General features: G+C 49.9%; 31 protein-coding genes and 3 pseudogenes. 12 read left to right on the top strand and 22 right to left on the bottom strand.

Translation table 11 applies throughout. The annotated features are described in order from the left end of the window. Positions 1-206: pseudogene (locus BMZ79_RS34835) on the bottom strand (hypothetical protein); the annotation flags it as partial. A gap of 548 nt (positions 207-754) precedes the next feature. Between BMZ79_RS34835 and BMZ79_RS35360 the strand changes: the two are divergent. Continuing rightward, a pseudogene (locus BMZ79_RS35360) lies at positions 755-1,241 on the top strand (MFS transporter); the annotation flags it as partial. A gap of 127 nt (positions 1,242-1,368) precedes the next feature. Here the strand turns inward: BMZ79_RS35360 and BMZ79_RS34830 are convergent. The 3 genes from BMZ79_RS34830 to BMZ79_RS26065 all read right to left on the bottom strand — a co-directional run bounded on the left by BMZ79_RS34830 (position 1,369) and on the right by BMZ79_RS26065 (position 2,989). Next, entirely contained in the window at positions 1,369-1,545 is a 177-nt protein-coding gene (locus tag BMZ79_RS34830) for a hypothetical protein (protein WP_218154797.1), read from the bottom strand. Between the two features lie 44 nt (positions 1,546-1,589). Next, the gene (locus BMZ79_RS26070) at positions 1,590-2,522 is read right to left on the bottom strand and encodes a hypothetical protein (RefSeq protein ID WP_090645981.1); all 933 of its coding nucleotides are present in this window, start codon (positions 2,520-2,522) and stop codon (positions 1,590-1,592) included. Between the two features lie 134 nt (positions 2,523-2,656). Next, positions 2,657-2,989, bottom strand: coding sequence for a thioredoxin family protein (locus tag BMZ79_RS26065; RefSeq protein WP_090645979.1), 333 nt, complete (start codon positions 2,987-2,989; stop codon positions 2,657-2,659). A 192-nt stretch (positions 2,990-3,181) separates the two neighbouring features. Between BMZ79_RS26065 and BMZ79_RS26060 the strand changes: the two are divergent. Both BMZ79_RS26060 and BMZ79_RS26055 read left to right on the top strand, forming a co-directional pair. Next, positions 3,182-3,620: pseudogene (locus BMZ79_RS26060) on the top strand (Lrp/AsnC family transcriptional regulator). A gap of 265 nt (positions 3,621-3,885) precedes the next feature. Beyond that, the gene (locus BMZ79_RS26055) at positions 3,886-4,089 is read left to right on the top strand and encodes a hypothetical protein (RefSeq protein WP_090645975.1); all 204 of its coding nucleotides are present in this window, start codon (positions 3,886-3,888) and stop codon (positions 4,087-4,089) included. Positions 4,090-4,156: 67 nt separating this feature from the next. Here the strand turns inward: BMZ79_RS26055 and BMZ79_RS26050 are convergent, their stop codons facing one another. From BMZ79_RS26050 to BMZ79_RS26030, 5 genes are all read right to left on the bottom strand, one after another. After that, positions 4,157-5,896: an ABC-F family ATP-binding cassette domain-containing protein gene (locus BMZ79_RS26050; RefSeq protein ID WP_090645973.1), complete on the bottom strand. Its 1,740-nt coding sequence runs from the start codon at positions 5,894-5,896 to the stop codon at positions 4,157-4,159. Between the two features lie 203 nt (positions 5,897-6,099). Continuing rightward, positions 6,100-8,655, bottom strand: coding sequence for a glycoside hydrolase family 97 N-terminal domain-containing protein (locus tag BMZ79_RS26045; RefSeq protein WP_090645970.1), 2,556 nt, complete (start codon positions 8,653-8,655; stop codon positions 6,100-6,102). A gap of 116 nt (positions 8,656-8,771) precedes the next feature. After that, entirely contained in the window at positions 8,772-10,427 is a 1,656-nt protein-coding gene (locus BMZ79_RS26040) for an extracellular solute-binding protein (protein WP_090645968.1), read from the bottom strand. A gap of 101 nt (positions 10,428-10,528) precedes the next feature. Then, the gene (locus tag BMZ79_RS26035; protein WP_090645967.1) at positions 10,529-11,470 is read right to left on the bottom strand and encodes a carbohydrate ABC transporter permease; all 942 of its coding nucleotides are present in this window, start codon (positions 11,468-11,470) and stop codon (positions 10,529-10,531) included. Positions 11,471-11,499: 29 nt separating this feature from the next. Further along, a complete protein-coding gene (locus tag BMZ79_RS26030; RefSeq protein WP_090645963.1) occupies positions 11,500-12,468 on the bottom strand; it encodes an ABC transporter permease in 969 nt (322 codons plus the stop codon). Positions 12,469-12,697: 229 nt separating this feature from the next. On the opposite strand from BMZ79_RS26030, the gene BMZ79_RS26025 reads away from it, so the two are divergent. Both BMZ79_RS26025 and BMZ79_RS26020 read left to right on the top strand, forming a co-directional pair. Beyond that, positions 12,698-14,281, top strand: coding sequence for a response regulator (locus BMZ79_RS26025; protein ID WP_090645960.1), 1,584 nt, complete (start codon positions 12,698-12,700; stop codon positions 14,279-14,281). Next, positions 14,278-16,038, top strand: coding sequence for a cache domain-containing sensor histidine kinase (locus tag BMZ79_RS26020; RefSeq protein WP_090645957.1), 1,761 nt, complete (start codon positions 14,278-14,280; stop codon positions 16,036-16,038). The genes BMZ79_RS26025 and BMZ79_RS26020 overlap by 4 nt, the downstream gene beginning before the upstream one ends. Before the next feature lie 583 nt (positions 16,039-16,621). On the opposite strand, the gene BMZ79_RS26010 is transcribed toward BMZ79_RS26020, so the two are convergent. The 10 genes from BMZ79_RS26010 to BMZ79_RS25970 all read right to left on the bottom strand — a co-directional run bounded on the left by BMZ79_RS26010 (position 16,622) and on the right by BMZ79_RS25970 (position 29,159). Continuing rightward, a complete protein-coding gene (locus BMZ79_RS26010; protein ID WP_090645952.1) occupies positions 16,622-17,632 on the bottom strand; it encodes a LacI family DNA-binding transcriptional regulator in 1,011 nt (336 codons plus the stop codon). A gap of 173 nt (positions 17,633-17,805) precedes the next feature. After that, a complete protein-coding gene (locus BMZ79_RS26005; protein ID WP_090645949.1) occupies positions 17,806-19,260 on the bottom strand; it encodes a sulfatase family protein in 1,455 nt (484 codons plus the stop codon). A gap of 3 nt (positions 19,261-19,263) precedes the next feature. Beyond that, positions 19,264-20,826 (bottom strand): sulfatase-like hydrolase/transferase, encoded by a 1,563-nt coding sequence (locus BMZ79_RS26000; protein WP_177222347.1) that lies wholly within the window; start codon positions 20,824-20,826, stop codon positions 19,264-19,266. A 23-nt stretch (positions 20,827-20,849) separates the two neighbouring features. Next, positions 20,850-22,988, bottom strand: coding sequence for an ADP-ribosylglycohydrolase family protein (locus tag BMZ79_RS25995; protein ID WP_090645944.1), 2,139 nt, complete (start codon positions 22,986-22,988; stop codon positions 20,850-20,852). A 65-nt stretch (positions 22,989-23,053) separates the two neighbouring features. After that, a complete protein-coding gene (locus tag BMZ79_RS25990) occupies positions 23,054-23,923 on the bottom strand; it encodes a carbohydrate ABC transporter permease (protein WP_090645941.1) in 870 nt (289 codons plus the stop codon). A gap of 1 nt (position 23,924) precedes the next feature. After that, a complete protein-coding gene (locus tag BMZ79_RS25985; protein WP_090645938.1) occupies positions 23,925-24,881 on the bottom strand; it encodes an ABC transporter permease in 957 nt (318 codons plus the stop codon). 26 nt (positions 24,882-24,907) lie between these two features. Then, complete coding sequence (locus BMZ79_RS25980) at positions 24,908-26,473, bottom strand: extracellular solute-binding protein (protein ID WP_177222346.1); 1,566 nt, start codon at positions 26,471-26,473, stop codon at positions 24,908-24,910. A gap of 474 nt (positions 26,474-26,947) precedes the next feature. Then, complete coding sequence (locus tag BMZ79_RS25975) at positions 26,948-27,754, bottom strand: IS3 family transposase (protein WP_090645933.1); 807 nt, start codon at positions 27,752-27,754, stop codon at positions 26,948-26,950. Between the two features lie 89 nt (positions 27,755-27,843). Continuing rightward, on the bottom strand, positions 27,844-28,473 hold the full coding sequence (locus BMZ79_RS33840) for a hypothetical protein (RefSeq protein ID WP_143089093.1): 630 nt from the start codon (positions 28,471-28,473) through the stop codon (positions 27,844-27,846). A gap of 152 nt (positions 28,474-28,625) precedes the next feature. After that, a complete protein-coding gene (locus tag BMZ79_RS25970; protein ID WP_090645930.1) occupies positions 28,626-29,159 on the bottom strand; it encodes a hypothetical protein in 534 nt (177 codons plus the stop codon). 171 nt (positions 29,160-29,330) lie between these two features. Here BMZ79_RS25970 and BMZ79_RS25965 point away from each other — a divergent pair, with 171 nt between their 5' ends. From BMZ79_RS25965 to BMZ79_RS25935, 7 genes are all read left to right on the top strand, one after another. Beyond that, positions 29,331-30,233 (top strand): AraC family transcriptional regulator, encoded by a 903-nt coding sequence (locus tag BMZ79_RS25965; protein WP_090645928.1) that lies wholly within the window; start codon positions 29,331-29,333, stop codon positions 30,231-30,233. Positions 30,234-30,317: 84 nt separating this feature from the next. After that, complete coding sequence (locus tag BMZ79_RS25960; RefSeq protein ID WP_090645925.1) at positions 30,318-31,376, top strand: Gfo/Idh/MocA family protein; 1,059 nt, start codon at positions 30,318-30,320, stop codon at positions 31,374-31,376. Then, positions 31,373-32,248, top strand: coding sequence for a Gfo/Idh/MocA family protein (locus tag BMZ79_RS25955; protein WP_090645923.1), 876 nt, complete (start codon positions 31,373-31,375; stop codon positions 32,246-32,248). Before BMZ79_RS25960 ends, BMZ79_RS25955 begins: the two co-directional genes overlap by 4 nt. A gap of 41 nt (positions 32,249-32,289) precedes the next feature. Continuing rightward, positions 32,290-33,630, top strand: a complete 1,341-nt coding sequence (locus BMZ79_RS25950) for an ABC transporter substrate-binding protein (RefSeq protein ID WP_256253139.1) — start codon at positions 32,290-32,292, stop codon at positions 33,628-33,630. A gap of 39 nt (positions 33,631-33,669) precedes the next feature. After that, entirely contained in the window at positions 33,670-34,587 is a 918-nt protein-coding gene (locus tag BMZ79_RS25945; RefSeq protein WP_177222345.1) for a carbohydrate ABC transporter permease, read from the top strand. A gap of 79 nt (positions 34,588-34,666) precedes the next feature. Beyond that, a complete protein-coding gene (locus tag BMZ79_RS25940; protein ID WP_256253138.1) occupies positions 34,667-35,467 on the top strand; it encodes a carbohydrate ABC transporter permease in 801 nt (266 codons plus the stop codon). Further along, a complete protein-coding gene (locus tag BMZ79_RS25935; RefSeq protein ID WP_218154796.1) occupies positions 35,464-36,705 on the top strand; it encodes an acyltransferase family protein in 1,242 nt (413 codons plus the stop codon). Before BMZ79_RS25940 ends, BMZ79_RS25935 begins: the two co-directional genes overlap by 4 nt. A gap of 176 nt (positions 36,706-36,881) precedes the next feature. Here BMZ79_RS25935 and BMZ79_RS33835 read toward each other — a convergent pair whose 3' ends face one another. The 3 genes from BMZ79_RS33835 to BMZ79_RS25925 form a co-directional block, all read right to left on the bottom strand. Next, on the bottom strand, positions 36,882-37,385 hold the full coding sequence (locus BMZ79_RS33835; RefSeq protein ID WP_143089092.1) for a hypothetical protein: 504 nt from the start codon (positions 37,383-37,385) through the stop codon (positions 36,882-36,884). 303 nt (positions 37,386-37,688) lie between these two features. Further along, positions 37,689-38,351: a DUF4386 domain-containing protein gene (locus tag BMZ79_RS25930; protein ID WP_090645910.1), complete on the bottom strand. Its 663-nt coding sequence runs from the start codon at positions 38,349-38,351 to the stop codon at positions 37,689-37,691. A 64-nt stretch (positions 38,352-38,415) separates the two neighbouring features. Then, positions 38,416-40,527, bottom strand: coding sequence for a winged helix-turn-helix domain-containing protein (locus BMZ79_RS25925; protein WP_256253135.1), 2,112 nt, complete (start codon positions 40,525-40,527; stop codon positions 38,416-38,418). Positions 40,528-40,546 lie beyond the last annotated feature (19 nt).

Genomic DNA, 40,546 nt, shown 5'->3' with positions numbered 1-40,546 from the left:
AAATCATCATACGTAAATTTAATTGGTTGATCCACTAATTCTTCAATTGAAAGGTACCAGGTGTTCATATCGATTGTCGGGTATTCAAAATGATTTCTTACGTAAAATAATGGATTCGGTGTAAGGGTTTGGAGGTGAGCAACCATGGGGAATTCAAGATTTTCTGATGGGAAATAGGAAACCGGAACCAAATGAATGTCGCGCATGAACAAATCCACCTCTTCAGCTAAATATAAACAGAACAGCTCTAGAATTTATTTTTAGCAAAGAAACGTAATTTTAACCATCAAACCAGATTTCGTCATCTTGAGTTACAAAATGAAAATCGTAATGGACGATTAACTAAAGCTTAGTAAAACCGTTATGCTGCCAACGGAACCTTCCTGTCGTCTTTGGATTATCCGGTACGCATCGCCGTTCAGCCGCTTTCGGATCGATGCCCCGGGCCGTTGTCGCGGATCGTCAGCAACATCCGGCCGTCTTCCCACTTGCATCCGGATCTCCGACGGACGGGGACTCAGCTCCACGCCGTGGGAGAGCGCGTAATCGAGGAGAGGCAAAATAAAAAAACGTTTGATTTCTCAAGTTTTTTCGCAAATATGTCTCTCTTTTGTGTCCTTGGACATTCATCATTGCGGCCGGCGCACTTGTGCTGCCTAGGATCGCTGCAGTCATCCCTGCCAACCGTCGGGAATGAGATTAAGTTCTTGTCAATTTCGGAAATGGGATCAAGTTCTTGGCATTTGGTTTTGACAAGAACTTCTTTTGGATATTGGGTTATGCCATCGCCTTTACTTACTTTTGTCCCCTATCTGCTCGAAGTTGCTGGTATGAGCGAACGCTGGGTAAGCGTTGCGCTGTTTGCATACGGTATCGCTAGTCTGATCGGTTCTAAGGCAGGCGGATTCAGCACGGACAAATGGGGAGTGGCAAGACATTAACCGGAGGGATGCTGCTTAATATGGTTCTCCTGGTCGTCCGCTCCAACCCAGCAATATTATCTGATTACATTATCCCCGGAGGCATCTGGCATCATGCTTGGCTTGAATACTTCCGTACTTCAGTTCGCTATGGCGGCGGGTGCCGGAATCGGAGGTGTCATTATCGACCATATATCGCTGCACGCGATTATTCATTTGCAGAATAATAATTTCTTCATGATCGCTGCTGCACAGACTTGTCTGCATGCAGGAAGCCGACAGGCTCAGAAACGCGAAGCACGTACGACCAAGCATTTCTGACAGTTAAAGCTCATAAGAGAAAGGATATCCCCTCGATATCAGCGAGAAACGAGGGTTTTTTTATTCTAGCCTACGATTTGTTGCGCCTTTCGCAGGTAATTGCATAGCTGCTACAAGGCCGATACCGCTAGCGCCAGGTTGTCGTATCGTCTCCTCTATCCGGGTTATCGTTCTCTTCGGTTTCATGCGGGTTGGCCGATTTAAACCTTGCCGCATCCATCCCATCCATAATATTCATTTTGGATTCCTTCCCTTTGGTTATATTTTGAACTTTTTTATCCTTTCCAAATGGGAAGCCCATCATTCAGTATCAGAATTTGTGCAACAATTTAGGGTAAAGTGGAATGACTACATGTTATTAAGCATCTGAATTGCCTTTGTCCTTCGCTTCATTTCAAATTTTTTATACGCCAACACCGAAGCTAACAGGAATACAGATGCAACCAATGAAACTAATGGTAACGTCGTAACAATATCTTTTGGGAAAACAAACGGTAGCAGTGTAAAGCCGTACACTGCTGGCATGCGCATGCCGACAATACGCAACAGAATAAGCATCAAAATCATATCTAACAGCGTTACCACTATCCACGAATCAATAGAAATGTACAATAGCGTTCCGACAGCCGCAGATATTGTCAACGCAAGCCCTTGCTTAAAAGCTATCTTTCCGTTATACATCGGCTTCTGAAGTGACTCATACACAACAACGAGAATAGGCGGTATAACTGCGAGTTGTTGGTATCCAACAAGCCAGCATAACCCCATCCACACGAAAGTCAGCACTAAGAAAACGAACATATACTTGTAATGTATCTTAACTTTCTTCTCAAGTCCTTTATTTAATCCAAATACGAGAACCCCGAGCATTAATATGAAGGTTTCAATGAAAACCGATATAATAAATGACCATTCGTTTGCATTCACAACCAACGGAAGTAAACCCGTTGCAATGGACGGTGCTAAGTTCGATTGAATGATACGCATAAAGAGCATCAAGAGTACGATGGTCAGACTGACTTTTCCTAGATAAGGAATATTTAATTGATTCACCACGAAACCGATGGCACCAGTGATAGACGGTGCAAGAAAAATCTTCGAAGGTTGCCTGATCCATCCTGCTTCTCGATACACCCACATAGCAACCGCCATTGCAGCAGCTTCTGGCAAAATAAGTTGGTGATCTTTCAGCATCACCGCAGCCGTAATCATCGAGATAATAAATATAAAAGCAATGATATATGAATTAATCGTTACTTTCTTTGAAACAGCTGAATCCATATCTTACACTCCTTCGTTTTTTTGGTATTTTTTTGCCTCACAGGGTACATATCTTTGCTCTCTACATGCAGCTGCTCGACAACTAAGTGTAAGAGGAAATAACTAAGTATAGCGACGAAGGTCTTAGGATATTTTTAACAAGTATCCCCTATAGATGTATATAGCTTTATTTTTTGGATTAATAAGTCCTGACTTTGAAATCCTTCTAATTTCTCTACACGATATCCGTCTTTGAATATGATCAAAGTTGGGGTACTCGTTACACCGTACTCGGCTTCCAACTCCTTTTCAATATGGACATTCACCCTTGCGATTATAGCTTGATGCTTAAATTTTTCAGCCAATTCGTCAATGATCGGCAATTGCAACTTACAGTGTTCACACGAAGGTGCCCAGAACTCGACCAATGTCACTCCTTGATCAATATACTCTTGAAAATTGCTTTTTATTAAAGAGATAGCTTCCATGTAACAAACCTCCTTTTTATGCCTCTTCTCAAAGATACTTATTTAAACTCGCTTTTGTATTCCTGCTCCTCTGTGCTATAAATAAATATAGCTGCTCGACAAGTAGGTGTAAGAGGATATAACTAAGTATAGCGACGATTACTAATGAACAGAATAAGTTGATGAAACGGTTTTCTGCTTCCAAGTTTCACGATGAAAGGATTAAATAATTATGATTGATAATGTGGATCTCAAGATACTGGCTTTATTAAGGGAAAACTCAAGAATACAATGGAAGGATATTGGTAAAGAAATACACATGACCGGGCAGGCTGTGGGAAATCGCATTCGAAGGTTAGAGGATTTGGGTATCATTGAACAGTATACGATTGCGACAAATAAGGCGAAACTTGGACAGCCTGTGACTGCATTTATTAACGTTTTTGTGGATTCAGCCAATCATCCAGCATTTCATACGTTTTTCAATGCGGAAGAGGCGATTTCCGAAGTACACCGGATCAGTGGGGATGGATGCTCTTTTTTGTTGACCGCACACTGTGCCTCAAATGAAGAAATGGAATTACTTCTTAACCGCATCTTAAAATATGGCCACTATCGTGTTAACCTATCAATTGAAAAGTTAAAGTCCTAAAGTGTTCGGTTTCGAGTAGGTATGTCGTCATATAAATTCGCGATCGGCCAAAAAGCCAAATCATCAAAAAACGCTGTAAACGGCAAAAAGCTTTCTTCCGGACAAGGCTCGGAAGAATGCTTCGGTACATGGAACATTCGGAACCGTTACATTGATGCCCGCCTGCGTTAACACATCAAACATCCCAATAATAGCCGATTTAGTAGCAGCATAAATATTTATTTTAATACTTTAACGTACTACTTCACAAAAGTCGCGCCTTTATTTGACCCAAGTGGACCTCGTCTTCCGCAAGCTCATGGATCCGAAGTGGCTCATGCTGCAGAACATGACGATGAAGCAGGCGTTGATGGACTTCTACAAGTCGATGAAGCACCAGGTTTTCTACGAGAAATGGTTGGACGAAGACGATACCGAGATGGGCGCGTATTTCGATGCCCTGATCGCGCGCATGCGCGCGTATGAATGAGAAGAGCCTCCTTCGCTTGGCGAAGAAGGCTCTTTTTGTTTATCGATTTCGTGGATGCGATCTCCTGTTAAAGCAGCTTAATCAGCGCTTCCAGCTCATCGACCAACGTTTTTGCGCGTTCGAAATCAGTCTCTTTTAAAGCCAATTCGATTTTCATTTCAACGGTTTTTTTATGTTGTTCCGCTTCGAGATAACCCTGATCGAAGTGACGGGCATAAATCATCTGCCTGAATTTTCGCATGCTCATTTTTCGGATCGTCTTCTCTTCGATGATGAGGACGTAATCCATCCCGTTTACAACCGAATAGAAATCATGCGAGATCATGAGAATCGCGCCTTTATAATCTGCGACGGCTTTCTCCAGCGCGAGCTGCGAATAAGTGTCCAGGTGGCTTGTCGGTTCATCGAGAAGCAACACGTTTGCTTTGCTGGCCGAAACTTTAGCCAACTGCAGCATGTTTTTTTCCCCGCCGGATAACGATTCTATCTTCTGATCCACGATTTCGCCTTCAAAGCCGTAATGCAATAGGTACGATCGAATCTCATCATACGCGTTAAACCCGGCAGCGATGAATTCTTCGAGAATGGTATTGGAGTCCGTTAGCATTTCGCCCTGAAGCTGCGATAAATAGGCCACTTTAGCATCGGCGTGGATAGTAATGGCAGCGTGATGATTGGTGAAGATATCTCGAAGCAACGTCGTTTTGCCGGTACCGTTCGGACCGATAATGGCGACTTTATCCGTGGATTTTAGCTCAAAGTCAACCTTCTCCAACAGCAGTTCATCGAAGGCAACGCTATAATCGCCGACCTTGATAACCGTGCCGTCCTCAATCTCATGATCCATCCCGAAACGGATCGCCGGCTGCTTGATCGCAACGAATGGCGCTTTGATCCTGCGCGCCTCCAATCGCTCTTGAAACCTGACTCTCGCTTTTAACGCTTTCCCCCTGGAGGCTTCCGAATTATACGTTGCAATCACTCTTAGGTTATGGATAATTCTTTCGTTTCGCTCGCTCTCTTCTTGCTCGGCGACCGCGAGCTCCTGCAGCTCCACCTTCGTCTGAAGCAAGGAGAAATGATAATCGATATAGCGCCCCTCGAACTCTTGGATCTCCGTGTTCTCCAGGTGCAGAATTTTGTTGAAGCAATGATTCAATAGATAGCGGTTATGCGTCACGACGAGCAGGATTCCTTTGTGCGCATGAATCAGCTTTTTGAGCGCGTTCAGGTTTTCGAAGTCCAGGAAGACATCCGGTTCGTCCATGATCAGAACGTCCGGACGGAGAAGCATTTCCTTCATTACTTGAACAAGCTTGAATTCCCCGCCGCTCAGGTCGGCTACCCGATGATCTTTCAGCCGCATAAGGTTGGCCAGATTGAGCTTCTTGTTCAGGCTGCTTTCAAAATCATCCCCGCCGATCGCATCCAAGGCGTCTAAGGCCAGTTGATACTGTTCCAATAACGGATCCATATCCGATGCGGTTTCCATTTCCGTGCAAATCGCCGTGATCTCATGTTGAATCTTAATGAATGCTTCCGCGATATATTCAAAAACGGTGGTTTCCTTCGTTTTGTCCAGCTGCGGGAATTGACTGACATGCCCGATTTTGCAAATCGGGTCGATTTCCAGCACGCCTTCGAACAAATAGCTGTCGGGATCCATCAGGATATCGATCAGCGTGCTTTTCCCGCTGCCGCTTGTTCCGATAAAAGCGCAATGCTGGGCCTCTTCTAACGTAAAGCTAATGTTTCTATAGAGTTCTTTTTGCGGAAAAGAGAAGGATAATTTATCGACTTTTATCATAGCAGACCTTTCTTACGAGCTAAAATGGCGACCATTGGCGAATGTATTGCAGAGCATGGATTTAAGTTCACCGTTGATAGCGTAACACTGTTTACAACCAACTACAATCGGATTCGACTCCCATCCCTTGGGGGGCGAAGGTCAGCATGAAAAAGGAGCTTATCGCGATAGCGACAGCTCCTTCTTTTCAACGGAATCCGTTCTTATTCATCTGCCGTAAGCGCAAAGCCGTAGATATGGACTGCCCGGCCTTCATCATTGTATAGACGCAATGCATTGCTGCCCGCCTGCAACCGGATGCGGATCTCCCGCTGATCGATGATGCTCCAAGTCGGGAAATCCCAGCCGTCCGTGGTGTGCAAATTCGTTCTGTACGCATGGGCTCCGTTCACTTCGACGCTGAGGTCTCTGCTTTCCCCCGCGCAATAGTCGAAGCGCATCAGATAATAGCCGTCCTTCGGCAGCAGGATCGCGTCGAATTTAATCTCGCCCCCATTGCCAAGGCCCGTAACCTTTTCTCCGCCCGACGCATCCACGACGAATTCCGCGCCGCCGCTCAAGATGCCTTGTCCAACGGGAACATACAATTCTTGCGGCGGTTTGTTAGCGATAAGATGGATTTTTTCCAACGCGGGCACGGATCCTTCGATCCGTTCGATGGACAATGCGTTCTCGCCGCCCGAGAAGGGAAATACCACGTCTATCGTCCTAAATATCTTCACGGACCCGCTTTGCGGCATTTCCTTTTCCACTTGGTTGACTCCGTCGCTAATCCGCACCTTCCAAGGTTCTTTGGACGCGTAGAACAGCCTGATGGTTTGCGGCTCGGCCGTTGTTTTCACGGAGAACACGAGACGGCCGTTCCGATTCAGCAATACGGCTTGCTGTTCGTTTTCATAGACGACAGGTTCGGCCCCTTGCCGCGTTTGTGCCTCTACCGCCGGATACTCCGATCTTGCATCGCTCATATAGCCGGATTCAATCCCTCTTGGCAATGGCAACATCTCTTGGGCGATATAAATCCCGGCGCCTCCGCTTTTCTTCAGCGGAAGTTCGATCATGGTGTCGCGCGTTACTTGGCAGCGTCTTACTTTCATCATTTCGCCGCTGGAATCGTCCTCGTAAACTTCGGCCGCGAATTCGCCCTCGGGCAGAAAATCCATTTGCAGGCGCACGATCATCGCTTCGTTCGTGATGCAGCCGATCAGCCATTCTTCTCCCGAGCGGCGCATAATGGCGGCATGATGACCCGGAAATCCGGACAGCACCTTGACTTCATCGTAGACGGGCTTCATGCGGCGCAGGAAATCCGTCCCTCGCCACGCTTCCAGATAATAAATGGAAGCGGCAATGTGCGCAGCGCCCGATTCAAATACAACCGAAAGCGCCATCTGATGCGCTAACGTCGTATTGCGGTTCTTGTTCGAGAATCCGGTCGGCGTATAATCCATCGGACCGACCACGTTGCGCGTAAACGGAACCGTACAATTGTGCTCGGCGTTCGGCAAGTCGCTCCACATATGGTGTTCAAGTCCCAATATGCCTTCCGCCGTCAGAAAATTCGGCCACGTGCGTCCTTCGCCCATGCATTTGGTTGCCCCATGGAAATTGATCATCAACCGATGCTCGGTCATCATATCGGCAATCATCTCGTATTGCCACATCGTGTGCTGGGAATCGTTCTGGAAGAAGTCCACCTTGAGTCCGTCTACCCCGCAGCTCGCCCAGAGCGGAATCTTCTCCCGTGCTTTCTCGGGCGTATCGATATACTGCATGGCGCTCCACAGCCATACGACGATCCCTTTCGAATGGGCATAATCGCACAACTGTTTCAACCACGTCATATCCCAGTCCGCGTCCACGGTGAGTCCTTCGAATCCGACCCCTGCCGCATAATCCACGTAACGTTTTTGCTCCGTGTACAGCTGCGCGCTGTTCATGTATTCCCACCAACCCCATAAACAACGCCCCGGTTTGATCCAGCTCGTGTCTTCCATTGCGGAAGGCGGATTCAAGTTATAGTTGATTGTCGTGTTCACCAATTCGTTCAAATCGTCCGTCGCCACGATGACGCGCCAAGGAGAGAAGAACGGCAGCTTGCAGGAGAGCGGCTTTCCCAGTTCTTCCGGGGCGAACTCCAAAGACATCTTGCGTTCTCCGGCTCCGCGCAAGTGACAAGAACAATAGCTGCCGTGCGTGTTATACACCTGTGCTTCCGTAAGCATGACCCAACCGCCGTTGTCGGCATGGAACAAGCTCGGCATTCCGTAGTCCCTGCCCGCTTTGTCTTCCCATCCGGTATGGTCATACGTTGCTTCATAGCTGCTATTCAACTGCTGCAGCCACAAATCGCCGTAGGTCTCCGCCAGATTAAAATCGGTTGCCTCGCGCATGACTTGCATAGGTTCTTCTGCATCGGACAGTACTTGATAGCGGAAAGCAGCCCCGTCGTCATACGCGCGGGCAACCAGCACGAACGTATACGCTCCGCATTCGAACCATAACGTCATTTCATTCGCGTGATTCCCGTAAACGGCTTTTTTCCCCGCGGGTATCGAATAGGTCTCGTCCACGGTAGCGCGAGTCTCCGTTATGAAACGAAAGCCTTTCGTGAAATTGCCCAAATCGCTTTCGAACCCGAGCTTGCTTTGCTCGATGACGGCTTTGCCATTGCGCTCGACGGCGTACCGTAACGCTTTTTCCGAATCTTCCACAATCGTGATGCAGACAGCATGATGAGGCGAATACAGTTTCCACATAGATACGATCTCCTGTCCTTGAAAAGAATTTCACGCACTCGGAATGACGGGGCAGGGTGCGAATTGTCGCACGCTGCCCCGTCATAAAAGCGATGTTCTTCGGTATGGCGAGATGCTTATTTGCTTTCGGCAGTCTTGTACAGTTCCATACGCGTCTTATAGTTATTCGAGTAGATATCTTCGATTTTCACTGCGCTGTTCGCATCGATTTCGGCAATCATTTTTTTGTACATGCCATCGATTTCATCATTCGATTTTGCATACACCATCGCGGAGAAGCTGCTGTCCATAATATCCTTGATTTTTTGCTCGCTCAAGGCGTCAGGCGTGCCGCTCTTTGGACCGAGATCATCGTATAGCGCGGTATCCCACGTGGAACCTGCCATGGATTTCAATGCATGCTGATTCACGTTATCCCTGTTGTAACGGAACATTAAGTCATAAGGCGTGCCGTCTTCGCCCAATCCATTGCGAATCATCCAGGTCCACTTGCGCGCGCCCGTCGTTTTCGAGAACTCCGCCCAATCCTTGCTAATCGCGTCCAACGCTTCCTGCGTCGGTTTATGAACGCCGTTCTCCATATTCCAGTTCATGCCTTCTTTGCCCCACATCAGCAAATATTGGCCTTCTTCGCTGGCCAGGAAGTCCAAGAATTTGATCGTTTCTTCCGGATGCTTATTCGCTACCGTAATGCCGACGCCGTCCCAACCCAGAGAACTACGAGGCCCGTAGGTTGTCTTGTCCGGATCGACGCCCGGAGCCGTTACTTTGAACGCGTAGAACAGATGATTCGTATCCTTGCCGTATTGCGTGCGGAATGCGCTGTTGGCTTCGTTCACGATACCGCCGCCCGTTGCAAAAACGCGTCCGCTGGCCGTTTTCTGTTCGAAATTTTGCGCTTTATTGATTCCCCACTCGCGGTCGAGCAAGCCTTCCGTGTAGAGCTGGTTCATGAATTTGATCATTTCCAAGTAACGGGGATCTCTGACGATGAATTCAAGACGGCCATCATGCTCATAATACGTTTTCATTCCGTACATCGCCTTGAATGAACCGATAATGGCGGGCATTTGATCCGCGTTCACGGTCATCGGTATGGAAGGTTTTCCGTCTACGTCGGGGTATTTCGCCTTGAACTTTCTCAGCAGATCCAGGAATTCTTCCTGCGTAAAGGAGTCCCCGGCCTTGGCGCGTTCGCCGTAGCCGAACTCTTCCAGGACATCCATGCGCATGCTGATTGCCCAGTTCGGATCCGGATCCAATCCGTACCAGTTGTTCAAATAATAATTCTTGCCATCCTCGTACACGCTTTTGGATAGCACGTCGCCGTAGCGCTTCTTGATATTCGGAGCATACTTGTCGATTAAATCGTTCAGCGGAATCAAGGCTCCGCCGGCAATGTATTTGTTCAAGGTAGCTTCGCGTCTGTCAATCAGGGCAATATCGGGCAAATCCCCGCTGACCAGCATCAAATTCAGTTTTTCGTCCGGATTGCCGGTGGGCTGCTGGATCTCGATAAACACGCCCGTACGTTCCGTGATCTCCTTCGCTACGGGGTTAGTAAACGGATCGCCCACGTTTTTGTCGAACAAGGTCAACGTAATGGGCTTCTTCGGCGTTTCTTTCACTGGCTCGCTTGCTGCTTCGTTCGCGGGTTTGTTCGATTTTTCGGCTTCGGATGCGTTATTGACCGCATTTTTGTTTCCTGAACTGCACGCGCTCAAGAGCATAACGCTTGCAATTACCCCTGCCAAGATGAGTCTTTTTTTCATTGAGATCCCCCTCATGGAATGAAATAGCCTTTATTTTAACCACCGTCCGACCGGACGAAGCTTCGGAAAGATGGCGAAAATACATTTTAGGATTCGTCGTCTTAGCCTTTCACGGACCCGATAAGCATCCCTTTTAGAAAATATTTTTGCAGCAACGGATATAAAAGAATGATCGGCAGCGTGGCTACCATGGTCACGGCCATCCGGATCGTCTCGCTGGAAACCGGCATTTTCCGCTGTTCATTGGCAAGCTGCTGCGCCTCGTTCAACATATCGTTCGTCTGGTACTGATTCAGAATTTTCACCAACACGGCCGACAATGTCTTCAAAGAAGCGGCGTAGGTATAAATATAAGAGTCGTACCAGGCATTCCAATGGCTAATGGCCGAAAACAAGGCGATGGTCGCGATCACCGGCGTGCACACGGGCAGAATGACTTTCACGAAAATCTGAATATCGTTTGCGCCTTCCATTTGTGCCGCCTCCTCCATTTCCTTGGGCAAGCCCTCCATGTAGGTACGAACCAATATCATCCAAAACACGCTTATCACCCCGGGGAAAATGAACACCCAAAAGCTGTCGATGAGATTAAAGCTGCGCACGATCATATAGGTGGGAATCAACCCGCCGCCGAAGTACATCGTGAATATAAAAAACAAGTTGATTCCGCGCCAGCCCACGAGATCTCTCTTACTAAGCGCATAAGCCAGCATCGAGATGCAAGCCAGCGTAAGCGGTACGCCAATGACCGTTCGACCGACCGTCACCAGGATGGAACTCAGAATTTCCGAATCCTTCAGAACGGTTTTGTAACTGTCCAGACTGAATTCATTCGGCCACAGCATAAATCGTCCGTACGTAGGGTCGGACGCATCGTTCAGGGATAACACGAAAATATGCCAGAACGGAAAGAACGTAATGATAAACAAGCAGATCAAAAATCCGTAAACGAATAGATTTCCCGCAATCGCCGCCGGCGTATAACGTTGTAACCGGTTACTTATTGCGCTAGACTTGTTCACCCGTGCAACTTCGTTTTCCATCTCTTGCTCCTTCCTGCTGCCTATCCAGCCTAGAACAGTCGCGTTCCGCTCATTTTTTTAGATAAACTGTTGACCGAGAGCACCAAGATAAACGCTACGACCGATTTGAACATGCTGACGGCAGTCGCAAACGAGAACATGCCATTCTGAATGCCGTACCGGAACGCATAGGTATCGATCACGTCGGAATACGACCTGTTCAGCGAATTGCCCAGTAAGAAATATTGATCGAATCCGGTATTCAGCAAGTTGCCGATGTTTAAAATCAGAAGAATAATAATCGTCGGCCGCAGCATCGGCAGTAAAACATGCCAGATTTGCTTCAAACGACCGGCGCCGTCCACTTTTGCCGCTTCGAATAGCTCCGTCGGAATGGCCGCGATGGCCGCCAAATACATAATGGAATTATATCCCATTTCTTTCCACGCATTAGACAAAGCAATGACGATCCAGAACAACTTTCCTTCCTGCATGAACAGAACGCCTTGTTCGACGAAGCCGAGTTTAATCAACAATTGATTTATCGGCCCCTCAGCCGACAAAAAAGTAATGACGATGCTCGCGGCAACAACCCATGAAATAAAAAACGGCATATAGGAGGCTGTTTGTACCGTCCGTTTGAACCAATTTGTTCTCACTTCGTTCAACGTGATGGCAATCACGATCGGAACCATAAATCCTATGGACAGCGTTAACACGCTCGATACCAACGTATTGCGCATCACGCGCACGAAATCTTGCCCAGAGAAGAAGTACTCGAACCACTGAAATCCCACGAACTTCGCTTTAAAAAGAGAGCCCCAGAAATCCCCCAAGGTAGGTTTGTAGTCGATAAACGCCATGTACAAACCAGCCATAGGCGCATAAGCAAACAACACGGCCCATATAACGCCCGGAATCAAAAGCAAAAACAAAAATCGCTGCCGAAGCATTCTTTTTATGGTGGGATATTTCAGCAGCGGTGTTTTCTCGTTGCTTCCATCGACATCGCATTCCATTCTCCCGACTCCTCATATCCAAATTAGGTTTATGAGTTCATCTTAGGGTATCCCGCATGCTTTCGCTATCTCTCGATATTCCGATTTATATTTGAAAAAAACGAACTTTCGTTTTGTCCGTTTGACGGAAGCTATTCTAATTGACAGTCCATATACGCGAATTTATACTTTGTTCTAAGTATCGGAATTATCGTGCGATAACGAAACTATATCCGCGGAGGCTCAATGCATGTACACGATAATCATAGTGGATGACGAACGGCTCACCTTGGATACCCTTGCCAATTATATCGAATGGGAACGAATGTCCTGCCGCGTCATTGCTACTGCGAACAATGGACGAGATGCATTGAATAAGATCGAAGCCCTCCAACCGGATATTCTCATGACCGACATCAAAATGCCCGTCATGGACGGCATCGAGCTCTGTAAACAAGTACATGCTCGCTTTCCTGCGATTCAGATCGTATTTCTCAGCGGATACAATGAATTTGAATACGCTTGCGCCGCGCTGCAGCATGGCGCCTGCGGCTATTTGCTGAAACCGGTCGACAACGAGGAACTGGCTGCCACGATGAAGATGGTCCATCAACGTTGCGAAGAGCAGAAAAACCGTCTCAACTCCACCGTGATCACCGCTGGCGAATATATGCGCGAACTTCTCCAGATCGGCGGCAATCTGCTCTCCGGCTTAGCGGATGAAGTGACGTCTATCTACAACCGCTATCTACATCTTCCCGCCGAGAACAAAACCTTCTACTTCGTATTTGTCAGCATGGACGAGCATGCGCTGTTGGCCGAGAATCCGCTTGCTATCGATGCGCCTCCCGGTGATTTTTCCACCGCGGAAAGATTGGAATTTTTCATCGCCGGCTTGCCCAGCTGTATTCCCGGCGTGCTGACCAAGCTGCGCGACGGCCAATGGATCTTCGTCACGCAGGAGGCGGACAGTACCGCGTTTACGCATTGGCGGAATCAGTCCGAGCATGCCGGGCGTTGGATCTCCCTTTTCCTGACAAACTCCCCGCAAACCCTGCTTTCCTTTACGAAAAAATGGCCACATATGCTGAAAATACGCAATTATCTGGTTGCGACCCACGGCACGGGATTGATGAACGACAGCTGGGAGAACATGAACGTTACCTGGCGCAAGGAACCCTTTCCCCAAACCAAGCACCTGATTGCCGCCGTACAGCAAAACCGCAGAGACCAAGTCGAAGCATGGCTCCATGATTTTTACGATGGCGGTCTGCCCCCCGGAAATGTCAGCCAAGTTTTTGTAGAGACCATTTCGGTGTTTGACGCCGTGCTGTCGGCGACGGGGGCCAACAACCGCCATTTGCAAGAAATGATCGAAAAAGACGCCAAGTTTCTCGGACGCCTTTCCCTGATGGAAAGCATGCAATCCATGAAAACGCATATGCGGCAAATCCTAAACCTGATGATGGACGAACTGCAGGCCTCTCCCGTCGACCGGCATATCGAGATCGTCAATGAAGTGTGCAGCCTCATTCGAAAAAATTATGGACAGGTTATTTCGGTGGATGAGCTGGCGGAGCTTATCTTTCTTTCACCTAACTACCTCCGCACGATTTTCAAGGATATTACCGGAAAAACCTTGCTGGAATACGTCACTCAGATCCGCATGGATAACGCTTGCATCTTGCTGCAGGAAACGAATATCAGGATTCATGAGATTGCCAAACGAGTCGGCTTCGAAAGCCCCTCTTATTTCGGCTCGACCTTTTTCAAACGCACGGGGCTCACGCCTAATCAATACCGTACGCACGCGAAAAAGGGATCCCAGCCATGAGTACGCCGAAAAGGCTTTTCCAAAATTTATCTCTGTTGCAGAAGCTGCTGCTCATGTTTCTTACGGTCACGATAACCCCTCTATTATTCATTACGGTGTTCTTCTACGATCGTACGGAGCAACGGCTGTTGGAATTGACCTACGAAAATATGTCCAGCAGCAACCAGCAAATCAACAGCAACGTCAATGCGCAATTGGATAGTCTTCGCCAAATTTCATCGCTCGTTTACACGGATGAACCTTTGCAGGTTTATCTGACGCAAACCTACACGTCCGATTATTCTACCGTGGAAGCCTACCGATATATCGATGGCCTCTTATACAGCATGCTGACCGCGAACAACAACCTCGCTAGCATCAACCTTTATGTATACAATGAATCGCTTCCGGAGGATGGTCTGTTTCTCAAACATATCACCCCCGAGAATCTGCCGATTCAGTATCTCGTTCAACTGCAACAAACCTACGGCAACAATATATTCAGCAACGTGATCCAGGACAAAAAAGGAAAAAACGTGATTTATCTAGGGCGAATTCTCAACTATAACAATCAAAACCAACATTACGGGATGTTGACGATCGGTCTCAACGAAGAACTGCTTTACCGGTTAATCGAGAAAGAAGAGCAAAACAAAAGCGTCTACTTGCTCAATGAAAACAATCAAATCATCTCCGCATCCGATAAATCGCTCTTAAACCTGCCGTTCAGCGAAGCGATCGGCCCCGACTTGTCCAGCAATCAAAAAGTCGTCACCATAAACGGACAGCCCAATTTGCTGGTGTATAACACCATGCAGCATGGTTGGAAAACGGTTTCCCTCACGCCAATCGACGAAATCATGCGTTCATCTCGTAAGACGGCCATGCAAATCGTCGTCATTGCGCTTTTTAGTCTCGGCCTGTCCCTCTTAATGATCGTGGTCATCGCCAACTATTTTTCGCGCCGCCTGCGCAAGTTAAACCGTCAAGCTTTGAAAGTAGAGCAAGGAAATTTCATCATCTTGCCCGATGATTTTAGCAAGGACGAAATCGGTCAATTAGGCACGGCTTTCAATAAGATGAGCGCCCGTCTCAAGGAGTTGATCGATACGCTGTACGTCAAGGAACTCGCCAAGCGTGACGCGGAACTTTATGCCCTGCAAAGTCAGATCAATCCGCATTTTCTGTATAATACGCTGTCGGGCATTTCCTCTCTGGCCATCCAAAACAGCGATGTGGAAGTCAGCAAAATCGTGAACCATCTCGCAAGATTCTATCAAGTCTCGCTGAATATGGGGCATCAATTCATTACGCTCGAAAAAGAACTTGCCCTTACCAAACACTATCTGGCCATCCAGCATATGCGCTTTGACGACAGCTTTATCGAACACTGGGAAGTCGACCCCGACTTGGCATCCCATGAAACGTTAAAATTGTTGCTGCAGCCTTTTGTGGAAAATGCCATTAATCACGCCATAGACGAAGATCATACCTGCTTGAACATTACCATTCGGGTGTATCAGTCCGTACATGCCGGCGTTCCAACGCTCTTGCTTGAAATCGAAGACGATGGCTGCGGTATGCCTCCCGATCAAGTAAGAACGCTGTTATCCAAAAAATCGAAAGCCGGGTATGGGATAAAAAACGTTCATGAACGCGTGCAGCTCGCTTACGGACAAAACTACGGGGTAACCATTCGCAGTGAAGTCGCAAGCGGCACGAAAATTACTATCATGCTGCCGTTACAACTTTCCGATAGAATTCAAAAGATATTGTGATAGATTATCGCTCTCCATTCCCTCGATAATGGAGTCAGCGATCGGTCCTAGCGTGAAAAGGAGGGGTATAAAATGAAAGCGTTTGCCCAACCGGCCTTTGCAAAACAAGCCTGCACTTTTAATTTCCTGCAGACCGATGCTATGACGCTATTGGGCGGGCATTCGCAGATGATGGGCGAATAATCGAGGAGGGAAAATAATGTCTTTTAAGACAGTAGTCAGTTTCCTACTGGTATTGATCATGATCCTTACGAACGTTCCTTCGGCTTTCGCGATTGATGCCGGCACGCAGCAAACCACATCGTCGGGGGCGAGGATGTTAAAAATAGTATTCGTTCAAATGTTGCGGCATCGTTCGAGTATGTTAATAACCACAGACGATCGCATCTGTCCGGCTGTCATCCTGTGATCGTTTGATTTTAATGTCCGTTCGCTCTCAAATTTGCAACAGTACGATCTCAATGCATAACCAACCCAGCCGACATTTGATTTAGTGGAACATCCTGAAGAATGCCATCTACCTGAACGTAAATAAACCAGAGTAATTCGGAAAAAACTCGGGGACCAGAACGAAATAGTACCTTTACATCTGCTTAACGGTCGATTCTCTGACAATCAACCGAGGTTCCAAGACGATTCTTTCTAAGGCTTTTGACTCATCACCGATACGAAGTATCAGCTTCTCCACTGCAATACGACCCATTTCCGCCACTAGATTTGAAACTGAACTTAGTTTTGGGGTAGTTAACGTACACCATGGGATATTGTCGATGCCGACTACAGCCACATCCTCGGGCACGCGCAAACCAAGACTGATTAGACCTTGAGCGACTCCGATGGCCACGAGATCATTGGCGGCGAACACCGCATCCGGTTTTTCATTTAAATTGTAGAAATAACGAGCCGCTTCTAAGCCTGTATCAATCGCCAGCCGTTCGCCGTTATACACGAAGGAACTGTCGAACTCCATAAAATGAGAGGCTAGCGATTGCACATAAGCCGAATACCGCGCTCCGCGATGCAGCGTTGTGTTACCCGCATACGCAATCCGTCTTCTGCCGATGCGAATCAGATGATCCATCGCTAAATAGCCTTCGTTTTCTCTAAGTCCGACCCAGTCTGCAGAAATATCTTCTGCGTAATTTCCAATTAAAGCAACGGGGACGGCTGATTCTTTTATCACCTTTGCTAACGTTTTGGGATGGCTGATTGAAAGCAGCACGATACCATCCACACGCATATCGCTTGCTTCCTTAATGACCGCAATCTCTTCGGACGGATTCCCATAGTGATTGATTAAAACCAACCGAAAATTATTTTCCTTCGCCACTTGTTCGGCGGCCCAAGCAAGCTCCGGGTAATACGGGTTGCGGATATCGTCAATGGCTAACGCAATTTGCCGGCTCAGTTTGGTCTTTAAGCTTCGCGCCGTGATATTGGGCGTAAAGCCGAGTTCTTCGATCACCCGGTTCACCTTTAATTTGGTATGAGGTTTAACACCGGAAATATTATTAATAATTCGAGAAACAGTAGATTTGGAAACCCCCGCCTTTCTAGCGACGTCATCGATGGTTACTTTAGATTTCGTCTCCAATTGCTTCCCCGCCCCCTTTCCGGACAAAATTCGAATTTGATTCAAGATGCCTCTAGGACGTCCTAATATTACCACACCAGAAACAATAACAGTCCACCGAAAAGGTTACAACGTTTTGGATACGATAGTTATGCAAATTGACCCGATCCAGGCTTACCTTCTCCCGATACCGACTATTCCTTTTCCTCGATAACCGTCGATGGCCATTTAGGTGATTGGTCGAGAAAGCCTCGCGGCACGTGTTCAGCCTCCTCATAGTATACCAGGCCGTCGCTATTCAGCGCTTCCTCTAGTCCGTAAGCGCGGTAATGCGCTTCTAACTGCTCCCGGCAGCTGCGACACAGCTCCGGATACTGCGCCGAGATGTCGTTGAACTCGTCCGGATCTTCCAGCAGATCGAACAAGTTCTCCTTACCGCCGTTGGCATGGTAAATGTATTTGTACCGATCCCAGCGCAGCATCGTCTTAAACAACCGGCCTCTGCCGATCTCCGCGAAAATTTTCTCGCGAGTAGGTTGTTCCGGCCATCCCGCCGCAGGCAGCAAATTCACACCCGAGGAAGCGGCCGGCACCTCTCCCCCAGCGGCGCTGATGAAGGTGGCGTAAATATCCTGCAGCAAAGCAAACTGATCCCGCCGCTCTCCTTGCGGAAGCGCCCGCGGCCAACTGACAATCAGCGGCACCTTGGCCGACATCTCATAATAGGTACGCTTGCCATACGAATAATGATCGCCCAGCATTTCCCCGTGATCCGCCGTGAACACGATCAGCGTGTCGTCGATCAGACCGCACGACTCCAGCGTATCCAGAATTTTACCGAGCTGCTTATCCATCTGGGATACGCAGCCGTAATAATAGGCCCGCATCTTCAGCTCGTCCTCGCGGCTGAGGCTGTCGATTCCGTTCACCTTGTAGTCGTTCATGACTTCAATCCAGGCGTCGTCAGACGTCCGTTCATGCTCCCGGCGCTTGGGCGGCGGCACTTGATCCGGCGCGTACATCGTATCGTATGGCACGCATGGGTCGAACGGCGGATGCGGCTTAATAAACGAAGCGAACAGGAAAAACGGCCGGTTGCGGTTCTGCCGGATGACGCGGCATGTCGTATCCGCCGTCCAGGCGCTAGTATGCAGATGCTCGGGCAGCTCAGAGATTTGCGGAACGTAATAAAGCTCGCTTCGTTTGCCATGCGGTTCGAGCACATGACCGTAACCTTGCGCCCGTAGAAATTGCAGATATTCGTCGTCGTCGAAGTGAGATGGGACCTCCTCCGACAACAGCATCCGATTAAAGCCGTAATGCCGACGCGCCGGGTGAAAATGCATTTTCCCGACCGCACACGTGTGGTAGCCCTGCTGGCGGATCAGCTCCGGCAACGGAGCTTCAATCTTCCTGGACAAGCCTTCGTTCTTAAGTAGACCGATTTCGAACGGATTAAGCCCGGAGATCAAGCCGTGCCGCGCAGGCACGCACACAGGCGTCTGGCTATAAGCCTGATCGAAGACGACCCCCATCCGAGCCAGCCGGTCGATATTCGGTGTCTTTACAAACTCGCTGCCGTAGCAACCCAGCACGTCGTAGCGCAATTGGTCACACATAATAAGGATCAGATTCGGTTTCCGGTTCATCTCTTATCGTTCCTCCTTTGACCAAATACCAGGCGCGCCTTCCCAATAGGGGAATTCCAACTCGTCTTCAAACGCGCCTTGCTTAATCAATTCCTTGCATTCGGGATCAGTCATTGTCAGCGTATAATCCTCGCCATTCGGGCCGATTAAGCCTAGATCATGCTTCGCTCGCAGCGACACCGCCTCCGGATCGACGATGGTCCGCAGCAGCGCCTCCATCCGGTCTAGCAAGTCGTGATACTGCTCGTCTTCAGCCAGATCGTGCATCTCCTTGGGATCTTCCCGAAGGTTGAACAGCGACGGACGGTCATTAACGTAGTACGTGTACTTGAAGCCACCCTTGACAAGCAAGTACCAGTCCTGTTTAAAAAAGTTTCCATGATATTCGGAGAAGGCATAGTCTGGACGACCCGGCTGCTCGACGCCCTGGAGAAGCGGAAGCCAGCTGCTTCCCGGACGATCCTCCTCTGTCTCCAACCCGGCGATTTCCATAATCGTCGGATAGAGATCAACAAGCGTCACGGGATGATCAATGCGCTGACCGCCAGGCAGTCCTGGCCCCTTAACGATCAGCGGCACGCCGACCGAGCCGTCGTAGCTGCACTGCTTGTAGAACAGACCATGCTCGCCTAAGTTTTCGCCGTGATCCGACATGTAGACGATATACGTACTATCGTATAGATCTTGCTTCTTCAGCTCGGCGATGATCCGGCCGATATTATCGTCCAGCGCCGTAATCATTCCGTAGTAGGCGGCGATGACATTGCGAAGCTCAGGTTCGGTCAGATGCCCGAGACCGAGCGCGTCTTGCATGTTGCGTACTTGCGGATGCAAGCCGTCATTTGGGAACAGCGCGTCATGCGGCATGACGACCTTGTCAGGGTAATACAGATCGTAATAGTGCTGCGGGACTTTATATGGCCAGTGCGGAAACATGAGACCGACATACATAGCCCACGGCTTCTGATTGCCACCCGCTCCTTCGCTCTTGCGCCTGATAAAGTCAATCGCCCAATCGGTGACGACCCGGTCGTGGTCGTAAAAGCCAAGATCCTTGTTATACCCTGTGTCTCCGTCTGTTACGATATCCTCGCGCACGCCTGCGTTTACAATGTTCTGCCGCTTGTCGGCGCGCACATGCCCTTCCAACCGCGAATAGAGCGGCGTCTGCCGTGGGTACGGCTTGAACGCGGGCCGCTTCTTAATAATCTTGTATTCACTAAAGCCGCCGTCCTGATAATCACCGCAAAAATCCATCTTGCCGAACATCGCAGACGTGATCCCCGCCTCATCTAGTTTACGCGACCACGTCATTTCCTCGCGGTCGAGCGGGCAGCCCAAAAACCAGCTATCGATCTGATTCGGATATTTGCCCGTGATGAAACTCATTCGGCTCGGCGTGCAGACGGGACAGTTGCTGTACGCGCTCGTGAAATAGGCGCCATCCGCGGCCAGCGCATCGAGATTCGGCGTCTGAATAAAAGGATGTTCGCGGTAACCGCTGACAAGAGGATGATGCTGATCGCTGCAGATAACAACAATATTCGGTTGTTTAGACTGGCTCATCGTCATAGACCTCCTATGGCAAATTATCGACCGGAGACCGAGAAGCTCCGATAATGCGTATGGCTGCCTTCTGCATTTGAGAATCCGATCATGCCGGACAAGTAAGGACGGTCGACGTCGGTATATGCTAAGAGAAGCTCACCGTCCACAGCGATTTGAAAATGATTTCCCACCGCCTGGACCGCGATGGTCGCGGCTCTCCCGGTCTGCCAATCGAAGGCGCACTCGCTTAATGCACGATAGCCATTGTCGTTTTTGTAGAGCGCAAGTTTACCGTTCGGTGCAAATCCGGCCGCATAAGAGCGGATACCGCCCTGCACGCGAAAGTTAATTCGGTGGTGTTCGCCTAGCTTCGGCTCGACAACGGCTTCAAAGGAATAATTCTCCCATGACAATTGGCCGGTATAGCATTCCGCCGGCTCTCCGAAGTAACTCCCGCTCAACTCGCCATCCTCCAGCGTCCAGATCCCCCGCAGATACGTCATCTGGCTGACCTCGATGTGCAGTCCGTTCCACTTCTCCAGTCGTTCTCTGAAGAAGTCAATTGCATAATTGGGCTCCCCTCCGAATGCGACATCGTCGATGTAGACGACAAGACTCGGTCCTTGGGCGCCTTTGCCGTCCAGCGGGGTGAGTTCGACGCCTGCTTGCTCCAGACAGACGCCGTTCAAGAAAGGAATGGAGAAGTCCAAGGACGTCCAGCGATCGGCAGTCAGTTGCACGGCTTCCCCGTAATAATAGGCGCACGCGTTGCCGTCTTTGACATAAAGACGGGCCTGAACCCGCTGACCGGCCGGTCCTGGCAGCAGCACCTTGGCTTCGATCGTCTGACCGGGGTATAGAATGGGAGAGAACCCCGGATCGTAACGGCTGTCGTTGAAGTCGTGCGGACGGTAGTACGTTTGGTGGAATACCCGGTACGCGCAGCCGCCTTGCACGCTATCGAACGCGACCTTTAGCGATCGGTCGCCGGAAGCCGACGCCTGCGTCGTGTTCTCGATCCACCCCGATACGGGCAGCGGGTCATTATGCTCAAGCCGGAACGCGTGCGTAGAGCCGGGGTATTCGAAGTGAAATCTCGTACTTGGATCGGCGAGAATATCAGCCCATTTGCCAGGCGGACGCTCGCCCTGAAGTTTGTAGCCGATTCGAGCGATATAGGTTGCGCACCAAGGGATATCGAGCATGTTCAGCGAGCCAATGACACTTGAACAGCAAAGAAAGTCGTTGATCGGGCGACGCCACGCATCGCCGATCGCGTCGATGCCTCCACGCACCCCCATGATCGTCGCCACATTGCCTACATTGCAGTCTGTATCCCAGCCGCACATGTTGCAAATGTTGATCGTTCGGGAGAATTCGCCCTCGCCATACAAAAGCGATAAGATCATCACGGCCGAGTTCGGGATGATGTGGCAGTGCCCCGGATATTTATCGTAACCGTAATGCTCCTTAATGAAATGGAACGCATCCCGCCAGTTACCCGGATTCGCTTTGTAGAAGCCGATTACCGCGCGAGTCACACGCGCATATTCGCAATCATCGGGGATGACCGCAAGAGCACACTCGATGATTCGCGCGATGTCTCGTTCGGTAAAGGCGGCGGCAATGCATGCGGCGATAAACATGCCGCCGTATTTGCCGTTACCATCATGCGACACGGAGGCGCACTTCTCCGCGAAATGCGCCGCCAGTTCCGGCCTTCCCGGGGCGATCAGCCCCCATGTATCAATGAAGATCTGACCGCCGATCTGCTCGGCAACAGCGACACCGTTCTGCTGTATGGAGCCTGAGCGCGGTGCCATAATGCCGTTTTTCAAATTCAGGTAGGCCGTGTGCTCCGTGGATTTGCCATAGCCTCCCCACCAATAGAAGCCATGCCCGTCCGGTGCGTAGTTTAGCCAGGTTAGCCCCATCTGTTCCGCCGTAATCGCCGTACCGCACACGTAATCCTCAAGCGCTCGCAAGAAAAAAAGCGGTCCGTTTGTGTCATCGTCCGCAGCGAAATTTTTAAAATCGTGCAAATAGCCGCTGATCTCGCCGAACGTTCGTTCAATCCGCTCATACGTCCAATTCTCGATATTGCCCCCGTGCCTGACGCCAATCACCTTGGCAAGCCAGCCCGCATATACCCGCTCGATATAATCGTCTTGAATGGCCATTAGATGTACCTTCCTTTATTCAGAATCATCTGCCCGTCTGCAAATTCCCGCTTCGTTTCGCGCCGCTAACCCTTCACCGATCCCATCAACATTCCTTTGTTGAAATAGTTCTGAAGAAACGGATACACCACGATCAGTGGCAGCGCTGCGATTACGATCGCCGCCATTTTCACGGCGGGACTGTATTCAAAGGCCCCGGATACGTTCTCCATGCTGTCATTGGCTTCATTCATCATCTGTCGCAGGAACACTTGCAAGGGCCATTTAGCGGAATCATTCAAATACAGTACCGCATTAAAGTAAGCATTCCAGTTTTGTACGGCGTAGAACAGCGTGAATGTAGCGACCGCCGGCATCGAGAGAGGCAAACCGATGCGCCCGAACAACCGCCATTCGCCGCAACCGTCTATTCGCGCTGCCTCTTCCAGCTCCAACGGTATGTTCTGGAAGAAGCTGCGCATTACAACCAGATGAAACGGCGCGATCGCGCCGGTCAGGTAGAGCGCCCAGTAACTATCGATGAGATGCAGGCTCTTGACGACGAGATAGGTAGGAATGATACCGCCGCCGAACAGCATCGTAAACAGCACCATCATATTTAATGCTTTGCGGCCTTTCAGCCACCTTTTAGACAGTCCGTAAGCCATGAGCGAGGTCAACATCATGTTGACGATCGTGCCGACAACCGTGATGTGAACGGCATTCAGGAACGAGGTCATGAATTGGCGATTACTTATGAGATATCCATACGCGTTGATCGTCCAGTGATGGGGAAGGATGAAGAACCCCCGTGTCAGTATCTCTTCACTCGGGGCGAACGAAGTCGTGACGACGTATAGGAAGGGAAACAGGACGACCAACATGCCGATCAGCAGAATGCCGATTGTAAGTACCGTAAAGGTCGGTTGGCTGCCGCGGACATTGTAGCTTCCCATTCTAGTAAACCCCCTCTTGACCGAACACTTTGGCCAATCGATTCGCCAGGATGATCAACACCAGCCCGATGACCGACTTGAATACGCCTACGGTCGTCGAATAGCTGACATTGCCTTGCAGCACGCCGTTGCGATACACATACGTATCGAAGACATCGGCTACGCCCAGATTGACCGGGTTCTGAATCAGCAAAATATGCTCGAAACCGAGATCCAGCACCTGGCCGAGCCGGAGAATAAATAAGATGATCACGGTGGACTTCAGCGCCGGAAGCGTAATGTGCCATACTTGTCGCCAGCGGCTGGCACCGTCGACCACAGCCGCTTCGTACAGCATCGGATTGACGCCGGCCAGCGCCGCCAGAAAGATGATCGCGCTCCAGCCGGACTCTTTCCAAATATTTTGCAATACGTACAAGGCGCGGAAATAGCGTGAATCCGTCAAGAATTCGATTCGGTGATAACCAATGCTCTCAAACAGCTTGTTGATGCCGCCGTCTTGTGTGGCGAGCAGTACGACCGTAATGTTGACGACGATGACCCAGGACAGGAAGTGCGGCATGTAAATGATCGTTTGCACGCTTTTGCGGAACCAGGTCCTGCTTACCTCGCTCAACAGGATGGCGAGCAGAATGGGTACGGGAAAGAACAAGAACAAATTCAACCCGCTCAAGAACAGCGTGTTGCGCAACAACATCCCGAAGTCCGGATCCGTCAGCAACCGATGAAAATTGTCCAGTCCGGTCCATGGACTATCCACAAATCCGAGAAAGGGATCGTACTCTTGGAATGCGATCACAAGACCGCCCATCGGAATGTACCTGAAAATGACGAAATACAGAAATCCCGGCAAAATCATTAAATAAATGGGAATTCCGCGGATCCAAGCCGAGGAGGCTGTGGATCTTGCGACATATGAAGAAGCAGTCTGCTCGACTGCTCCTTCCTCCGTTTCCATCCTCATGTTGTTCCTCCTCGGAGGCGTTATTTCTGCGCGGCTTGATAAGCGTCGTTATATTCCTTCGTAATCTGATCGCCGCCGTCTTTTTTCCATTGCGCAACCGCCTGCTCGATGTCGCTGATCGGCTGATCGCCCATGATGACTTTAATCAGAGTTGCGATAAACTTTTGGTCAATCGTCGTCCCCGATTTGATCGCCGTCGGCGATTCCAGCCCAGCCGCCGCATCTGCCCACTTGAACGGTTCGTTATTCTTGAACCATTGATCGACGTTGCTAACCGTCGTTGGATCGTCCCATAGATGGATTTGAGTATGCAGATCGAATCGACGGAGCAGCAGCGTGGAGATTTGATTGGCACCGTCCTGATCGAAGGCATCCAGCTTGACATATTTGTCGCCGTCCTTCTTATAGTCGGTCCCTTCGACGCCGCTTTTTGTCAGAACGTCACCTTCGTCGGATAAGAAGTAGTTGAACATATCAAGCAAACGAGCCTGCTTCTCCTTATCGATCTTGGCGTTGATGACAACCTTCTGAGTGATGGAATTCGTCGATGTTCCCTGAAGGCCAGTCGGTCCCTTCGGCGGCAGCAGCTGCACGGTCTCCGCATTTGGCTTGACTTTCTTCAGCTTCGGTACGATCGATTGATAGAAGTTGTTGGGCACGACATCATCGATGCCGACATTGCCCGCCGTCTCGTACTTGTCCTGCGGATCCTTTACTTTGTTGATTGCGAAGTCCTTGTCCAGCACGCCTTCCTTGTACGCTTTATTTAAGAAGGCCGCAAAATCCTTGAGTTCTTGCGTCTGTGTGTGCCAACTAATCAGCTGGCCATCCTTCAAGCCCCAGTTATTCACCAGGCCAAACGCCGCTTTAATTGGATCGATATGCTTGAAATCCGTCTTATTTTGAACCAGTGAAGCCGAGAAGCCGTAAGTGTCTGCCTTGCCGTCTCCATCCGGATCCTGGGTAGCGAAGGCTTTGGTTACGTTATAGAATTCGTCAATCGTTGTCGGCAGTTGCAAGCCGAGATTATCCAGCCAGTCTTTGCGGATGCCAAAGGAAGTTTGCGTTTCAATTTGATAATAGGGAAGACCATAAATCTTACCTGGCGGATTCATGTACTGCAGCGACTCTTTACCGCCTAAATATTGCGTCAGGTTAGGGTACTGGTCGATAACGGGTGCCAGATCCAAAAACACGCCTTTATCCCGCCACTTCAGGTAGTCCGCCTTCTGAACCAAGAACGCGTCGGGGAAGTTGCCAGCCGCAGCCAGCACGTTCAACTTCTCTTCGTAATTGTCCTGCGAAATCGCCTGGAAATTCAAATTGACGTTGAATTTCCTATTCAGGAATTGAGCAATCGCGCTGTCATTAGACCAATTGGCGCCGCCATAGCTAATGGTCAGAATGTCGATATCCAGCTTTTTCGATTGATCGTCCTTATCGGCGGTCGGTTCGGACGGCGTCGCCACGTTACTCGTGTTCCCCGAATTATCCGGGTTTTTCACATTATCGTTCGCTTTCCCGCAACCTGCAATCGTCCCTATAGCCATTACCGCCGCAATTGAAATCGGAAGCCATCTCTTCATTTCAATTCCTCCATATGAATAAAATAAGCCGTTCGATATACGTTTGATCATCCGCTAAGATAACGCACAATTTTGAAACAAAAATGCAATAATGGAACCGGTTCGATTTTGATCTACGGATTATTTTCCTACTCTTATTGTTACTCAAAAGTAAGATTCTGCCAATGAATCTAGCGGATCTCCGGTTGCCCGGTCAACAATGATTCGTAGATACTCTATAATTCCAATAGAATTATATGGATTTATATTAACAAGTTGCCTCTAGGGCGTCAATATCTTTTGGGCTGTCTCTTGAAGATGGCTTATCGCTCGTTTGCAGGAAAGAAACAACTTCATTTCACCTAAGAACACCATTATGCTCTTAACCCCAGCAGGACAAAAAACTGCTCCTCTATTTGTTAGATAATATAAAAACATTGAGGTACAGTTCATTGAACTGCACCCCGTCAAGTAGACAGTTCAAATATTAAAAACCTAGGCGGCCTTGGTCCTGAATTCCATCGGACGGAGGCCGTCTAATCTTGCCTGCAACCGTTCGTAGTTGTAAAAATGGATGTAAGCTCTAATGTCCTTTTCAAGCGCTTCGTTCTTTGTTAGCGAAACTGTTTTAAATCTAAGGTCTTCTATTCTCTTAAGTTCTTCCTCGATAATACGTTCCATCATATATACCTTCTTTCCAAATAACCTTGCCATCACCTGATAAAGCTTCAATTTTAAGGGGTCTGATTGTCCAGAAGTTCCTTCCAAATAATCAAAATGGGTAAACCAAAATCTCCCTTGGGTTGTTGTAATGATTTTTGCTTGACTGGTTGATGATTTTTGTTTAACGATCACCGTTTGAATATCCTTATCCGTAATCAACCCGGCAAACGTCAATATCGGTATGTTAGGATCATTAGTCATTGTCCAAGTAAACCCTTCTTTCGGGCTTAATTCGGTGTTCCCACTAATATTCCATACCTCCATTTTATTGGAGAAAAATGCATGTCGAAAACCGAATTCGTCTTTAAACAGGATTATCAATCCTTTTTCCACTTTTTCTTGATATATTAGATCAAACATCTTGGACTGAGTTTTCTCTAATAAGCTGTCTATTTCAGCTGGAACACTAATTGTATCAATAATGTCTCCTGGGGCTAGTTTAGAAGGGTCATATAAATCGTATTTGTCGTGATGAATGCTTATTTTGAGGATGGCGATTCCAATCAACCCGACCCCTATAATGATCGCAACGGTTGTAATGATTCTTTTTAATGAATTCTGATTCGGGTTTTCCGCCATATAAGCACCTCGCAACTTTATTAAGCCGGCTGCCGTCGTGTCAGAATTGAACTATCGTGTCCCGTTAGCGCAAGACCCGTTTACAAATATTATCTCAAGTGTTCTGGAAGTCTTTCAGGTGCAATCATCTTCACATCAATTTCTCTCTCTGTCAGATTGTTTAATTGCAAATTTTTAATTTTATTGTTATTAAAAATGTTTTTTACCCGTTCTGAAACATACTGAGTCAAGGCATACCCTCGTTCGTCAGAGCTCTCCATGAACATATCCGTTCCATCCCAAACATCATCCTTAAAATAGCTGCCCTTAAATCGAGGGAAGATTCCTCCGGGATATTCCTTGTATACAATTCCACTGCGGTGGTAGTCGACTGGGCTGCATCTGCCTGTAATAGAAATCCCAGAATAGTTGGGGATGATTTCATCGTTTTTTCCATAAAGAGTTATTCGGTATGATTCCCAGCCTGTGATTTGGTGTTGGATAAACGTTTCAATTATCGAATCATGCAGCAATAAAGAAAAGCCGGTATAGATGGCAGGTGAAGGAGTGTGAGTTCCTCTCAAATGTCTAGCCTCAAGTGGTTCAGAGGGCTTGACATCCCCCCGTAGCACATCACTAGAATATTCAAAATTCGCTTCAATACCTGCCTTAAATGGTCTTGTCGAGTAAACATCAGAACATTCGTATAACTTATTATAAACTGGTATAAAAGAGGACATTTTCTACTTCCTCTCCTTATTTGTGATGTTTAATTTATTCGTTACCAAAATTAAACTATCCTGCCCGTTATCGCAACGACGGCAGCCGATCGTTATCAGGTCGGCTGCCGTCTTGTCATGATTGAGCTATCGTGTCCCGTTAACGCAATGCTTCAGATCAAACCCCGTTTCTTGAGAAGATAAAGCTTCTCCTCTGGTAAGCTCTTTTCTAGATCACCATTTGTAACATCAATAGCTTCCCACTCTGAATAAACAACAAATTCATCAGTAATGGGTAAACTGTCTTTCCAATCAACGTTATTTAACTGATTCGCAACTTCGAATCGTACATTTTGACATAATTCCCAAGTTTCATCCCAATCATCATCTTCAGCCAGCTTAACAAATGTCGCTTGCTTATCATCAAAAGATTCTGATACTTTATTGGGACCTACTTGGTAATTCGCGGGCATTTCCGCCGAGTTCCATAGATACCAGAACTTATCCTTTTTTTCTTCTATAGTCATTTCATCCCGAAAGGATTTAATTCCAAGCGTAATCAAACCCAGAACTGGTTCATAATCAGATCCCATAAGAGCGATATAGCATACTTCATCATTATCCTTTAGCTTTATTTCCTGAACGGCGTTTTTAATCCCAAGAAGCATATCATTCTTTAATTCCTCTAGTAGCTGTATTTTCTCCATCGTTACGCCACCTCACTATGCAATAAATGAATAACACAAAAAATTCCATGTCTTTTTCAATTACCCTGCCCATTAGTTGAACAAAGGCAGCCGATCGTTTCAGGCCGGCTGCCTTCGTGTCTTCTTATCTTCAGTCACAATTAAACTTGTTAAGTACGGGGGAGGAAACGAATGGAAGACTCGAGCGAGAAAACGGTCAAATTTCATTTCGATAAAGGATACTTTGAGGAGCCACGCTCCTACGGCCCGGTCAAGCTGTATCAAGTCGGCGATCTATTCTGCCACGGTGGCTACCGCATCGGCCTACACCGGCAGGTATGCTACGAAATCAGTTATATCGTCTCCGGCAAAGGCGTCTACGAAACGGACGGCACCGTCTGCAAGGTGAAGGAAGGCGATCTGCTGATCAATTACCCCGGCGAAATGCACGACGGCGTCGCCGACTCTATCGAGCCGTTCCGCTATTACTATGTCGGATTTCAATTCGATTTCGCCGGGGAGCCTGACGATCACCCGCTTCGCCCGCTGCAGAAGCTGTTGGACCAGCGCAAAGGGCGGCAAGTAAAGGATCGGCTGGACATCGCACGTCCTTTATCCGGTCTGCTCGCGGAGCTGTACCATCCTAGCAGCGGTTCCGGACTGATGATTCACGCCTTCCTGCATCAGATACTCGTGCTTGGTTGCCGCAATTTGTACGAGCAACCCGAGCCGATATTCCCCTCCTACACCCAGGTCGACGAAGAAAAGCAGCTCGTCTACGAACTGGTGCAATTCATCGACTCCAAATTGCTGCGCATTACCGAGCTGTCGATGATTGCAGATGAGCTGCATTACAGCTATCCGTATCTTTCCCGCCTCTTCGCACGCGAGACAGGCCTGACGATTAAGGAATATTTCGACCGCAAACGCTTCGAGCAAGCGATTCTCTGGCTGCAGAGCAGCAAGCTGAGCGTCACGCAAATCGCAGAGCGGCTTCACTACCGTTCCATTCACACGTTCAGCAAAGCCTTCCGCAACAAATTCGGCATGTCCCCGACGATGTACAAGCAGTGGCTCGAAAACAGCAAAAAATGACCAATACGACGTCAACCGAGGTTAAAGAATGCGCTCTCCATCCTTGCTATGATGGTTGCAACAAAAAGGAGGAGATGTGCAGCAATGGCAAGCCTAAAGGTAGCCGTCATCGGCTGCGGGACGATCGCCCGCAGCCAGCATATTCCAGCTTATAACCGCAGCGAGGCAGCTCAAATTAAGTATGTGATCGACTCCGTCGAGGAGCGTGCCCGCAGCGCGACCGAGCTATGCAACGGGGCCATTCCACTGACGAATTACCGGGACATGCTGGACGACGAAGAAGTCGAGGCCGTTTCGATCTGCACGCCGAACGCGGTTCACGCCCCGATCGCTATCGATTGCCTGCGCGCTGGCAAGCATGTGCTGTGCGAGAAGCCGGCGGCGGCGACTGTGCAGGAAGCGCGCCTCATGCAGGAAGAAGCCCGCCGCAGCGGGAGGATGCTGAGCATCGGCGTAGTTAACCGCTTCAATAGTTCCGTGAACAGGATCAAAGCCATGATCGAGCTCGGGGATCTTGGGGAGCTCTATCATTGTTACGGCTCGTTCCGTGCACATCGCTCGATTCCCGGTCTCGGCGGTCCGTTCACGACGAAGGCGATGTCCGGCGGAGGCGTGCTGATCGACTGGGGCGTCCATTTTCTCGATCTGATGCTGTATGCGATCGGAGGGCCGCAGGTCGAGTCGGTTTCGGGAGCAGCGCACGGACTGCTCGGCCGCAATCTGAAGGAGTACGTCTATGTCGATATGTGGGCTGGCCCTCCCGACTACGGCGGCGTTTTTGATGTAGAGGATTTCGTCACCGCCCTCATTCGCACTTCCGGTCCGACGCTCTCGCTGAACGGCGCCTGGGCGCAAAACATCGGCGAATCCGCCATGTTCGTTGAGTTCCTCGGAGACAAAGGCGGCGTTAAGCTCGACTACGGAGGCGGCTTCACCTACTACACCTCTCGCGAAGGAGCGCTCTACGAAGTGAAACCGACCTTCCGTATGGCCAACGCCTTTCAGGAGGAAATCGACAGCTTCCTCGCCAGCATTCATAGCGGCATTCCCAATCAGGCGCATATCGACCGAACGATCATCACCTCCGAGGTGATGGACGCGATCTACCGTTCGGCGGCTGAAAGGAAGGAGATACGGCTGTGACAGCAAAAAAAATCGGCTTTATCGACTACTTTCTCGATGAATGGCATGCCAACAACTACCCCGGCTGGATTCGCAAGGAAAGCGGCGGCGGCTGGGACGTCGCGCTCGCCTGGGCGGAGGTTGACGCTCCTCCCGAATACGATCCGGACAAGAACCCCGCTCGCAATACCACGCAGTGGTGCACGGAGCACGGCATCGAGCGGGCCGCCTCGATAAGCGAACTAATCGAGCGTTGCGACGCTGTAGTCGTCTTGTCCCCCGATCATCCGCAGCATCATGAGCGGCTTGCGGACGAGGCGCTGCGGTCGGGCAAGCCGGTTTACGTAGATAAGACGTTTGCAATCGACGCTTCAGCTGCGGTCGGCATGTTCGAGCTGGCTGCGAAATACGGTACGCCTCTGTTTTCCAGTTCTGCGCTTCGTTTTGCGCGCGAGCTGGAGCCGTGGCAGGCGCGGCGAGACCGGGCGAAGGAAAACCGTGCCGCGTTTGTCTGCGGTGGCGGTGCATTCGACAATTATGCCGTTCACAGCTTTGAGATGCTAACCGTCATGATGGGTACGGGAGCAATCCGGCTGAAAGCGTTCGGGGGAGCGGAGCTATTCACCTACATCATTGACTATGGCAGCGGGCGGCAGGGTACGGTCGTGCAGTCGGCCGCAGCACCGTTTCAAGCCTCGTACGCGGATGCAAACGGAAACACGGAATTTTTCGTTGCATGTACGGATTACTTTCCGCGACTCATTCTGGAGTTGTTGCGTTTTTTCGAAAGCGGCGAGGCTCCGGTCGCTTCCGCGGAAACGATCGGGACGATGGCGCTGATCGACGCCGCTCGAATGGCGCGGCAGCGGATAGGCGAATGGGTTGAACTGTGAAGCAAGACCGCAGCCAAATATCGTGGAAACGAGGGATTCGAATGTCAATGGGCATCCGTTTATTTACACGCAATAGGCCATTTGCCGTGCTGGCGGGCTTGAGCCTGCTGCTTGCTTCCTGCAGCGGCAGCGGTAGCTCCGGAACTGCGGAAAACGAGGACGCCTCCAAAAGCGCCGCGCCGACAACAAGCGAGCCGTCACAGGAAAAAGTGATCCTGAGCTTCTGGTACGGCTGGACCGGACCAGAGGGCGAGGCGATCGAGAAGCTGATTAAGCAGTTCAACGACACGCATCCGAATATATCGATCAAAGGCTTGAGCCAGAGCGACTATCAGAAGCAGCTGACCGCCATCACCGGCGGCAACCCGCCCGATATCGCCTCGCAATTCGGCCAAAACGTCGCTGCCTGGGGTACGAAAGGCGCCATGTTGCCGCTCGACAATTACATTTCCAAGGATGCTTTCGACTTAAACGACTTTATTCCCGGTGCGCTTGCCAGCAGCCAGTACGACGGGCATACGTATGCACTGCCGATCGCGATGCATTTCACGATGCTGTTCTACAACAAGAAGCTGCTTGCGGATGCCGGCTACAGCAAGCCTCCGGCGACAATGTCGGAGCTGAAGGAATACGCCGAGAAGCTGAGCGTCGTGCAGAAGGACGGACGCCTCGAGGTGCTTGGCTTGTGGCCGGGCATCGATTCGTACACGTTCTCGCAGGTGTACGGCGGCAAGTTCTGGGATCCGGAGACGAAGCAGGTAACGCCGGACGATCCCGGCTTCAAACAGGCCGTGCAATTTTCCAAGGAGCTCTGGGATAAATTCGGCAGTGAAAACCTTGATCGTTTTTCCGCATCGCTCGGTAAATACCAGTCCGCGCAAAATCCGTTTTTCAGCGGAAAGTACGCTATGACGATCGACGGCGAGTGGCTGCCGACGTTTATCAAGCAGTTTGCACCGGGCCTCGATTACGGCATTGCGCCGATTCCGTACAGTGAAGATCATCCCGAGCTGAAAAACGCCGGTAATATTAACACGAGCGTGCTCTATATCCCGAAAGGCGCGAAGCACCCCGACGCCTCCTGGGAGTTCATCAAATGGTTCTCGGATAAGCAGCAATTAATCCAGTTCACGGCCGCGCTCGGCAATTTGCCTACACGCGCCTCGGTGCTCGACGATCCGGCGTACGACGCGGTGCCTGGCTTCAAGGAATTTACCGAATATGCGAAAGGTTCGAATTTGAAATCATTCCCGTCTCTGCCTTTCTTCAGCGAATACAGCGACGCGCTGAACAAGGCGGTCAATGACATCCTGCGCGGAAAATCGACGATCGACGAAGGGCTGGCGGGCGTCAAGAAGACGATCCAGCCGCTCGTCAAGTAAAGGCGGGCGGCGATGAGTATCCTTACGCAGGATCGCCCAATGAAGCAAAGTACGCCGCGTCAACGCAGACGGCGCATCTTCTGGACGGGCGTTGCCTTCGCCCTGCCATGGATTATCGGATTTCTCGCCTTTACCGTATATCCTTTCTTCGGCTCGTTGTACTTCAGCTTTACGAGCTATGATCTGTTTTCGCCGCCCCAATGGATCGGGTTGGACAATTACCAGGCGATCGCATCCGATCCGAACTTTTATAAGGCGCTGCGCAATACGTTCTACATGGCGTTTATCGCGATGCCGATCGGGCTAGTCGCCAGCCTGCTGATCGCGCTCCTGCTCAATCTGAAGGTGCGCGGTATCACCTTTTACCGCACGCTCTACTACGTACCGGCCGTCATCCCGATCGTGGCAAGCGCGATCTTGTGGACCTGGCTGCTGAATCCGGATTACGGTCTAATCAATATCTGCCTGCGCGCGCTCGGCCTGTCCGACCCGGCCTGGTTGCTCGACCCGCACTATACGAAACCTTCGCTCATCCTGATGGGACTGTGGGGTTCGGGAGCAGGTGCGCTCATCTTTCTCGCGGCGCTGCAGGGGATTCCGCAACAATATTATGAAGCGGCCTCGATTGACGGGGCCGCCTGGTACCGCCGCATTTGGCATATTACGCTGCCGGGATTGTCGCCAATCCTGCTGTTTCAGTTTTTGATGGGACTGATCGGCGCGATGCAAATTTTCACGGAGTCGTTCATTCTTGGCGGCGGTGCGAATTCCGGCACGATGGGCGGGCCGGACCAGTCGCTGTTCTTTTATGCCATCTATTTATACCAGAACGCTTTTATTTATTTGAAGATGGGTTACGCGTCGGCGCTTGCCTGGATCCTGTTCGTCATCGTCGTGCTGTTGACGCTGCTTGTACTTCGAACATCGGCCCGCTGGGTTTATTATGGAGGGGATTAGCATAAATCCGGAATCCAAGTCCGCCACCGCGCCTTCCCGGCTCGTTCGCTCGCGACAGAAACTGTGGACGCGCACGATAATGCCACATGCGGCGCTCGTGCTTGTTGGTTGTTTGTTCCTGTTTCCGATTGTCTGGCTGTTTATGACCGCGCTGAAAACGCCGGAGGAAATATTCGCCGTCTCGCCTTCGCTGCTTCCGAAGCATTGGCAATGGTCGAACTACGCCGACGCCGTGTCGGCGATTCCGTTCGGTCGCTATATGGGCAACACGCTGCTGCTTTGCGCGATCAACATCGTCGGGCAGCTCCTGTCCGCGCCGCTTGTCGCCTATTCCATCTCGAAAATTCCTTGGAAGGGGCGTGGCGTCATTTTCTCTTTAATCGTAGCGACAATGATTTTGCCTGGCCAGGTGCAGCTTATTCCGGTGTATATCATCTTCTCGAAGCTCGGCTTGGTCGGCACGTTTGTGCCGCTGACGATCGGCAGCTTCTTCGGCGCTCCCTTCTATATTTTCCTGCTTCGCCAGTTCATGCTCGGTCTGCCTAGCGAGTTGATCGAGTCGGCGAAAATGGACGGGGCGTCCGAGCTGCGTACTTATGCCCAGATCATGCTCCCATTGCTTCAGCCGCCGCTAATGACGATCGCCCTGTTTACGTTCGTCAACACCTATACCGATTTCATGGGGCCGCTCATTTATCTGAACGATGCGGCTAAATGGACCGTTACCGTCGGCTTGCAGAGCTTCCTGCAAGATCATGGAGCGCAATGGGAGCAGCTGATGGCCGCCTCGGCGCTTGTTACGCTGCCGATGATCGTGTTGTATTTCTTTGGGCAGAAGTATTTCATGAAATCCGGCTCTGCGCTGACGGGCTTCAAATGAACGGGGAGAGGAAACTGCAGCATCTGGAGGGTATGCGCGGCCTTGCAGCATGCGCCGTCGTGCTGGCGCATTTTTTTCAGGTGCTACTGCCGGCTATGTTCGAGCGCAATCCGGCGCTTACGCATACGGCGTTCGACCGATTTGCGCCACAGACTCCGCTCAACGGTCTGTGGAATGGCAACTTCGCCGTTTGCCTGTTTTTCGTGCTGAGCGGGTATGTGCTGAGCGTGAAGTCATTCCGCGGCGGCGACCGTCTGGCAGTGGCAGAGAGCTTGCTGCGCCGCTATTTCCGGTTGGCGCTGCCGGCGCTCGCATCGGTCCTGCTGTGCTGGTGCCTGATGGCGGCTGAATTGTCGTTTTACCCGGAGGCATCAAAGCTGACATTGGCGACGATGCCCGATCCGTGGAGCGTTACGCCAACGCTGGCCGAGGTTGCTTGGCAGACGATCTGGCATACCTTCTTCAGCTACGGCATGGCCTACAATCCGGTACTGTGGACGATGACCTACGAATGGTTCGGCTCGCTTTCGGTATTCGCCGTATTGCTCGCTTTCGGCGGCAGTCGGCGGCACGGCTGGCGGCTGGCGCGCTTGCTGGCGTACGCGGGGGGGATAGGGCTGTCCTGGAATACGTACTACCTCGGTTTCTGGCTCGGAATGATCGCTTGCGATTGGTCGCCTTCGCGTGATCGGTCCGCGAGCGCTGGTAGGTCAGGCGCGCCACTCCGGAACCTCCTGCGCCGTAGCGGCATCGCAGCGGGTACGCTTGGCGCAGTCGGCTTTTACTTGGGCTCCTATCCGTACGTCAGCCCGCCAGGCCCCTGGTACGACTGGCTGCCGGTCGGCCAAGGCTTCCCGCTCGATCCGACCGGCTGCCGCATCTGGGGCTCGTTTCTGCTGCTGCTCGGTCTACTGCTCAGCCCGCGTGTACAACACCTGTTGACGGGGAGGGCGATGAGAATGCTCGGACGTCTTTCTTTTTCCGTCTACCTCGTACATTTCGCTGTGCTTTGCAGCTGGTCGAGCTGGTTATTCGCGCGACTGCATTCGGCCATTCCCTACCCGCTCGCGGTCGCGTTTACCGTTCTGCTATCGGTGCCCCCGATCGCCTTACTTTCAATCGTCTTCGAATGCCTGATCGACCGCCCGCTCTTGCGGGGGCTGAAGCGGCTTCGGCTTGGAAGAGGGAGCACCGTATTTGACCAACAGTCTGACCGTACGCGGGGGCACTCGGGGTGAGCTGCGACTTTTATTGCTATGAATGATTTCGCTCCGAATGGAAAGCGAAGCAGAATGACGGTCTTTATCACTTATTAAACTAATCTTTTCGTTTAATTGAGAAAAGGCAGCCGATCATTTCTGGTCGGCTGCCTTCGTGTATGTTTGAGCTATCGTTCTCCGTTAGCTTAGCATAATCATCTGACTTCTATAACAAAAACGGCTGATGTATCACCTTTCGAAAAATCTGCTGATATGCGGTATTTATATATTCCTTTTTCTTTTGGAGCCCTGAAAGAGCCACCTTGCAATGGGATTTGTATTGGTTTTCCATCAACATATTGCTGAATGATTAAGCTATTAGGTGCTACTTTATATTCGAATGAAATTTCAATGTCTTCTGTAGGATTTATAGTAGTAGGAGTAACCCCTTTTAACATTGTTTCTACATCTGCATAATCTGCACAGCCTAAATTACCCCAACAATATGTACTTTGGATAACTGGAATTTGTGTTTGTCCTGAAGTAGCATTCGGAAGAGGGGGAGATTTTTTTATGATATTAATTCCAATGCTTCTAGCGTATCCTTGAAATCTTGTATGCTCTACAATGTTTCCTGCAAAAGGAGTGAAATAAAGAAACACTACCAGTAAACCTAGAAATCCAGTAAAAGCAATTATTAGTGCTCTTTTACGACGCATCCCAAGCCTCCTATGACATTCAAATCGCATATTATAGACCCAAACGGCTGCCTTCGCATGTCGCTATCGAGCTAATTACTACTCGGAAATTTGATCTGTCTCGCCTGCTTCCCCTCATTTAACATCCTTATATTTTTCTAATATTTTACGCAAGTGGAACGATATTGTTACGCTGAACTGCGCTGTAGCTTGATGAAAAAAGGAGCAAGCTGCCGTGGCGGCAACTGCTCCTGAATCATTGAACTATCGTGTACCGTTAGTTGAGTGGCATAGTCATAAACTATATCGAACTCGATTCCCGGTCTACCTGGATTCATTCCTGTGAAGATTGAATCCTTTAACAATGGCCCAAACGGGAAACATGATTTCGAATATTGCTCCCGGAATATATAGAACAGATCCGATTTCTAGCCCGAGTATCGTCAAACAGCCGCTCACCAACAATGCCGAATACCCGATGAGACCGATGACGGACAAAAATCGTGGAACCAGCCTCGTACGATAGAGGACATAACAAAGCAACAAACTGCCCGAACCCAGCATAATCATAGCCGTTTGAAAAAGCACGTCATGCGTAACTATCACTAAATTCCCTATCGTTTCAAAGTATGAACCCTTGGCAGTATCTACAGAAATATAACTTTTGCTCAGTACGATGAGTACAAGCGGTCCGATTGCACTAATAATGAGTAGTGCAGATTCCATGATTCGGAAGCCAAAATACCCCAACGCAAATGCTTCGTTATGCTTCTTTAAGATTGGAAACAGAAGCACGGCAATCCCCACCACTGCAATGGCGTTTATCAACTCCAGTAATGACCCCGAAATCACATTTATTCTTTCCGGATACGTTCTGGCGAGAAATCCAGGGTGATTTAGAACCGAATCCATAAGTCCATTTCCTATGAGGTAAGCAACTGTCGACACCAGAAACAATACCCCTGCCATTCTTGCGAATTTATTCATGTTTATCTCCTCTTGGTTAATTTATTAGCAGTATAGCTCAAGAGGGTAAGGATCCGTAGACACTTTAGTGTGATTTATAGGTGTTAGAGAACAAATTCAACTCACCGGCGCGGGCAATGGCTTCTGTGCGTCTTTTCACCTGGAGTTTTTCGAAAATCCTGCGATTGTGCCCTTTGACTGTATCCAAGGCCAACTTGAGCTTCTCGCCGATTTCCCTGTTCGAGAGCCCCATTGCAATGAGCTCAAGCACTTCAATCTCTCGCGGACTGAGCGGCTCAATCAGGCTGCTCTTCATCCCCAAACGCTCCAGACCAAGCTTCGCTTCACGGAGGGCCGGAAGCGACAGATCACCACCTAGACGAAGTGCCTCTTCGTACCATTCCTCTGCCGAACGGATCCGATTTTCAGCTTCCTCGATTTGCCCTAGTCCAATCATGGCCATCACTGCCATCAATTGATGACCCATCGTTATGCTATTGGAAATAACCTCGTGATAAGCCTCTCGAGCCGTGGGATGAAATCCGCGCCGCTGGCAAGCGACGCCAAGCATCCAAGCGGCTGCCGTCCGAACGGGTATATTATCCGGTCGCAGATACTCGAGCGCACGGCGCGATTGGACAATAACATCCTCGTATCCTTGATCTTCGCTTATCCATGCATGGCTTGAAGGTAGGATCAATCCGATAATTTCATTGGTCTTATCGCCTTGGAGCGTGTTTTGCATGACAGCTTCAGCTGTCAATAATCTTCGTTTTGCGCTATCAGTATTGCCTGAGCTCAACAATGATGACACTGTAGCCCGTGTCGCGGCGATCAGTCCGATCAAATCCCTGAGGCGAACGTCCAGTACAGCACCTGTCAGGGCGGCCTCTGCCGCTTGCAGCTTAAGTTCGGTACCTGTCAGCTTGCCTGCAATCAGCATGGCAGACCCATACATCACCCACAACGCGGGTCTGGCGTTCAATTCCGCGTCAGGCAATGATTCCAGCCAGTTCAGCGAAATACTTGCCGCTCCGCGAAGATGCAGCGGCATTCCGTTGCCTTCGAGCAGACGTGCAGCATGGTCTATGTCATGGGACTCCACGGCATGACGAAACGCTTCGATCTCGAAGCCATTGTTTTCATACCACTCCCTTGCAAGCTTGTGCAATTCCGCGATATACTCTCCCCCAAAACTTTCCTGCAGCTTTTTGCGGAGTAGATCAGAAAATAAATGGTGATAGCGATACCACTTTCGTTCATTGTCCATAGGAACGACGAATAAATTTTTACGTTCAAGCTCCATTAAAGTTGTCTTACCGGAAACCGCGGGATCGAGCACGACGTCGTCGCAAAGAGACCCGCACAGACGGTCAAGGATCGATGTCCGCAGCAAAAAGGTTTGAACGGCTTCGGGTTGTCGTTGCAGCACTTCTTCTACCAGATAATCAAGGACGAAATGGTGGCTGCCGGTGAAAGCCTTAATGAGCCGGTCGGCGTCATATTCTCCATGGATGGAGATCGCAGCCAAATGCAAACCCGCAACCCAGCCTTCGGTGCGCGATTCCAACGAGGCTATTTGATCCATCGACAGGTCAAGGCCCATGATACGGTTCAAAAAATCTTCGGATTCGGAGATCGTAAATCTTAAGTCGGCTGCTCGCAATTCGGTCATTTGATCCTGAACTCGCAATCGGGCCAGCGGGATACCCGGGTCCTCGCGAGTCGTCATTACAATGTGCATCTGCGTGGGAAGATGGTCAAGCAGGAAGAACACGGCATCACTGACCGGTTTCGAATTTATAGCATGATAGTCGTCAAGAACAAGAATAAAAGGAGACGGAACGGCCGTGATCTCATTAAGAAGCGCGGTCAGAATCGACTCTGTTGGCGGCAGTTGGGGCGTCTGAAGCACAGCAAGTATGCCCACTCCTATTTTTGCCTCAACTGTCTGTAGAGAGGAAATTATACAGGTTAAAAAGCGTGTAAGTTCGTTGTCCCCTTCCTCGAGCGACAGCCATGCGACCGGTCGCCCACAGTCGGCGAGCCATTCACAAACTAAAGTTGTTTTGCCATAGCCCGCGGGTGCAGCGATAAGGGTTAGCTTGCGGTATAAACCCATGCTGAGTTTTTCGGTTAATCGCGTACGAAGAACCGCTTTCGGCCGAAGCGGAGGGATATAAAATTTAGTTGACATGATAGGTGTGGACATATAG

Source organism: Paenibacillus sp. UNC496MF (assembly GCF_900113915.1).
Classification (GTDB): domain Bacteria; phylum Bacillota; class Bacilli; order Paenibacillales; family Paenibacillaceae; genus Paenibacillus_Z; species Paenibacillus_Z artemisiicola.
The sequence above is the reverse complement of the archived record's forward strand: the minus strand, read 5'-3'. Positions and strand labels throughout refer to the sequence as shown.

Excerpts from the sequence above, each read along its gene's own strand:
- BMZ79_RS34830 (WP_218154797.1), bottom strand. The coding sequence starts at position 1,545 with ATGATGGGCTTCCCATTTGGAAAGGATAAAAAAGTTCAAAATATAACC.
- BMZ79_RS26070 (WP_090645981.1), bottom strand. The coding sequence starts at position 2,522 with ATGGATTCAGCTGTTTCAAAGAAAGTAACGATTAATTCATATATCATT.
- BMZ79_RS26065 (WP_090645979.1), bottom strand. The coding sequence starts at position 2,989 with ATGGAAGCTATCTCTTTAATAAAAAGCAATTTTCAAGAGTATATTGAT.
- BMZ79_RS26050 (WP_090645973.1), bottom strand. The coding sequence starts at position 5,896 with ATGATAAAAGTCGATAAATTATCCTTCTCTTTTCCGCAAAAAGAACTC.
- BMZ79_RS26045 (WP_090645970.1), bottom strand. The coding sequence starts at position 8,655 with ATGTGGAAACTGTATTCGCCTCATCATGCTGTCTGCATCACGATTGTG.
- BMZ79_RS26040 (WP_090645968.1), bottom strand. The coding sequence starts at position 10,427 with ATGAAAAAAAGACTCATCTTGGCAGGGGTAATTGCAAGCGTTATGCTC.
- BMZ79_RS26035 (WP_090645967.1), bottom strand. The coding sequence starts at position 11,470 with ATGGAAAACGAAGTTGCACGGGTGAACAAGTCTAGCGCAATAAGTAAC.
- BMZ79_RS26030 (WP_090645963.1), bottom strand. The coding sequence starts at position 12,468 with ATGGAATGCGATGTCGATGGAAGCAACGAGAAAACACCGCTGCTGAAA.
- BMZ79_RS26025 (WP_090645960.1), top strand. The coding sequence starts at position 12,698 with ATGTACACGATAATCATAGTGGATGACGAACGGCTCACCTTGGATACC.
- BMZ79_RS26020 (WP_090645957.1), top strand. The coding sequence starts at position 14,278 with ATGAGTACGCCGAAAAGGCTTTTCCAAAATTTATCTCTGTTGCAGAAG.
- BMZ79_RS26005 (WP_090645949.1), bottom strand. The coding sequence starts at position 19,260 with ATGAACCGGAAACCGAATCTGATCCTTATTATGTGTGACCAATTGCGC.
- BMZ79_RS26000 (WP_177222347.1), bottom strand. The coding sequence starts at position 20,826 with ATGAGCCAGTCTAAACAACCGAATATTGTTGTTATCTGCAGCGATCAG.
- BMZ79_RS25995 (WP_090645944.1), bottom strand. The coding sequence starts at position 22,988 with ATGGCCATTCAAGACGATTATATCGAGCGGGTATATGCGGGCTGGCTT.
- BMZ79_RS25990 (WP_090645941.1), bottom strand. The coding sequence starts at position 23,923 with ATGGGAAGCTACAATGTCCGCGGCAGCCAACCGACCTTTACGGTACTT.
- BMZ79_RS25985 (WP_090645938.1), bottom strand. The coding sequence starts at position 24,881 with ATGGAAACGGAGGAAGGAGCAGTCGAGCAGACTGCTTCTTCATATGTC.
- BMZ79_RS25980 (WP_177222346.1), bottom strand. The coding sequence starts at position 26,473 with ATGAAGAGATGGCTTCCGATTTCAATTGCGGCGGTAATGGCTATAGGG.
- BMZ79_RS25975 (WP_090645933.1), bottom strand. The coding sequence starts at position 27,754 with ATGGCGGAAAACCCGAATCAGAATTCATTAAAAAGAATCATTACAACC.
- BMZ79_RS33840 (WP_143089093.1), bottom strand. The coding sequence starts at position 28,473 with ATGTCCTCTTTTATACCAGTTTATAATAAGTTATACGAATGTTCTGAT.
- BMZ79_RS25970 (WP_090645930.1), bottom strand. The coding sequence starts at position 29,159 with ATGGAGAAAATACAGCTACTAGAGGAATTAAAGAATGATATGCTTCTT.
- BMZ79_RS25965 (WP_090645928.1), top strand. The coding sequence starts at position 29,331 with ATGGAAGACTCGAGCGAGAAAACGGTCAAATTTCATTTCGATAAAGGA.
- BMZ79_RS25960 (WP_090645925.1), top strand. The coding sequence starts at position 30,318 with ATGGCAAGCCTAAAGGTAGCCGTCATCGGCTGCGGGACGATCGCCCGC.
- BMZ79_RS25950 (WP_256253139.1), top strand. The coding sequence starts at position 32,290 with ATGTCAATGGGCATCCGTTTATTTACACGCAATAGGCCATTTGCCGTG.
- BMZ79_RS25945 (WP_177222345.1), top strand. The coding sequence starts at position 33,670 with ATGAAGCAAAGTACGCCGCGTCAACGCAGACGGCGCATCTTCTGGACG.
- BMZ79_RS25940 (WP_256253138.1), top strand. The coding sequence starts at position 34,667 with ATGCCACATGCGGCGCTCGTGCTTGTTGGTTGTTTGTTCCTGTTTCCG.
- BMZ79_RS25935 (WP_218154796.1), top strand. The coding sequence starts at position 35,464 with ATGAACGGGGAGAGGAAACTGCAGCATCTGGAGGGTATGCGCGGCCTT.
- BMZ79_RS33835 (WP_143089092.1), bottom strand. The coding sequence starts at position 37,385 with ATGCGTCGTAAAAGAGCACTAATAATTGCTTTTACTGGATTTCTAGGT.
- BMZ79_RS25930 (WP_090645910.1), bottom strand. The coding sequence starts at position 38,351 with ATGAATAAATTCGCAAGAATGGCAGGGGTATTGTTTCTGGTGTCGACA.
- BMZ79_RS25925 (WP_256253135.1), bottom strand. The coding sequence starts at position 40,527 with ATGTCAACTAAATTTTATATCCCTCCGCTTCGGCCGAAAGCGGTTCTT.